The organism is Amycolatopsis sp. PS_44_ISF1, assembly GCF_032335455.1.
Taxonomy (GTDB): Bacteria; Actinomycetota; Actinomycetes; order Mycobacteriales; family Pseudonocardiaceae; genus Amycolatopsis.
In genome coordinates this window covers 171,722-229,392 of record NZ_JANUXO010000005.1, presented here as the reverse complement: position 1 = coordinate 229,392, position 57,671 = coordinate 171,722, and the positions used below count along the sequence as shown (strand labels likewise).

40 protein-coding genes (2 of these 40 running past the window's edge) are annotated in these 57,671 nt (G+C 68.5%); 19 read left to right on the top strand and 21 right to left on the bottom strand.

Annotated features, from left to right (window positions below; translation table 11 throughout):
• The 4 genes in view from NYF13_RS34560 to NYF13_RS34545 are tightly spaced (at most 40 nt apart) and all read right to left on the bottom strand, a layout consistent with a single transcriptional unit that may run on beyond the window.
• A protein-coding gene (locus NYF13_RS34560) for a non-ribosomal peptide synthetase (RefSeq protein WP_315662248.1) crosses the window boundary here: on the bottom strand, positions 1–5,140 show its 5' portion. 581 nt of this gene lie to the left of the window's left edge; the window shows 5,140 of its 5,721 coding nt (coding positions 1–5,140); it begins with the start codon at positions 5,138–5,140; its stop codon lies off the left edge, out of view.
• Positions 5,137–10,155, bottom strand: coding sequence for a non-ribosomal peptide synthetase (locus tag NYF13_RS34555; protein ID WP_315662247.1), 5,019 nt, complete (start codon positions 10,153–10,155; stop codon positions 5,137–5,139). The genes NYF13_RS34560 and NYF13_RS34555 overlap by 4 nt, the downstream gene beginning before the upstream one ends.
• A 40-nt stretch (positions 10,156–10,195) precedes the next feature.
• A complete protein-coding gene (locus tag NYF13_RS34550; RefSeq protein ID WP_315662245.1) occupies positions 10,196–11,254 on the bottom strand; it encodes an amino acid--tRNA ligase-related protein in 1,059 nt (352 codons plus the stop codon).
• A gap of 26 nt (positions 11,255–11,280) precedes the next feature.
• Positions 11,281–12,681: an FAD-binding oxidoreductase gene (locus tag NYF13_RS34545; protein WP_396287832.1), complete on the bottom strand. Its 1,401-nt coding sequence runs from the start codon at positions 12,679–12,681 to the stop codon at positions 11,281–11,283.
• A gap of 656 nt (positions 12,682–13,337) precedes the next feature.
• On the opposite strand from NYF13_RS34545, the gene NYF13_RS34540 reads away from it, so the two are divergent.
• On the top strand, positions 13,338–17,222 hold the full coding sequence (locus NYF13_RS34540) for an amino acid adenylation domain-containing protein (RefSeq protein ID WP_315662244.1): 3,885 nt from the start codon (positions 13,338–13,340) through the stop codon (positions 17,220–17,222).
• A 66-nt stretch (positions 17,223–17,288) separates the two neighbouring features.
• The gene (locus NYF13_RS34535) at positions 17,289–18,617 is read left to right on the top strand and encodes a lysine 2,3-aminomutase (protein WP_315662243.1); all 1,329 of its coding nucleotides are present in this window, start codon (positions 17,289–17,291) and stop codon (positions 18,615–18,617) included.
• Here NYF13_RS34535 and NYF13_RS34530 read toward each other — a convergent pair.
• The 9 genes from NYF13_RS34530 to asnB form a co-directional block, all read right to left on the bottom strand.
• On the bottom strand, positions 18,521–20,539 hold the full coding sequence (locus NYF13_RS34530) for a S9 family peptidase (RefSeq protein ID WP_315662241.1): 2,019 nt from the start codon (positions 20,537–20,539) through the stop codon (positions 18,521–18,523). The two genes, NYF13_RS34535 and NYF13_RS34530, sit on opposite strands and share 97 nt — an antisense overlap.
• Positions 20,540–21,463: 924 nt before the next feature.
• Positions 21,464–21,763, bottom strand: coding sequence for a hypothetical protein (locus tag NYF13_RS34525; RefSeq protein WP_315662240.1), 300 nt, complete (start codon positions 21,761–21,763; stop codon positions 21,464–21,466).
• A gap of 4 nt (positions 21,764–21,767) precedes the next feature.
• Positions 21,768–22,385 (bottom strand): LysE family translocator, encoded by a 618-nt coding sequence (locus tag NYF13_RS34520; protein ID WP_315662237.1) that lies wholly within the window; start codon positions 22,383–22,385, stop codon positions 21,768–21,770.
• The gene (locus NYF13_RS34515; RefSeq protein ID WP_315662236.1) at positions 22,382–23,353 is read right to left on the bottom strand and encodes an ornithine carbamoyltransferase; all 972 of its coding nucleotides are present in this window, start codon (positions 23,351–23,353) and stop codon (positions 22,382–22,384) included. The genes NYF13_RS34520 and NYF13_RS34515 overlap by 4 nt, the downstream gene beginning before the upstream one ends.
• 24 nt (positions 23,354–23,377) lie before the next feature.
• Positions 23,378–24,385, bottom strand: coding sequence for a pyridoxal-phosphate dependent enzyme (locus NYF13_RS34510; RefSeq protein ID WP_315662235.1), 1,008 nt, complete (start codon positions 24,383–24,385; stop codon positions 23,378–23,380).
• 34 nt (positions 24,386–24,419) lie between these two features.
• Positions 24,420–24,611, bottom strand: coding sequence for a CDGSH iron-sulfur domain-containing protein (locus NYF13_RS34505; RefSeq protein ID WP_315662502.1), 192 nt, complete (start codon positions 24,609–24,611; stop codon positions 24,420–24,422).
• 71 nt (positions 24,612–24,682) lie between these two features.
• On the bottom strand, positions 24,683–25,699 hold the full coding sequence (locus tag NYF13_RS34500; protein WP_315662234.1) for an iron-containing redox enzyme family protein: 1,017 nt from the start codon (positions 25,697–25,699) through the stop codon (positions 24,683–24,685).
• Positions 25,700–25,756: 57 nt separating this feature from the next.
• Complete coding sequence (locus NYF13_RS34495; protein WP_315662233.1) at positions 25,757–26,845, bottom strand: ornithine cyclodeaminase; 1,089 nt, start codon at positions 26,843–26,845, stop codon at positions 25,757–25,759.
• Positions 26,842–28,671 (bottom strand): asparagine synthase (glutamine-hydrolyzing), encoded by a 1,830-nt coding sequence (gene asnB / locus NYF13_RS34490; RefSeq protein ID WP_315662232.1) that lies wholly within the window; start codon positions 28,669–28,671, stop codon positions 26,842–26,844. The genes NYF13_RS34495 and asnB overlap by 4 nt, the downstream gene beginning before the upstream one ends.
• Positions 28,672–29,025: 354 nt before the next feature.
• Here asnB and NYF13_RS34485 point away from each other — a divergent pair, with 354 nt between their 5' ends.
• Genes NYF13_RS34485 through NYF13_RS34455 form a run of 7 tightly spaced genes read left to right on the top strand, consistent with a single transcriptional unit; the run spans position 29,026 to position 36,450 of the window.
• On the top strand, positions 29,026–30,342 hold the full coding sequence (locus NYF13_RS34485) for a phenylacetate--CoA ligase family protein (protein ID WP_315662231.1): 1,317 nt from the start codon (positions 29,026–29,028) through the stop codon (positions 30,340–30,342).
• Positions 30,339–32,078, top strand: a complete 1,740-nt coding sequence (locus tag NYF13_RS34480) for a prenyltransferase/squalene oxidase repeat-containing protein (RefSeq protein ID WP_315662229.1) — start codon at positions 30,339–30,341, stop codon at positions 32,076–32,078. Before NYF13_RS34485 ends, NYF13_RS34480 begins: the two co-directional genes overlap by 4 nt.
• 28 nt (positions 32,079–32,106) lie before the next feature.
• Positions 32,107–32,511 (top strand): hypothetical protein, encoded by a 405-nt coding sequence (locus NYF13_RS34475; protein WP_315662227.1) that lies wholly within the window; start codon positions 32,107–32,109, stop codon positions 32,509–32,511.
• On the top strand, positions 32,511–32,813 hold the full coding sequence (locus NYF13_RS34470; protein WP_315662226.1) for an acyl carrier protein: 303 nt from the start codon (positions 32,511–32,513) through the stop codon (positions 32,811–32,813). The genes NYF13_RS34475 and NYF13_RS34470 overlap by 1 nt, the downstream gene beginning before the upstream one ends.
• The gene (locus NYF13_RS34465) at positions 32,810–33,823 is read left to right on the top strand and encodes a hypothetical protein (RefSeq protein ID WP_315662224.1); all 1,014 of its coding nucleotides are present in this window, start codon (positions 32,810–32,812) and stop codon (positions 33,821–33,823) included. Before NYF13_RS34470 ends, NYF13_RS34465 begins: the two co-directional genes overlap by 4 nt.
• A complete protein-coding gene (locus NYF13_RS34460) occupies positions 33,823–35,226 on the top strand; it encodes an amidase (protein WP_315662222.1) in 1,404 nt (467 codons plus the stop codon). Before NYF13_RS34465 ends, NYF13_RS34460 begins: the two co-directional genes overlap by 1 nt.
• A 24-nt stretch (positions 35,227–35,250) precedes the next feature.
• The gene (locus NYF13_RS34455) at positions 35,251–36,450 is read left to right on the top strand and encodes a 3-deoxy-7-phosphoheptulonate synthase (protein ID WP_315662221.1); all 1,200 of its coding nucleotides are present in this window, start codon (positions 35,251–35,253) and stop codon (positions 36,448–36,450) included.
• A gap of 18 nt (positions 36,451–36,468) precedes the next feature.
• On the opposite strand, the gene NYF13_RS34450 is transcribed toward NYF13_RS34455, so the two are convergent.
• The gene (locus NYF13_RS34450; RefSeq protein ID WP_315662219.1) at positions 36,469–37,032 is read right to left on the bottom strand and encodes a MarR family transcriptional regulator; all 564 of its coding nucleotides are present in this window, start codon (positions 37,030–37,032) and stop codon (positions 36,469–36,471) included.
• A gap of 96 nt (positions 37,033–37,128) precedes the next feature.
• Here NYF13_RS34450 and NYF13_RS34445 point away from each other — a divergent pair, with 96 nt between their 5' ends.
• From NYF13_RS34445 to NYF13_RS34430, 4 genes are read left to right on the top strand one after another with little or no spacing between them, the layout of a single operon-like run.
• Complete coding sequence (locus NYF13_RS34445) at positions 37,129–37,854, top strand: SDR family oxidoreductase (RefSeq protein WP_315662218.1); 726 nt, start codon at positions 37,129–37,131, stop codon at positions 37,852–37,854.
• 5 nt (positions 37,855–37,859) lie between these two features.
• Positions 37,860–39,341 (top strand): MFS transporter, encoded by a 1,482-nt coding sequence (locus NYF13_RS34440; protein ID WP_315662216.1) that lies wholly within the window; start codon positions 37,860–37,862, stop codon positions 39,339–39,341.
• On the top strand, positions 39,338–40,927 hold the full coding sequence (gene cmdF / locus NYF13_RS34435; protein ID WP_315662215.1) for a tyrosine 2,3-aminomutase: 1,590 nt from the start codon (positions 39,338–39,340) through the stop codon (positions 40,925–40,927). The genes NYF13_RS34440 and cmdF overlap by 4 nt, the downstream gene beginning before the upstream one ends.
• A gap of 42 nt (positions 40,928–40,969) precedes the next feature.
• Positions 40,970–41,974 (top strand): aldo/keto reductase, encoded by a 1,005-nt coding sequence (locus NYF13_RS34430; RefSeq protein WP_315662214.1) that lies wholly within the window; start codon positions 40,970–40,972, stop codon positions 41,972–41,974.
• Between the two features lie 89 nt (positions 41,975–42,063).
• Here the strand turns inward: NYF13_RS34430 and NYF13_RS34425 are convergent, their stop codons facing one another.
• The gene (locus tag NYF13_RS34425; protein ID WP_315662213.1) at positions 42,064–43,836 is read right to left on the bottom strand and encodes a dihydroxy-acid dehydratase; all 1,773 of its coding nucleotides are present in this window, start codon (positions 43,834–43,836) and stop codon (positions 42,064–42,066) included.
• A 106-nt stretch (positions 43,837–43,942) separates the two neighbouring features.
• On the opposite strand from NYF13_RS34425, the gene NYF13_RS34420 reads away from it, so the two are divergent.
• Positions 43,943–45,358, top strand: coding sequence for a M1 family metallopeptidase (locus tag NYF13_RS34420; RefSeq protein WP_315662212.1), 1,416 nt, complete (start codon positions 43,943–43,945; stop codon positions 45,356–45,358).
• 97 nt (positions 45,359–45,455) lie between these two features.
• Here the strand turns inward: NYF13_RS34420 and NYF13_RS34415 are convergent, their stop codons facing one another.
• Positions 45,456–45,911 (bottom strand): MarR family transcriptional regulator, encoded by a 456-nt coding sequence (locus NYF13_RS34415; RefSeq protein ID WP_315662211.1) that lies wholly within the window; start codon positions 45,909–45,911, stop codon positions 45,456–45,458.
• Between the two features lie 128 nt (positions 45,912–46,039).
• Between NYF13_RS34415 and NYF13_RS34410 the strand changes: the two genes are divergently transcribed.
• Positions 46,040–46,960, top strand: a complete 921-nt coding sequence (locus NYF13_RS34410) for an SDR family oxidoreductase (RefSeq protein WP_315662210.1) — start codon at positions 46,040–46,042, stop codon at positions 46,958–46,960.
• Positions 46,961–46,997: 37 nt separating this feature from the next.
• On the opposite strand, the gene NYF13_RS34405 is transcribed toward NYF13_RS34410, so the two are convergent.
• Positions 46,998–47,477, bottom strand: coding sequence for a MarR family transcriptional regulator (locus NYF13_RS34405; RefSeq protein ID WP_315662209.1), 480 nt, complete (start codon positions 47,475–47,477; stop codon positions 46,998–47,000).
• Positions 47,478–47,607: 130 nt separating this feature from the next.
• Here NYF13_RS34405 and NYF13_RS34400 point away from each other — a divergent pair, with 130 nt between their 5' ends.
• Positions 47,608–48,018, top strand: coding sequence for an SgcJ/EcaC family oxidoreductase (locus NYF13_RS34400; RefSeq protein WP_315662208.1), 411 nt, complete (start codon positions 47,608–47,610; stop codon positions 48,016–48,018).
• 150 nt (positions 48,019–48,168) lie between these two features.
• On the opposite strand, the gene NYF13_RS34395 is transcribed toward NYF13_RS34400, so the two are convergent.
• Both NYF13_RS34395 and NYF13_RS34390 read right to left on the bottom strand, forming a co-directional pair.
• Positions 48,169–51,591, bottom strand: coding sequence for a ricin-type beta-trefoil lectin domain protein (locus tag NYF13_RS34395; protein WP_315662207.1), 3,423 nt, complete (start codon positions 51,589–51,591; stop codon positions 48,169–48,171).
• Between the two features lie 257 nt (positions 51,592–51,848).
• Complete coding sequence (locus NYF13_RS34390; protein ID WP_315662206.1) at positions 51,849–53,024, bottom strand: Gfo/Idh/MocA family oxidoreductase; 1,176 nt, start codon at positions 53,022–53,024, stop codon at positions 51,849–51,851.
• A gap of 38 nt (positions 53,025–53,062) precedes the next feature.
• Between NYF13_RS34390 and NYF13_RS34385 the strand changes: the two genes are divergently transcribed.
• Positions 53,063–53,287, top strand: coding sequence for a hypothetical protein (locus NYF13_RS34385; protein WP_315662204.1), 225 nt, complete (start codon positions 53,063–53,065; stop codon positions 53,285–53,287).
• A 37-nt stretch (positions 53,288–53,324) separates the two neighbouring features.
• Here the strand turns inward: NYF13_RS34385 and NYF13_RS34380 are convergent, their stop codons facing one another.
• The gene (locus NYF13_RS34380) at positions 53,325–54,128 is read right to left on the bottom strand and encodes an endo alpha-1,4 polygalactosaminidase (RefSeq protein WP_315662203.1); all 804 of its coding nucleotides are present in this window, start codon (positions 54,126–54,128) and stop codon (positions 53,325–53,327) included.
• Between the two features lie 270 nt (positions 54,129–54,398).
• Entirely contained in the window at positions 54,399–55,280 is an 882-nt protein-coding gene (locus NYF13_RS34375) for an SDR family oxidoreductase (RefSeq protein WP_315662202.1), read from the bottom strand.
• An 87-nt stretch (positions 55,281–55,367) separates the two neighbouring features.
• Here NYF13_RS34375 and NYF13_RS34370 point away from each other — a divergent pair, with 87 nt between their 5' ends.
• Both NYF13_RS34370 and NYF13_RS34365 read left to right on the top strand, forming a co-directional pair.
• A complete protein-coding gene (locus NYF13_RS34370) occupies positions 55,368–55,934 on the top strand; it encodes a TetR/AcrR family transcriptional regulator (protein ID WP_315662200.1) in 567 nt (188 codons plus the stop codon).
• A 283-nt stretch (positions 55,935–56,217) separates the two neighbouring features.
• Positions 56,218–57,671: the 5' portion of a glycosyl hydrolase family 18 protein gene (locus NYF13_RS34365; RefSeq protein WP_315662198.1), read on the top strand. It continues 289 nt past the right edge of the window; only the first 1,454 of its 1,743 coding nucleotides appear in the window; its start codon is at positions 56,218–56,220; the stop codon falls past the right edge of the window.

Sequence of the window (57,671 nt, the reverse complement as noted above, 5' to 3'; positions counted from 1 at the left end):
GCCCCAGCAGTTCCGCGAGGTCCCCCCGGTCTGCGTCCGCCGACTGCATGAGGACGCGATCCTTTTCTCCCCGTTCTGCGCGTGCGCCGTATCCGTCGGCGAAGCCTTCTAGAGCCTCATAGGTGACCAGGACCCCGTTCGCGATGCCCCGGCACCCGACGTATGCTGCGGCGCTCGAGACGACGACAGGGAGCGAACTTTCCTCGGCTCCGGCGCAGCCGATCGGTGAGGAGGCGATCAGGGAAATCACAGGGACTTCGCCACCCTGCGACTCGCCCGCGTGTGTTCCATCGCCGAGAACGGCGACGACCTGAAGTGGACCGGTTCCGACAGAGGTATCAGCCTGGACGTACATCGCTCCGGCTTTCACGACGCTCACCATGCCTACCAGGAGTTCGACCGGGCCAGCCGCCGCCACGGCGACCGCAGTTTCCGGTCCCGCCCCCGCCGCGACCAACAGGCGGGCGAGCCGGCCAGACCTGGCATCGAGTTCGGCGTAGCTGAGCCGACTACTGCCGGTCACGACCGCGTTGCGGTGCGGGGTCAGCCGCGCCTGCCGCGAAATACGATCCGCGAGCGACCGCTCTGGCCGAGCCGCCTGGGGCACGAGTTGCTTTCGTTCGTTTTCCAGCAGGATGTCCAGCCGGCCGACGGCGAGGTCCGGGTCGTCCGCCACCTGCCGCAGCAGGCCGGTCAACCGATCGGCGATCCGCTCGACTGTGATCCGGCTGAAGACGTCCGTCGCGAATTCGATGTCCCCGTTGAGTCCTGCCGGTTCTCCCATCGAGGTGACCTGCTCCGCCACGCCGACCGTCAGGTCGTACTTGGCGGTGTCGTTCGTCAGATCCTTCTCAGCGGTCCGCAATCCCGGCAGCGTCGGCCCGCTGCCGTCGTGGTTGCGCACAGTTAGGAGGATCTGGAACAGGGGATATCGGGCCCCTGACCTCGTCGGGTTGACCAGCTCGACCACGCGTTGGAAGGGCAGCAACTGGTTGCTGTAGGCGGCAAGATTCGTCTGCCTTACGCGTCGGACGAGCTCCCGGAACCCGGGGTCACCCGAGGTGTCCGTGCGCACCAGCAGGGTGTTAGTGAAGAACCCGATCAAGGAGGCGAGCTCGTCCTCGGTGCGTCCTGACGCCGACATGGCGACGGGGATGTCCGTGCCGGCGCCCATTCGCGTCAGCAACGCGGCCCACGCGGCCTGCACCACCATCATGAGCGTGGCACCGAGCTCCTGGGCCAGCGCCGAGAGCTTCCGATGGACGTCGGCAGGCACCGTGAAGATAACGTCGCCACCGCGATGATCACGAGTCGCCGGGTACGGCCAGTCGAAGGGCAGCTTCAAGAACTCGGGCACCCCGTGCAGCGCGGTCCGCCAGAAATCGACCTGACGGGCGAGGAAGCCGTCCGAGCCGTCCGGCCGCTGTCCTACCATCGCGTGCTGCCAGAGCGCGTAGTCGGCGTACCGGACCGGCAGCGGCACCCAGCTGGGTTCCTCACCAGCTAAGCGGGCGGTGTAGGCGGTTTCCAGTTCCTTCCAGAACACCTTGAACGACCAGCCGTCGGCGGCGATGTGGTGCACGAGGAACAGGAGAACGTATTCGTCCGGGGCTTCGACGAACAGCCAGAATCTGAGCGGCGGCTCCACTCGCAGATCGAACTCATACGAAGCAGCCCTCATCACCTCGTCCTGCACGTCCTCGGGCGCGCAGCCGACCTCGGTCCAGCCCGTCATGACCTCGTCTGCGCTCATGACGTCCTGGTACGGGACGCCGTTCTCCGCGGGAAACCGCGTCCGGAGCGGTTCGTGCCGCTGGACCACATCTGCTAGCGCGGCACGCAGAGCCTGCCGGTCGAGGTCCCCGGAGATCCGCAGTTCCATTGGGATGTTGAAGATCGCGTTGGAGCCGAACAGTTCACGTCCGAACCATTGCCGCTGTTGTCCGAAGGACAACGGCAGTCGGCGAGAGCAATCGTTCAACCTCGTCAACGGGGGACGGCCGACGCCGGACGCCGCGACTTCGGGCAGCCGAGCGGCGAGCCCGGCGACTGTAGGCGTCTCGAAGAGGCTCTGGATACTGATCTCGACGTCGAGCACGGACCGGATCCGACTCACCAAGCGCGTCGCCAGGAGCGAGTGCCCGCCCAGTGCGAAGAAATCGTCGTCGACTCCGACCACATCCGTGCCGAGCAGCTCAGCGAACAAGTCGCAGAGGATCTTCTCCCGTGGAGTGTCTGGCACCCGCCGGATACCCTCGGCTGCGCTCGGGCGTGGCAGCGCGTTCCGGTCCAGCTTTCCGTTCGACGTTAGCGGAAAGCGATCAAGGACGACGAATTCGGCAGGCACCATGTACCGTGGAACGGCCGCACCGACGAAGGCACGGAGCTCCTCAGTCGTCGGCGCCTTATCAGCGTCCGCGAGCACGTACGCCACCAGCCGATTTCCAGTCGCATCCCCCTCGATCAGGAGTACGGCGGCTCGGAGTACCCCAGGATGTCGGCACAGGACGTGCTCGACCTCTCCCGGTTCGATCCGAAAGCCACGCACCTTGAGTTGGCCGTCAGTCCTCCCCATGAACTCAAGCTCGCCTGTCGCCGGCCTGCGCCGGGCCAGGTCACCGGTCCGGTACATCCGCTCACTCGGTGTTCCGAAGGGATTGGCCACGAAGCGCTCCGCCGTCGAGGCGGTGCTTCCGGCGTACCCTCGGGCCAGTCCGGGCCCGGCTAAGTAGAGCTCGCCGACCATTCCTGCCGGGAGCGGGTTCAGGCGGCGGTCGAGCACGAAGATCCCGCAGTTGTCCATCGGGCGTCCGATGGACACCCGGGCTCCCTCGAGAGGCGCCGCGAGGACGGTCTGGGTCACCTGGACCGTCGCCTCGGTGGGTCCATAGGCATAACGCACCGTGATGTCTGGGTTGGTGGCCAGTACCTGGTTCACCGCGTGCGGCGTGACGACGTCCCCCCCGGTCATCACCTCACGAAGGACGGCGAGCGACTGCGGAGACTCCTCCGCGACCACCTGGAAGAGGCCGGCGGACAGGGAAACGGCAGTGACCTCTTCCTCGACCAGCAGCCGTTCGAGAGTCTCGATCTCCAGGTTCGGCGTCGGGGCTACCACCACGCAGCCACCGCGGAGCAGCGGCACCCAGATCTCGTAGGTGCTCACGTCGAACGCGTACGACGCTGCCATCAGCACGCGTTCGTGGCCCGTCTCGTCCCAGCATCGATCCCCTGCCAGGTTCAGAACTCCGCGATGAGTGACACAAACACCCTTAGGGTGCCCAGTTGATCCGGAGGTGAACATCACGTATGCGAGGCGGTCGGGATGGCCGCCGGTCGTCGGGTCGTCGGCGATTCCCTCGCCGAGCGCCGCATCGTCGACGGTCACGACACGTGCGCACACCGGGAGTTTGCCAGTGTTCGTCACGGCGTCCGTCAGCACAGTCGCCGCGCCTGCCGTGTCGATCGCGTACTGCTGCCGGGCGAAGGGATCCGCGCTGTTCAGCGGCAGGTAACACCCGCCAGCCTTGATGATCGCCAGCAGAGTGACGATCAGGTCCGCAGACCTGGCCATCAGCACGGCGACCGGCTCCTCCGGGCGTAGTCCCAACGCCAGTAGCCGCCGGGCGAGCCGGTTCGAGCGGACATCTAGATCCTGGTAGGTGAGGCTGATTCCGGCCGACCGGACGGCCACCGCCTCCGGCGTTCGTGCCACCTGCTCGGCGAAATGCCGCTGGAGGGTCGCGTCTTCAGCGAGATGCCGGGTGCGGGTCAGATTCCGCCCGGTCAGCTGGGGCTCTCGCTCGGTCGCGTCGAGGACGTTCAGCTCGGCGATACGGGCGGCTGGCTGCTCCGCCACGGAGGTCATCAACCGACACAGAGCACCTGCCATGGCGGCGGCCGTCTCCAGGTCGAGCTGGTCCAGCCGGAACTCGAGCCGCCCGGCGATACCGCCACATACTCCCTCTGAGGTCCGGACCTCCTCCATGCCGACGTCGAGATCGAATTTCGCGACCCCGGTCCGGAACGGGACGATCCGCACTTCGGTCCCGTCGAGCTTGAACGTCGCGGACACCCGGTCACCGAGGGAGAACACAATCTGGAACAGGGGCGAACCCGCCCGGGTCCGGACCGGGTTGACGGCTTCGACGACCTTCTCGAACGGCGCGTCCTGGTTCGCGAAAGCGGCCAGGTCGACGTCTCGCACCCGGTGCAGCAGCTCGAGAAACGTCGGATTTCCCGAGGTGTCAGTGCGCAGCACCAGTGTGTTGGTGAAGTAACCGATGAGCTCATCGAGCGCCTGATCGGAGCGCCCTGAAACGACCGTGCCCAGCGGCAGGTCCTCGACACCGCCCAGCCTCGCGATCAGCGCCGCCAGGGAAGCGTGGACAAGCATGAACATCGTCACCCCGGCCTGGCGCGCGATCTCGGCTAGGCGGCCGTGCACACCCGCGTCCAGCTCGAACGTGACGAACCCGCTCGTGGGCTCCGTGGCCGCCGCCGGGGACAGCACGGGCAAAGCAGGGTCGGCCGGTAAGTCCGCCAGCGTGGAAACCCAGTGGGCGAGCTGCTTCGAAATCAGGCTTTCGGGGTCGGACGGCTCACCCAGCAGCTCGTGTTGCCACAGGGTGTAGTCCGCGTACTGGATGGGCAGTTCCGGCCACTCCGGCTCGGATCCCGCCCGTCGTGCCTCGTAGGCGACTTCGAGGTCGCGCCGGAAGACGTCTTCGGACCAACCGTCGTTGGCGATGTGGTGGGTCACGACGACCAGCACATCCCCGGGCGCTCCTCGCGCCAGGAGCTCCGCTCGCATGGGCAGGTCGAGCCGAAGGTCGAACGGCCGCGCGACCACTGCGGCGACCGCAGCTTCCACGTCGTCCGAAACGACCTCGGAGGTGGTCATGACCGGACCGACTCGGGGTGCGCGGACGACGTGCTGACGCACCTCTCCGTTCACCTCGATGAAGAGGGTGCGCAGGCTTTCGTGCCGGATGACCACGTCTCGCAGGGCAGCGCCCAGCGCCGTCCGGTCGACCGGTCCTCCGAAGTGCAGGACGAACGGAACGTGGTAGGCGCCGTCGTCACCGCTGAACTTGTGGAGGAACCACAGCCCTCGTTGTGCGTAGGACAAAGGGATCACTGCAGCACTCCCTCGATCGTGCGGCGGCGCAATGCGGGTCGAGCGGGGTTCCGCGAGACTTCCAGCGCTTCGGACAACCGCGCCACGGTGGGAGCGTCGAACAGGTCCCGCATCGACGCCTCGGCCCGTAGCGACGATCGGATGCGCGCCAGCAGCTTGGTGGCAAGGAGCGAATGCCCGCCGAGTTCGAAAAAGCCGTCGTCGATCCCGACGCGCTCGAGCCCGAGGACGTCGGCGAACAGCTCGCACAGGACCTCTTCACGGGAACTGCGGGGAGCCCGCCCTTCCCGCCCGGTCGCCGCCGGTGCCGGCAGAGCTGTGCGATCAACCTTCTCGTTGGAGTTCAGCGGTATCTCCTCGAGCAGCACGAAGACGGACGGCACCATGTGCCCAGGCAGCACGGACGTGGCCGCAGCCTGCAGCTCCGCTTCGTCGACGTCGGAACCGACGTCGCGGGCATAGTAGGCGACGAGCCGCTGATCCCCCGGACGGTCTTCGCGAACCACCACGACCGCTTGTTGGACACCGGGTACGCCTCTTAGCACCTGTTCGATCTCGCCGGGCTCGATGCGGAAGCCGCGGATCTTCACCTGGTCGTCACTCCGGCCGACGAACTCCAGCACACCGTCCGCCGTCCACCGCACCAGATCGCCGGTGCGATACATCCGAGCACCGCTCCCACCAAACGGGCAAGCCACAAACCGCTCGGCGGTCAGCGCGGCCCGACCGATGTAACCTCGCCCCACACCCGCACCACTCACGTACAACTCCCCCACCACACCGACCGGCACCAACCGCAACCCTCCGTCGAGGACATACACCCCGACGTTCGAGAGCGGTGATCCGATGGGCGCACGGACCGATCGACCGAGCGGGTTTTCTTCCATGACCGAGATGGTCACGTCGTCCGAGCATTCAGCCGGTCCGTATACGTTGACGAGCGGGATGTCGGGGAAGCTCCGGAACCAACGAGCGAGCAAGTCCGCCGGCAGCTCCTCGCCGTGGACGAGCATCAGCCGCAACCCGCGCACGGACTCGGAGGTGATCTCGCCAGCGTCGAGTGCGTCCAGGATTCCCCCGAGCATCGTCGGCACGATCTGCACCAGGGTCACGCCGTGGTCGGCCAGGCAATGAACCATCGCCACTGGGTCGCGGGAGGTGGGCTCGTCCACGACGTGCACGCGCCCGCCGGCGACGAGCATGGTCAGGGTCTGCCAGATCGACACGTCGAAAGTCAGGGGTGCGTTGAAAGCCATCGTGTCGTGCTCATCGAGGTTGTACAGCTCAACAACCGCTGCGAGGTGATTCGCCAATCCTTGGTGTGGAACGAGGACACCTTTGGGCCTGCCGGTGGATCCGGAGGTGAACACGACGTAGGCGAGCTGACCCGGGTGTGGCAGTGCGTCGGGAACTTGCCAGGTGTCCTTCGCCTGGGCTTCGTCCAGCTGGAGCAGCTGTACCTTGTGGTCCGTCGCGTCGACAACGCGCTCAGCGTGCGCGCGCAGTTCAGGAGCGAAAAACAGGCATTCCGCACCAGCGTCGCTGAGCATCTGCCCGGCGCGCGCAGCCGGCGTGCCGACATCGATCGGCATATAAGCGCTGCCCGAGGCAAGCAGCCCCAGCGCGGCTGCGACGAACAGCGGGCTCCGGTCGGATACAATCCCCATCACGGCGTCCGGACCCGCGCCGGCGCCCTGGGCAGCACAGGCGACCTGTCCCGCGTACTCGACGAGCTCGCGGTAGGTCAGGTCACCACGGGTGTCCGAGACCGCCACCGCGTCAGGCTGGTCCTTCGCGATCCGGCGAACGATCTCGAAGAGAGCGAGCTCTTCGTAAGAACGGTCCGGTCCATTCCACTCCGTCAAGAGGTGGCGGCGCTCGTCCCGGACTAGCAGGTCGAAGTCCGACAGCCGCCGGTCGATGTCGGTGGTGGCCTGCCCCAGGACGCGTTGCAGACGGTCTCCCATCGCCACAACGGTCCCGCGGTCGAAGAGATCCTCGGCGTACTCCAGGATTACGCGCAGTTCCTGGGGTTCGCCTGAGCTGTTTCTGCTGACCTCGAAGTCCACCGAAAGGTCGAACTTGGCCGTGTCCACGGACTCCGGCCACTTCTCGACCTTGACTCCGGGCAACCTCAGTGGCTGCCGCCCAAAGCCGTCGTCCAGTGCAATCAGCACCTGGAACAGGGGGTGGTAAGCGGCTGACCGTTCGGGATTCAGCACTTCGACCAAGCGCTCGAATGGTGTGTCCTGGTGGGCATAGGCTTCCAGGGCGATCTTCCGAACGCGATCCAGCAACTGCCGGAAGGTGGGGTCGCCGGACAGGTCGGTGCGGAGGATCAGCGTGTTCACGAAGAACCCCACCAGCTCGTCCAGGCTCTCATCGGCGCGGCCAGCCACGACCGTGCCGAGCGGAATGTCGTCCCCTGCGCCACAGGCTTGGAGAGTCACCGCCACGGCGGCCTGGAGGACCATGAACAAGGTGCAGCCGGTGCTGCTGGCCAGTGCGAGGGTTGCTCGGTGCAGATCCGGCGGCAGCAGGAAGTCCACGGTTTCGCCTCGATAGCTGGGGACGGCCGGTCGCGGCCGGTCGAGCGGCAGGGCGGTCTGCTGTGGCATTCCTGCGAGCGCTTTTCGCCAGAACGCGATCTGGGACGATAGCAGGCTCGCCGGATCGTCGGCGGATCCCATGGTCTGTCGCTGCCACAGGCTGTAGTCGGCGTACTGCACCGGCAACGGCGTCCAGGCGGGCGGGTGCCTTTCGAGCCGTGAACGGTAGGCCTCGGCCAGGTCGAGCACCAAGGACCGCGTCGACCAGCCGTCGCTGGCGATGTGGTGCATCGCCAGGACGAGTACACGATCGCCGTGGCCGGTCAGAAGCAGTTCCGCTCGCGCCGGTGGCTCGGTAGCCAGGTTGAACGGACGTGTCACGACCGCTTCGACCGCGGACTCCACATCGGCGGCGTCGACCAGCCTGGCCGGCTGTAGAATCTCGGCGGGCTCCAGGACCCTTTGCTCCGGCTCCCCGTCGACCTCGACGAACACGGTGCGCAGGGTTTCGTGACGGCTGACGACATCGTGCAGCGCCGCGCTCAATGCGGGTTCGTCGACCGGTCCAGACAAGGTCCAGACTAGGGAAACGTGATAGGCGCTGCCCGCATCGCCGTACCGGTCGAGAAACCACAACCTGAACTGTGCGAACGAAAGAGGTATCCGATCGGGTCGGGTCATCGGGCGCAGTGGCGGCCAGCTGTTGTCCCCATCCGCGAAGAGCCCGCCGAGCCCTTGGACTGTCGGGCGGTCGAACACGTCGCGGATCGACAGTTCGACGGCCAGCTCCGTGCGGATCTTCGCGACGAGTTTGGCGACCAGCAGTGAGTGACCGCCGAGCTCGAAGAAGTTGTCGTCGATTCCCACGTGGTCGGCCCCGAGGACGTTCGCGAACAGGCTGCAGAGCACCTCGTCGCGCGGAGACCGCGGGCCGCTTCCGCGGCTCCCGGCTTTTTCCGGCGCCGGCAGGGCGGCACGATCCAGCTTGCCGTTCCGGGTGAGCGGCAGAATGTCGAGCCGCACGAACGCCGCAGGCACCATGTAGCCGGGGAGCCGGCTTGTTGCGACATCCACGAGTTCGCTCTCGGCGACCTCCGCGGTCCCGTCGGGGACGAAATACGCCACCAGGCGCTTGTCGCCTGGTCGGTCTTCCCGCACGACGACCACCGCTTGCCGGACACCGGTCACGGCGGACAAGGTCTGCTCGATGTCGCCGGGTTCGATCCTGAAGCCGCGGATCTTGACCTGATCGTCCACCCGGCCGGCGAATTCGAGATCACCGTCCGAATTCCACCGCACCAGGTCGCCGGTGCGGTACATCCGCTCTCCCGGCTGGGCAAAGGGGCAGGCGACGAACCGCTCGGCGGTCAGATCGGGCCGGGCCGCGTAACCACGCGCCACTGGAGCACCCGCGATGTACAGCTCACCAACCACGCCTTCCGGCACCAGACGCAGTCCCGCGTCCAGCACGAACACCCTCGTCCCCGTGATCGGCTTCCCGATCGGCAGCACTCCGGGCGCGATCGCTGCACCAGGCTCGATAGACCAGGACGTGCACCCGACGGTGGTCTCGGTCGGTCCGTACTCGTTCACCACCGCGACAGCCGGGTTTCGCTCGCGCCACACGTCGAGCAGCTCACCGATCAAGGATTCGCCACCCAGCACCAGCTGGGAAGACGGCGAGAAGACGGGCGGCAGCTCCAGGAGGAGCGAAAGATGACTCGGCGTCGCCTTCACGAACGTCGGCTTGGCCAGGCCGGTTCGCGCCTTGTCCTCTTCATCCAGGCCCAGCACGCGCACCGCACCGCCCGAGGTCAGCGGCCCGAGGAACCCGGTGACGGTTAGGTCGAACGACAGCGGGGAATGCAGCAACGCCTCGCCGGTGACGCTCCCATAGGTCTCATGGCACCAAGTGAGATAGACCGCCACCGAGCTGTGCTCGACGATCACGCCCTTGGGTTGTCCGGTGGACCCGGAGGTGAAGATGGCGTAGGCCGCATGAGCGGACGACAGCGGAGTCAGCCGTTCTTCGTCGGTGACGTCGTTCGAATCATGATCATGGGCCGCGAAGTTGGCCGGGCTGCCGACTGTCATGACGGGTGCCCCCGCCGGGTCCACTTGGCCGACGCCGTCGGCCCCAGTCAGCACGACGACCGGGCGAACCGCGCGAAGCATGTACGAAGCCCGCTCGGCGGGGTAGTCGAGATCGACCGGTAAGTAGGCCGCCCCGGTTTTCAGCACCGCGAGTGCACAAACCAGTTGTTCCATCGAGTGTGGAACGAGAAGTGCGACGTACTGCTCCGGGCCAGCACCACGACCGATTAGCGCCCGGGCTAGGCGGTTCGCTCGGGCATTGAGTTCGCGATAGCTGATCGAGTCGTTGCCAACGATTACCGCCGTGGCGTCCGGCGTTGAACGTGTCTGCCGTTCGAACATAGCCGACAGGGTCAGGGTGGCGTCTGCCATGCTCAAGACCTCCGAAAGGGAACGGGAATCGGGACGAAGGTCAGGGACGGACGACCGCGGCCGGCCAATCCTGAGGCTCGTCGACACGCGAGATCAGTGCGACGTCGCGGATGTCGTGGTGACCGAGCACCCACATCAGGAACCGCTCGATGCCCATGCCGAAGCCGGATGTCAGCATCGGCGCCTCTTCCTGCATCCGGACGTACCAGTCGTACTCGGCCTCGTCGACGCTGTGGAGTGCGATCGACTTGCGCAGCTCCCCGACATCGGTGTGCCGCTCGCCGGATCCGACGACCTCACCCATGCCGAAGAACAGATCGGCGTTCTTCGCTCGCTCGGCCGATTCGTCGGTGAAAGCCTGATAGAAGGGCACAGCCAGGCTGTCGAAATGCCGCACCCACACGAACTCGCTGACTCGGCGCATGAGCAGCAGTTCACCGCGACGGGTCAGGGTGCGCCAAGCACCTTCGTCGCGCACGGTACCGTCCACGTCACCGACGATCCGGACAGCTTCGTCGAAGGTCAGCTGCTCGAACGCCGCGTCACGATCGACCATTCGCTGCAGATGCGCTGTGCCTCTTCGTTCGACCTCCAATCGCGCTCCTGCGCGTTCGAGGACTGCAGCAGCCATCGCCTTGACGTAGCCGTCGACGTAGCGGATCAGGTCGTCCAGGTCGCCGACGATCTCGGCCTCGCTGTGTGTGAACTGCCCGAGATGGGTTTCATCCGGTTCCTCCGCACGGAAAGACGGCAGTATGTTGTAACAACCCGTCTGCGACACCCGGCACCCGTACTCCAAGGCGAACTGCATGGAGTCGGCAAGGTACGTCTTCACCCCGCTGACAGTCACCGGCACCGGCTCCGAGTCGCTTCCCAATGCCGTCGGGCACGTCACGGTCCGCGTCGTCAGCGGGAGGTAGAGACTCTTCAGCCCTTGCGCCGCCGCGTACTGCACGGTCGCCGACTGGATGATGTCGTGCAGATCGGCGATCAGGTGGAACCACGGACTGCGGATCGACTCGAGGAAAGCTCCCGGCTCGTTGAAGCTGGAAACAACCGGAGGACTCACAGAACCAGCAGACGACTCAAGCAACGGCATGAGCAGCTCTCCCTCTCCAGGCAGGTTCAGTCGTTCGCAGCAGGGGAAATGTTCTGATTGTGGTGGAACATGTTCAGTGGGTCGTAGCGCCGCTTGACGTCGGCGAGCCGGCGATACCGGTCATTGCCGTACAGTTCGGCAGTCCCGCCCTGGAACTCGTCCTGGACATAGTTGACGTAGGCACCACCATGGTGAGCCTCCCTCAACCGGTCGATGCTCTGCCGCGACCAGGCAGCATTTTCACCGTCCGCGCCGGGATCGGTCCACTGGGCCGAAGCGGTGTACATGTAAGGCGCGTCTCGGGCGGGGAAAGCAGAACCGGTTTCCGGTACCGCCGAAATGGCCCCACGAAGGTATTCGAAGTCGATCGAAGACGCAGGCGACCTCATGTCCCGCGCGGCTGCGATCATGCCAGCGATCGTCGTATCGCCGAGGCCGGTCAGGTAGCAAGACTTGGTGAAGTACCTGTTCCCGTGCGGTTCGCTGTGGTCACCGAGCCGCTGTAACTCGGCGTAAGACAGAGCCTGGACGAGTGCGGCGGCAGGCCGGACGTGATTGAAAAGCCTGGCATTTGCGCTCGCCCCAGAGCCAGGGCTGCCGAACCATGCTGCAGTGAGGAACAGAGCGGGTCTCGACCGGAGCTCGGAAGGAATCCATTCATCTGAGGCCGCGAACTTCAGGGCACCTGTCGCATGCATGTCGAGCGGCTGGCACTCGGCGAACTCACCGTAGCCGGCCAAGGCGCTCGCGGCCTCACTCAACGGATAGACACCCACGTGACGGTGAACAACCTCCACCGGTCGCAACCGCAGAGTGAAGCTTGTGACAACACCGAAGTTGCCTCCACCACCTCGGAGCGCCCACAAGAGGTCTTCATACCGCCCTTCACCGACCTCGGCCACCGAGCCGTCCGCCAACACCACCTCGGCTGCCAGGAGATGATCGCACGTCAGCCCGTACCTGCGAGCCAACCAGCCATACCCTCCGCCGAGCACTAGCCCACCCAAACCGGTGTGGGAAACCACGCCAGCCGGGCACGCGAGCCCATGTGAGGTGGTCGCAGCATCCAGGTCCCTCAACAGGCACCCACCTTGGGCGACGGCCACCCGCGCTTCGCTGTCGACTGTGACGTCCCGCATTGGCGAGAGGTCGATCATCACCGCGCCATCGGCTACAGCTGTCCCCGCGACGTTGTGACCACCTCCACGAACAGTGAGCGGCAGGTTTTCCCGGACGGCGTGGCGGACGACCGAACTCACCTCCGATGCCGTACGGCATCGGGCGATGAATGCCGGCGTCCGATCGTGCATCCCGTTCCAGACCCGACGAGCCGATTCGTACTCCGAACCACCCGGGAACAGAAGTTCGGCTTGAATAGCCGACCTTGCACTTCGCGCCAACTTGGGCACAACAACACGATCGTACATTCTTCCGATCCGATTCGCCTGATCAAATGCGACGAGAGTCCCCCAAGAAAACCCGCGTCGAAATTATCGAAACCAGCACAACGATTTCCCGTCAGCGACCCCGTCAGACCTCAACTATGCAAACCGACAACGAGCTCTATCGGTGGCACGAATGGGCATGAACGACAACCTGAACTGACGACACGTCAAGACGTAGCCGCAAACCGGGCACGGTGAAAGATTTAATACCTAAAACACTGTTCCCCATCGAGATATCCGCCCCTCGAACCAGTCTGATGGCAACGTTTTTCACCGTAGCAGCAGATTTGGTTAAGGTCAACGATCAACCAGAGCACATACTTTACACCGATGCTCGATTGACAGGCCACGGCACGTTCTGGTAATCGTTAAACGATCGACATGGGGAGTAGCATCGATGCAGCCCGGGGAGCCTGCTGATGGCTTGAAACTCCGCAGAATTCACACGTGACAGTTTTGTCAAAAATGCAACACATGCCGTCGGTCTCCGAGGGGACAACGCCGAAATGCCAGCGACGTGCTCACCGCGTGCCTTGGACACCAGTCACGACTGGGCAGCCGGTCACTCTCCGGAAGACTCGGCCATCGATGCCGCGATCGGTGGCGACCAGCCGTGACCGCCAGCACGAGGGGACTTCGTGGACCATCCCGACGAGTTGACCGAGCCCATCCACATCCACGATGCGGAACATCTCCGGATACCCGCCGACCGGCCACGATTCCCGTTCACCGAGATCTGGTACAACTCGACGGAGTTCGTCGTGCCAGCTGCGACGGCCAGGCGCAGTTCGGCTGCTACCGCCGACTCGCAGGGAGGCCTTGCGCTGATTGCGCTGACCGCATTCCAGGTCGTGCTTGCCCGCTGGTGCGGTGTCGACCTGGTCGCGGTCGAGCTGGACACCGAACAGCTCTGGCCCACCAACTGTCTTCCGCTCGGAGTGCTGCCAGCTCGGACGGACCTCTCCGGCAACCCCACCTTCCGCGAATCGCTCTCGCGCGTACGGAAGGCTGTACCGGCAACGGGAGCAGCTGACGTGCGTTTTCGATACCTGCGAGTGAACCCGCACTACCCGGCCTCCGAAAAGCCGACGCCCTTCCGTTCCGAAGTCGGCTCGGTCATCGAGCTGGCGCTGGAGCTCCACGAACACGAAGACGGTGACCTCCGCGGATACGCACACTACCTGCCGGCCCTCTTCGACGAGACCACCGTGCTGCGACTCTGTGGCCACTTCGTTCGCGTGCTCGAACTCGCGAACGCCGACATGGAACGGCGAATAGGGCAGTTCGATCTGCTATCCGCCGCAGAGCGCAGGAAGATCCTCGCCTGGAACGACACGGAGGTGCCGGAACTCGGCGAGTCCACGCTGCACAAGCTCTTCGAGGAGCAAGTGGCACGGACGCCCGGCGCGATCGCAGTCGTCGGTGCCGATCGCGAGCTATCCTACGGCGAGGTGAACGTCCGCGCCAACCAGCTCGCATGGCACTTGGCAGCGCTGGGCATCGGACCGGGCACTCTGGTGGCAGTCAGCGTCGACCGCTCGCCCGAGATGGTCATCAGCCTACTAGGCGTGCTTAAAGCAGGTGGCGCCTACGTGGCCTTGGACCCCTCGTTTCCGGTGCAACGCCTCCGATTTATCGCCGACGACACGCAAGCGGTCCTCGTCATCACAACGAGCGCGACCGAGGACACGGTCCGCGGCCTGGACACCCCCATGCTGGTGCTCGACGACCCAGCGGTGACGGAGATCCTCTCGACGCAGCCGACGATTGATCCCGCGCCACGTTGCAAGTCAGGAGATCTGGCCTACGTCTGCTACACGTCGGGGTCGACGGGAAAGCCGAAAGGCGTGGCGATCGAGCATCACAGCGCGGTGAACTATCTCAGATACTTCCTCCGCGAGGTGCTGAGGCCGACCGACTTCGGCCCGATCCTCCTAACCTCCTCCCCTGCGCAGGACGCCTCGGTCCGGGAGCTCTTCGGCAGTCTCGCCGCCGGAGCGAAAGTGGTACTCGCTCCGGCCAGGATCCAATCCGACCCCGTTGCCTACCTCGAGCAGCTGCGTGCGATCGGTGCCCGGAACATCCTCGCAGCGGTGCCGTCGGTGATTCGCGCCTTGATCGAACAGAACGACCCGGGCGACCGCGACGGCTCGTTCGACACGGTGCTGACTACGGGTGAGCCCGCGTCCCGGCTCCAGGACCTGGCCGGCCCGCTGAAGCGCGCCGCCGGACGGCTGGTGAACCACTATGGACCGACTGAGTGCACCGTCACGGCTGTCTTCGCACTCAACCATGGCTCGGCCGACGGCGACAAGATCGGCCGGCCGATCGCCAACACCCAAGTCCTCGTCATCGACCGGTTCGGTTCTCTCGCACCGGTCGGAGTACCCGGAGAGCTGTGGATCGGCGGGGCCGGCGTCGCTCGCAGCTACTGGCGGCGACCGGGGCTGACCGCGGCCAGGTTCGTCCCGCATCCCTGTTCCGACGAACCTTCCGCACGGATGTACAGAACGGGCGACCTCGGCCGGTGGCTTCCCGACGGGACCTTGGAGTTCCGCGGCCGGATGGATCGTCAGATCAAGCTCCGCGGCATTCGGATCGAGCTTGAAGAGATCGAGTCGGTGGTCGGCAGTCACCCTGACGTGATCGCGTCCGCGGCAGCGGTCCGGGAGGACGAACCGGGAGACCAACGACTGGTCGCTTACTACGTACCAGCCACGGGTAAGGAGCTTGCCCCTCCTGCTCTGCGACAGTGGTGCGAAACCGCCTTGCCCGAACATATTGTGCCCGCTCATTTCGTGGCCATGAGTGCCTTTCCGGCGACGCCGACCGGGAAGATCGATCGCCAAGCGCTGCCCGCGCCGGGCCGGCTGCGTACCGGCTCGCGCAGCCGCGACGCCCCGCGCAACGCAACCGAGGAGGGCATAGCTCGCCTGTGGGACGAGGTCCTCGGCGTCGACGGCGTCGACCTCGACGACAGCTTCTTCGACCTCGGCGGGCATTCACTCCTCGCCACGAAGCTCACTAGCAGGATCCGTGCGGAATGGGGCATCTCGCTCCCGGTTGCCGTCGTGTTCGACAACCCGACCATCTCGGATCTGGCGGCTGTCATCGACTCGGCCGACGTGCCCCGGCGGGATCGCGGAGTCCTCGCGCGCGACTCCGACGCTGTCTCTCGCCTGTCCTACGCCCAGCAACGAATGTGGTTCTTGGACCAGGTAGCTCCGGAAAGCAGCGAGTACGTGATGACATACACCTACAGCATCACCGGCGACTTGAGCGTCGACGCCCTCGACAAGGCATTCTCCTGGTTACTGGCCCGGCACGACGTCCTCCGTGCCCGCTTCGTCTTCGACCATGACGGTGATCTGTACCAGGAGACGCCAGCTTCGGCAGGGTCCGTCTTGAACCTCGCTGAGATTTCAGGGGCGGGAACCGCCGAAGATGCCGCCCATCGCTTGCTGACCAGTACGGGAATCGCCGAGCCGTTCGCACTGGAAAGAGGCGGTCTGGTCCGCGCGGCGGTCGCGCAACTGGGCCCCGGCCAGTTCGCGCTCGCGGTTGTGTTGCACCACATCGTGGCCGACGGCTGGTCGATGAGACTCGTCGGACGCGACCTCGGGAAACTCTACGAAGCCGCGGTCACAGATTCGACCGTCCACCTGCCGGAGCTGCCGGTTCAGTATGCGGATTTCGCGGCCTGGCAGAGGGACCGCCTATCGGGTCCTGAACTGAGCCGGCAGCTGGACTACTGGCGAGACCGGCTCGACGGTTTGAAACCCCTGGCCCTGCCTACCGACCGACCGAGGCCACCCGTTTGGTCGGCCAACGGCGGCGGAGTCCGCTTCATGGTGCCGAACGACGTCATGCGTCGTGCCAGCAAGCTTGCGAGGGAGAAGAGCGCATCCCTGTTCATGGTCGGCCTGGCTGCGTTCCTCGTCGTACTGTCCCGATGGAGCGGGCAGAGCGATGTCGCGGTGGGTACTCCGGTGGCGGGCCGGGACCGGCCGGAAATTGAGGACCTCGTCGGCTTCTTCACGAATACAGTCGTCATTCGATCCGACCTGTCCGGAAGTCCTTCATTCACCGAGTTGGTGACGCGGGTCCGCGAGGTCGCGCTCGGGGCGTACGCTCACCAAGAGGTACCCTTCGAACGCATCGTCGAGGAACTGGCGCCGACCCGCGATCTGAGCCGAAATCCATTGGTGCAGATCAACTTCATGCTCGAGACTGACCGGGAAGACGCCTGGACCTGGCCAGGACTTGAGCTCCGGCCGGTCACTACCGATACGGCCACCGCGAAGTTCGACATCCTGCTGGGCCTCGCCCAGCACGGAGACGGCCGCTTCCACGGCGAACTCGTCTTCTCCTCGGACCTCTTCGACCGCGCTACGGCCGATCGTATGACCCAGCATTTCCTTCGCGTACTGGACGACGGAACCACAGATCCCCAACGCCCCATCAACGGAATCGACATCCTGTCCGATGCTGAACGGCGTCGACTATTGGGCGACAGAGGTTGACGGCACCGCGGAAGTATTCAGATCGACTACTCAGCTCCACGCGTTTTCGGAACCGAAAGAGGAATTGTGACTTCCACGACGTCACCTCCGACACATACCTCCCGTTTTCGGGCATACAGCACGCATCACCTGGTCGAAATATCCGAACGCTTCGGAATTCCCGAGGAGGTGACGAGAATGGTACGGGCCCTTGCCCAGGTTTTCCCGTTCCGAGTCAACGAGTACGTCATCTCCGAGCTGATCGACTGGCGGTCCGTACCCGAAGACCCCATCTTCCAGCTCGTCTTCCCGCAGCGCGGGATGCTTTCCGATGAAATTGAGCGCCGCCTTCTAAACCTCACCGCGCACCACCGATATAATGCCGACCTAAAGAAGCTTGTGGCGGACATCCGGTCCGAGTTGAACCCTCACCCCTCCGGGCAGCGGGAACTTAATGTCCCGAAATTGGACGGCACCCGCCTTCAGGGAATACAGCATAAGTACCAGGAGACTGTCCTCTACTTTCCAAGACACGGGCAGACCTGTCACAGTTACTGCACCTACTGTTTCCGTTGGGCCCAGTTTATCGGCGAGTCCGACCTACGCTTCGCCGCTGACGATCCCAGCGAATTGCTCGCGTACCTCATCCGGCATCCCGCGGTGAGCGACGTCCTGGTCACCGGCGGGGACCCGATGACGATGTCGGCCGTCCGCCTGAGGACACATCTGGAACCCTTACTGGGCATCAACACCGTCAAAACCATTCGCATTGGCACGAAGTCCGCCGCCTACTGGCCGAACCGGTTCACAGATGACCGTGACGCCGACGACATCCTGCGCCTCTTCGAGCAAGTCGTCGCTTCCGGGCGGACGTTGGCCGTAATGGCCCATTACAGTCATCCTCGAGAAATCGGCACCGAAACCGCACGTCGTGCGATCGAACGAATCCGTTCCACCGGTGCCACGATTTACGCTCAGGCGCCAATGGTCGCTCATGTAAACGATGACGCCGCGACCTGGCAGGAGTTGTGGCGAACTGAACTGGCGGCCGGGATCATTCCCTACTACCTCTTCGTCGAACGGGACACCGGGCCGTACGATTACTACAAGGTGCCCCTGTCACGCTCGGTCAGGATCTTCCAGGACGCATACCGCACGTTGCCGGGCCTGGCCCGCACCGTGCGCGGACCGGTCATGTCCACCACACCGGGCAAAGTCGTAGTGGACGGCGTCGTCGGTTCCGGCGCCGAACGGTTCTTCCAACTGCATTTGGTGCAGGCCCGGGACCCCGACCTGGTCAACCGTCCGTTCCGCGCACGCTACTCAGAGTCGGCGTGCTGGTTGAGCGACCTCGAGCTCTCCACTGACACGCCGCCGGACATCGCCGCAGCCCTCCGCGGCTCGGTTCGCGGCTGACCGAGCCAGCGATCGAACCAAGCACGAGTCCGGCGCAAAAGGTCGATCTGATGGCTGGACTCCCGAAAGGAATGGTTTTCCCGTGGGTACACCACGAACTCGTGCTCGGCGCCGAACCGGCATAGCGCCCGGTGGAAGTACTCCGCCTGAGACAGCGGCACATTGGTGTCCTCGGCTCCGTGCACGATCAGGACCGGAGTGCGAATGGATGACGTGTAGGAGATCGGACTGAGCCGATCGTGCCGGTGCGGTCCGGTGCCTTCCCAGCCGACGCTCCCGCCCAGAGCGGCCTCGAACATGCCCCACTCGCCCGTGGCAGCGAGCATCCCCCAGTCACTGATCCCCGCGCCCATCAGCGCGGCGGCAAATCTGTCGGTCTGTCCGATCGCCCATGCCGCCATAAAGCCGCCATGGCTCCACCCCGCGATGCCCAGCCGACCAGGTTCGGCGATGCCCTGGTCCACCAGCATGTCGACTCCGGTCAGGATGTCGGTCCACTCCTGCTGACCAACTGCGCCGGCCACGCTGGCCGCGAACTCGTGTCCGTGCCCCTTCCCGCCGCGAGGATTCGGCAGGAACACCGCGTAACCGGCGTGGGCCAGCCATTGCCCTGACGGCGCCCAGTGCAGCATGAAGCCGTCCGCATGCCGGCCATAGGGTCCGCCATGAACGATCGTCACCAGGGGAAACGGCCCATCATCGTACGAGCGGCCGGGAGGTAGGACCACCAGGCCGTCCAGTTCAAGGCCATCCGCTGCGCGGTAGCGAAGGCGGTTCTGTTCTCCCCAGCGGACTCCACGGAGTTCAGGCCGGGTTTCGGTGACGCGGACGAGGGGTTTGCCGGTCGGTCCGGCGTAGACGTTGTGCGGCTCGCCTGGCCCGCTAACTACCGCCGCGGTCGTGGCGCCAACTCGGTCGACGCTCAGTTGCGCCGCCTGGCCGCTCAGTCGGCAAAGCTCGGTCAGCCGAAGTGTGTCGGGAGTGATCCGGTGGACCGCGGTCTCGAGGCCATCGGCCACCAGCACGAAGGGGGCGGCGTCGTCGACCTGGACAAGCTCAGCCGGGCAAGCCGCCATTCCTTCGGTGAGGTTTTGATGCTTCCCGGCGAACGTCGAGTCCGGGACGGCGACGTCGAAGACCGCCGTGCCGGCCTGCAGACCCGGCGGTGTCAGAGCCAGATACGCGAGATGCCAGTCCTCGCCTCGCCACCAGACCGGCGATTCCGCGTCTGCCGGGAGTTCGGCGACAGCACTGACTTCGTTCGTGGGCAGATCGCACAGGTGGAGGGCCGGCTGGAGCAGCCCAGGATCCGGGTCGGGGCTCGACCAGGTGAGCACGGCCAGCGGACCACCGTCCGGACGCTGAACCGCGTCGACGACGTGCCGGTCGCCGAACAGGGGAGGTGTCCGGATCCCCCCCATCTCCAGATCCAGGATCCGCAGCCGGTCCGGACGCGCCCGGCCGCGTACCTGGGCGTCGTCCCGGACCGCTGAGCGATGCCGCTCAAGGTCGGTAGGTTCGTCGGGCGCCCAGAAGGCGACCGACACCTGGTCCGTCAGGAGCCGGTAACCTTGCACGCCGCTCGCCCACCTGGTCAGCTGTTGGGCCAGCCCATCGTGTAATCGGATCGAACAGAGCTGTGGCTTCCCTCGTGAGCTGTGGTCCGACAAGAAACAGAGCGTCTCGGAGTCGTCTCGCCAGCTCGGCGCGGACACCAGCCCTTCCGCTACGGCCAACCGCCGGGGTTCGACACTTTGGTCGGTCGCTGCCGCCCAAAGCTGGCTCGATGCGTGCTCGCCAACCTGGCCCACGGTGGCGAGCACGTAGACTATCCACCGACCATCGGGCGACAGTGCCGGCGCAGAAGGCACCAGTCCATCCACGACCATCTTGGCGGTCAATTCGGGATGCACCCGATCCATAGGTTCGGTCTCCTGGATAGCTGCGGTGGGCGGCCCGCGATGTGACCCGGCGGCCGACAGTATCACCGGGGCGGTCCACGACTTGGTTAATCGCCCGGACGGATGGATCTTTCTCGAGGCTTCCCAACGGCCGGGCTCAGCCCGCACAAGGGAGGTCACGACCGTAGAATTCGGTGGCCGCCGCCGCAAGCTGCTCGAACGCGCGTTGGCGGTACCTCGTGATCGTCGACTGGCTCAGGACGATGAGCTTGCTCAGCCTGACGGTGATGACACGTGATTTTGCTCTTGACCGGCAGAGTCGGGGGCTACGGCCCGCTCGCGTACCGGTGCTGGCGTTCAGCCTGGATCCGGTCCGACGATGGCGCCCACCATTTGCTCCTGGAGCAAATCTGGAGCACAGCGTCGATCACAACGACGGCCAACGCTGTCGAAGCGCAGCCAACGGCAATCAACTGCGCCAGCCGACCAGCAGGTTTTCCATAAGCCCAGGTCAGAGCCCTGTATCCACCTCACTGGCAGTGAGGGGGTCAGGGGTTCGAGTCCCCTTAGCTCCACAGACAAAACCGCCCACTGGATCTAGAGATTCAGGTAGGGCGGTTTTTTATTCGCTACGGACTTGTGGTTTGCGAGCTCGCCTTCAAACCCGGCTCGTAACCACCAGCGCGGCAAGCGGTCTGCGAATCTTGCGATCGGACAACTGGACCGGTTGAGGCATGTGCCCGCCATGGCCGAGGTCGGCAGGGGCGGTTAGGTCCGCGTGCGGCCCCCGGCCTTGTGGAACATCGGCTGGACGGGCTCCTCGCCTAGGAGCGGCCGGGCTCGGTCCATCACGCTGGAGAACTGTGGTCAGGCTGTATCGCCGCATGCCGACACGGACGATGATGCCGGGTGGCCGAGCGGCGTAACCCCTGCTGTCGTCAGGCGTCAGGAACCAGCAGCCGGATAGTTCTCCCGAACGGCGAAAGTCACCTCGCCGACCAGCGCACGAGCCGCGCCCAGCACGTTGTGCAGTGTGCTGGGATCCCGGTCCGCTCCTCGCTGCCGAAGCTCGATCAGGGAAATCGCGCAGCTCAGGGCGCTGTCCACCGCGGCGAGCAGCGGGTCACCGGGCACCCGCAGCACGCCCCGGGCCCGTTCGACCGCAGCGACCGCCTGCCCCACCGCGCCGGCGGTCTCGACGAGGACCTCCTGCTTACGAACCGATCCGTCCTGTCGGTTGGCCACACCGTCACACTCCTACCAAGGTCATGACTCCGAGTCCCAGCAGGATCACACCCACCACCGAATTCAGTGTCCGCCGCACTTTCGGCCTGCCGAGCACTGGCTGGAGGCTTCCGGCCGCGAAGGCGAATCCCAGCAACCACAACGCGCTCACCGTCACGTAGATGGCGAACAGTAGGAGCTCGGCACCCAGCGCCGATGCGGCCGAACCCGGCAAGAACTGCGGAAGAATCGACAGGTAGAACAGCCCGATCTTCGGGTTCAGGCAATTCATCACCAGCCCGCGCAGGAAGAAGCCCGCGTTGCGTCGCTCGCTCGTCTTCGGCGCGGGGACCGTGGCGGAGATCGCGGAGCGCAGGGCTGCGATCCCGAGCCAGATCAGGTAGGCCGCGCCGATCACGGTCACCACCCGGTAGGCCACACTCCCGTTGGACAGCAGCGCGGAAAGCCCCGCGACCGACGCGATACCCCACAGGACGATACCGAGCAGGACTCCGGCGGCCGTGCGCATAGCCGCCGCTCGACCGGCGGCACTGGTTTGGAGCAGCAGTGCCTGATCCGGACCCGGAACGACCACGATGACCACGGCCGCGGCGGTGAAGGCCAGTACGGTGAAAAACGTCAATCGGTCCTCCGTGTCGTTTCCTGCCCGCTTTCCGGCGCTCCCGAATTCGCCGAATCACAGTAAACCCACTCCAGAATCGCGACCGCGCTACCGTATTTCATCCATGCCTGTTCCCACGCAAGAGAACGGTCTCCGTCGAGCACCGATCCCCCGACCTCGTCACCGCGGTGCGCAGGCAGATCGTGCATGAAAACCGCTTCCGGCCACCGGGACATCATCGTATCATCCACATGGAACGGACGGAATTCCTCCCGCCAGTCCGCGCTGGTTTTCGCCGTGCCCGTGGTCTGCCACCGGGTCGTGTAGACGACGTCGGCCTCTATTTCGACCGAGGCGAGGTCGTGGGTCTCGTGAAAACGTGAATCCATTTCCGAGCCCTTTTTCCGCAGAGCGTCGAGCAGCGCCGCATCGAGGCCGTACCCCTTCGGGGTGGCGAAAACCACCGTGACACCCCGGTACGCGCTCAGCACCTGGCCCAGTGCTGCGGCGGTGTTGTTGCCCTCACCGACGTACAGCACCGACAAATCGTCCACGCGACCGAAGTGCCGGAGCATCGTCGCTGCGTCGCAGACGCCCTGGGTCGGGTGTTCCTCAGCAGCCATCGCGTTAACAACGGGCAATCCCCCAGCACTCGCCACGAGCCTCATGTCCGCGAGCGGGCCCGCCGTGCGCATCACCAGCCCGTCGAGCATCGCGCCGAACACACGGCCGGTGTCAGGCAAGGACTCACCGGTGTTGAGCTGGAGATCAGCAGGACCGTACGGGACGACCGCGGCTCCGAGCCGCACGGCGGCCGAGGTGAAAGCGGTTCGCGTGCGCGTTGAGGTCTTGGCGAAATAAAGGCCGAGCACCTTGCCGCCCAACTCGTGCCGCAACGGTTCACGCTGGTCCAGCACTTCCACCGACCTGCTGACGATCCGGTGCAATTCGCCGGGGTCGATGTCGTCCAGCGCGAGAAAACTTCTCATACCGCATACCCCCGTGAATGGCCGTCAGACCAGAACCAGTGAGTTGTCCACGAATTGCACAGAGTGCACTTTCGGAAATTCGGCATTCGATTGCGCGGTGAGACTCTTCGCGCGGCGCCAAACCGGCGAATAGATCGTGTCCTCGTAGCGGTCGCCGCCGTCGGGACAGACAACAGCCATGTCCCTGGCACCGAGACCATCGCGCAGCCACCGGAGGGCACCGGCCACGGCGGCGCCTGAGCTGCCGACCCGGACTCCCAGTTCATCGGCGACCCAGTCGCAGGCGGCCACCGCCTCGGCGGCGGTCACCCGCATGCTCGGGCAGTCCTGCCCGGTGACGAACGAGGAGTTCCGGCTCGCCCCGATGCCGTTCAAGCTGCGGGGCGCGGACAGGCCGCCGAGCGCCGTCGAGCCCAGCTCGTCCACCGCGACACACCTCCAGGGCAATCCCTTGTGCCGCACGTAGTCGGTGAAGCCCCGGACGGTACCGCCGGTCGACACCCCCAGGAAAACGTCGAGTTCCCCGACGGGTACGGCGGAGAATATCTCCGGGGCGGTGCCGGCGAAATGCGCCTGGGGATTGGCCGGATTTTCGTACTGGTTCGGCCAGACGAGCCGGTCTTCGACGGCCAGCCGGTCCCGGATGTAGGCCAGCCGGGCAAGCAGGTAACCGCCCGTTTCGTCGGGTTCTGTCACCTCCACGATTTCCGCGTCCGCGCACCGCATCTGCCGTACGAGCTTGCGCGAGGTCCGCGGATCGACCACGGCGGTGAAGGCGACGCCGCAGATCTGCGCGTACCTGGCCAGCGCGACCCCGAGATTTCCCGACGTCGACTCGATGATCCTCGCGCACGGCAGGTCGGCCTTGAAAATCGAGGAGAGCAGGGAGTAAGCCACTCTGTCCTTGATGGATCCGAACGGATTCTCCTGCTCCAGCTTCAGCCAGAGGTTCGTCGTTCGGCCCCGGTGGCTCACCACCGCGTGCAGGACCGGGGTTCTGCCCGGTACCGGGCCATACAGTTCGACAGGCAACGTCTTCCTTCCCCTCAGCACCGGAGTGCACGCATCAGCTCCGATGCGGCCGTTCTCCGGTGGCGGCACCTTTCGACCACACATGACTGCCGTCGCAGAACGGCCTCTGCAGTGATCGGCCGCAGCGGCAGAGCGCGATGGTCCTGCGCTGCGGATTGATCGGTTCACCGGTCTGACTGCGCAAGTCGTAGTCTCCGCGGATGATGACCGGCCCGTCCGGGCACACCACGACAGTGGCCGACGCGGGCCGCAGCGGCGCGGTCTCAGCCGGGAAGTCCTCATCCGCTTCCCGGCCGGTCACCGGCCGGCCACCGCGGGCATCGCGCCACGCAGCGCGGATTCACCGCGTTCCCAGCACGAAAGCAGATACTCGTTGGCCCTGGCCCCCAGCTCGGCCGTCACCATGGCGCCGAAAACCACCTCGGCGAGCTCACCCGGGTTCTCGCGCACGAACTCGCCGCACATGTCGTAGGCGGCGAGCTGCTCGTGGACGGCATCGGCCACGATGTGCTCCTGGAAGAAAAGCCACGATTCGTCCGGCCCGTCCAGCCGGCGCAGACCGTTCCGAAAATTCTGGTTCACGTGGTGTGAACCGATTTCGGTCACTGCAAGATTTCCCAGAACGGCGCCTCGATGCCGACCGTAGGTACCGAAATAGGATATCACGTTCACGGTCGCCAGCGCACAGGCCGGCACTTTTTCGAAGTATGCGCCGAATCGGGTGTGCATTCCGAGTTCGGACAAGGTCAACTCGAACAACTGGGAGTGCAGACGGCCCGGTACACCACCGCCGTACTCGTCGGACTGGATTTCCACCAGTGCCGGCTTGCCGCCGCCGCGAACGCGCGGGATGACCAGACTGTGGTGATCCGCCTCCATGAGACTGTACACCGAACGGTGCATCAGGAACTCCCGGAACTGCTCCATCGTGGCGTCCTGCTTGAGGTACCGTGAAAGAGACCGGCCGCCGCGGGGTCGCCCCAGTTCCATCAGGAAATCCGGCAGCTTCGCCACCCCGACGTCGGGGAGTTCACTCACCGCTTCCCGCAGCTCACGGTCGAAGCGGACCTCCAGGCGCTTACGCAACTCGATGAGCGAGCTCTCCCATTCCCAGGACTGGACTGATTCACCGAAGAGGCAGTACTGCGGCCCGTAGCACAAGAACAGGCTCAGCTGCAGGTCTTCTTCGGAAATTTTTTCCACATCCGCAGCGGAAACGGTCTTCAGCAGTGCTTCCGCATCGGCTCCCGGAGAAGTACGGAACACGCTCACGAGGATTTCGCTTACCGGGCCACGAGGGGTGGGCAAGAGCACCTGGACTCCCTGGATCGATGACGAGACTGGTGGACGCCGGGCACCGCCGGCCTGCTTTCAGACGAGTTCGAGAATTTGACCGGCCGCCGTATCGGCCGCCTGACGCAGGACCGCACCGAACAGCGCGACGTCGAGGATGCCGAGTCCGAAGGGGTTCACCACCACGTACCCCGCGCCCGGTTGCGGCGCGCTCGCGTCGCCGACGAGCAGCCCGCCGATCGTCGCGGTGATCGACGGCTGGTTCTCCTGGGCCTGCGCGGCGATGCGTCCCTCGCCGACCAGACGGCCCAAGGGCCGCCGGGGGTTCTCGATGATCATTTCGATGTCGTCGACGACGAGGGCGCGGGCATCGAGCAGAGCTTCGTCGGTCAGATCACCGAGCGAGACGTTGACCAGCAGCGCTCCGGGCCGTACCCATTCCGGCCGGACGTACCCCTGGGCGACGGTGGTCAGGAACAGCGCCACCTCCGCGTCCGCCATCGCTTCCTCCGGGGTGTCCACGACGGAGAACGAGACTTCCGGGTGCCGCTGGGCGAGTTCACCGGCGAGCCGGGCGGCGACCGGCCGGCGCACGTCGCACAGCGTGATCCGGTTCAGGCCCGGGCACCGCGCGAGCAGCAGGGCGAGATGCACCCGCGCCTGGGTACCGCATCCGACGACGGTCAGGGAGTGAACCCCCCGGTAGCCGGTGGCCTCGACCGCAATCGCGGTCACCGCGGCCGTCCGAACGGCGCTGAGCACGCCGGCCTCCATCACCGCGGTCACCCGCGCGGTCCGCGCGTCGAAGCAGAGACCGAGGCCCCCGGCCCGTTCCAGGCCGAACTCCGGATTCGACACGCTGGCATTGATGACCTTCATGCCGTACACGCCCTCGGTACCCTCGGCGAGCACCGCGCCCGGCATCCCGATCGAGCGGCTGTAGGCGCCGACCTCGTTGGTCCAGGACAGGTAAGCTTCACCCGGCAGTATCGTGCGGCCGAGGTGGTGGTTCGCCAGCGCGTCCCCGACCACGGCCACCACATCGATCCGAGCCAAGCAGGCCATCACGTCGGCCCGGCCGAGGAACCGCACCGACTCCGGCAGCGGCCTGGTGAGTGCCTCGGCGAGCCACGGGTTCTCCACCGTCTCTCCGGTCTTCCTGGTCACGAGTTCCACTGCTCCTGGTACCACTGGCCGAGGCTCACGGCGGTTTCCAACGGGTTGCGCCGGAGCTGGGTGTCGAAGTAGCCCTCCGGCCGATCCAGCAGTTCGCGCAGGGCTCCGGCGTCGATGACCTCCAGAGCAGCCGACCGGTTTTCCGCGAGGAGGGCGCCGGCCCGCTGGCGCAGGTCCCGCTCGTAGCGGGTGTCGGCGGTGGTGGGATAGGGGCTCTTCCGTCGATTCAGCACCGGCTTCGGCAGCAGGCCCGCCGCCGCGCCACGCAGCACACTCTTCTCCCGGCCGTCATGGGTCTTGATCTTCCACGGGATGTTGTGCACGTACTCGACCAGTCGGTGATCGCAGAACGGCACCCGCACTTCGAGGCCGGCGGCCATGCTGAGCCGATCCTTCCGATCCAGCAGAACCGGCAGCCAGCGCGTCAGGTGCAGATGGCCGAACTCACGCATCCGGCGGTCCTGCGCGTCCTCCCCCGGCAGGTACTCGACCTCGCCGATCGCCTGCCGGTAGCAGTCGGCCCGGTACTCCCCGAACCGCGTGTGCTCGCGGAATTCGGCGGTCAGCATCCGCTCGGGGACGAACTGCATGGTGCTGAGCCAGGGGAAGTCCGCCGTACCGACGATCCCCGGATCGTGGAACCAGTGGTAGCCGCCGAACACCTCGTCCGCGGACTCGCCGGAGAGCGCGACGGTGGACCGCTCGCGGATGGCCGAGAACAGCAGGTACAGGGAAGTGTCGACGTCGCCGAAGGTGAGCGGGAGATCGTGCGCGCCGAGGACAGCATTCCGGTTCCCGTGCTCCGTGAGGGCCTCGGCGGGCAGTGTGATGGTCTGGTGCGCGGTACCGAGGTGCTCGGCGACCTGCAGGGCGTAGGGGTTGTCCCGTTCGGGCCGGAACTCACTGGTCCGGAAATCGTCGGCGCTGCCGACGAAATCGACGGAGAACGAACGGATCGGCCGTTTGCCCGCGCGATCGAGGACGTCCGTGGCGATGGCGGTCAGCGCGCTCGAGTCCAGGCCGCCCGAAAGCAGGCTGCACAGCGGTACATCCGTGACCAGCTGCTCCCGAACGATGTCGAAGAGCAACTCCCGGACGTGGGTGGTGGTGTCCGCGATGTCGTCCTCGTGCGAAACGGTGGGCAAGTGCCAGTAGCGGGACAGGCGGCTGCCGCGGTCATCAACGGTGAGCATGTGCCCCGGCGGCACCTCGTACAGGTCGCGGAACGGGGTCACACCAGGGGTCTTGACCAGTCCGAGCAGGTCGGCGAGCCCCTGGTGGTCGAGCCGGGCGGTGAACCCCGGGTGGGCCAGCACCGCCTTCGGCTCGGAGGCGAACAGCACCGCTTCGCCGGAACACGCGTAGTAAAGAGGCTTGACACCCAGCCGGTCGCGGACCAGCAGCAGCCGCCGGACACGCGGATCCCACAGTGCGAAGGCGAACATCCCACGGAGCCGCTCGACGAAGCCCACACCCCACTCCAGGTAGGCGTTGAGCACCACTTCGGTGTCGCAGTGGGTGCGGAATCGGTGCCCGCGCGCGGTCAGCTCCGTCCTCAGCTCGCGGAAGTTGTACACCTCACCGCTGTAGCAGAGCACGGCGTGCGGTTGCCCGGACGGACCCGCGACCATCGGCTGCGCGCCCCGGTGCACGTCGAGCACGGCAAGCCTGCGGTGCCCGAGCCCCACGTGCCGGTCGGTCCACAATCCCCCGCCGTCCGGTCCGCGACGGACGAGCGTGCGGGTCATGCGTTCGAGATCCGTTTCCTTACCTGCGGCAGAACGGCTGAGCTCGATCCAGCCGGCAATTCCGCACATGACGCTCCCTCGGCTCCGCGGCATCCCGTGGCCGCTCGATTCGTTTCGCGCGCCGGTCCAGCGAAAGAACGGGCTGCGAAATCAGGATGCTTCACCGGCCAGGTCGGCGATACAGTGCAGGCGTACGCGCGCCAGCAACTTCCGGTGATTGGTATGGCGTGGAGAGTACCCGGGGGACAACAGGGCCCGTACCGCCACAAGAGTGGCCCGCGAGGTGGTCCGGGCGACTAAGTTCCTTCGGTGACCCAACCTTGCTAAAACTCGACGTTTAGTGCTAAACTTCGCCGGTAAGTCGAATCCTGTGCATGCACGCCAACATCATCGGATAGACTTTTCACTGGGGAGGAACTGTCTTTGATCATCAACAGTGGCGATCGGTTGCGCCTGGTGGAACGGGCGGGCACCGAGATCCGCGAGCATCAGCGAAGCGTACCCGAGCGAGAGTTCTACCTGCGGAAAATCACCGATACCTGGCGCCGAGCCGAGGGAACCGAAGCGTACTCCGAACTTCCGGAGTACTCCTTCGAAACGTTCGAAAAACTCGACGTTACCAGCAAAAATCAACTCAAAAAAGCACCTTTCAGCTTCCTGACAGCGCCGATGGAGGACGCGGCCAAATATTATGAGACAACCGGGACCACCGGGCTGCCGACACCGACGCCCCGGCTGGCGGAGGACGTAATCTGGAACACCGTTTCGGTGGCCGAGGCCTGGCGTGATCTTCTGCCGGAAAAAGAACGAGTGCTGATCATGTTACCCTCGGACATCGTGCCGGTGGCAGACCTCGTCGTCGGTGTCTGCGAGTACCTCGGACGGCCCCACGCCCGGGCCTACCCGTTCGCCACCGGCATCTCCGACTGGGATCGGCTGATCGAGCTCTGCCGGTCCTTCCGGCCGAACACCGTGTTCATCGCGCCTGGGGTGGCCCTGCAGTTCAGCCGGCTGATCCGGCAGCGCGGCCTGGCGCCGGAACTAAGCGCGGGCGTACAGCGGATGATGCTGCTGGGTGAGGTCAGCACCGCGCCGTTCCGGGCTCGCCTGGGCCGGTGGTGGGACGCCTCCGTGCTGGACGCGAGTTACGGCAGCACGGAAACCGGCACGCTGGCCGCCGCCTGCGCCCGAGACCGTCTGCACCTGCTGACTGCCACCAACTACTTCGAACTCGCCGGCGAGGACGGAACGATTCGCCCGCTGCCGGAATCCGGCAGCGGACGGCTTGTGGTGACCCCGCTCAACCTGCACGCCCGGTGCGTGCTGCGGCTCGACACCGGGGACGACGTACGTCTGGGTACCCGGTGCGACTGCGGTGACGGTGCCCCGGTGATCGAGGTTTCCGGGCGCGGTTCCGACGCAGTCGCCGTGCGCGGCGCGAAACTCACCGTGCGGGCGGTCGAAGAAGTGGTTTTCGGCGAAACCGAGGCGACCGGCTACCTGCTGGAGACCGACGCGCCGGGCACGTTCGCCCGGCTGATCCTGGAACGGGACGTCTGCTGGGATCGCGCGGGCGAGGCTCTGATGGCCGACCGGCTCCAGCACTCCTCCCGGGAAGTGCTCGGTCTGGAATGGGACGAGGTGCTGTTCGTCAACCAGCTCCCCGCGAGCACCAAGAGCGGGGCGTCGCAGAAGAGCTGGAAACGCTCCAACTTCCGGCTCGTCGGAGCGGACGGATGAGCGCGCACCCCGCCGCCCGCACGCCGGCCGGGACCGCGGTCGGCACCGGTGAGGCGGATCTGTGGTGCACCTACGCCGCGATCCGCACGGCCGCTTGGCTGGACCGGACCGGTGAACTGCCTGGCCGCGGGGCCACGATCGGCTACCTGGGCAGCCGTCGCAACACCGATGGCGGTTACGCCTGGAGCAAGGGCATGGCCTCGGACGCGTGGGCGACGTTCTACTGCACTCAAGCGATGACCGAGCTCGGTGCCGAGGTCCCCCGGCCCGGCCCGACCCGGGAGTGGCTGCGCCGGACCTGGTCCGGTGACGCGTATGCGATGCTGCCGGGCCAGACCCCCGACGTGTGGGCCACTCACTTCTCGGTGCGCACGGTGGCCGCTCTGTACCGGGAAGCCCCGCCGGACCGCGACCGGCTGGTGGACTGGCTGCGCGCGTTGCAAGCGCCGGACGGCGGTCTCGGCTGGTCACCGGACCACGCCGGGGCCTGCGCGGACTCTGACGTACGGGCCTGCTTCTACGGCGTGATGGCTTGGCGGGCACTGCGGACCGTGGCACCGGATTCGCCCTTCCCCTGGGACGGCCCCGCCTTGACGCGCTGGCTGCGGGAGCAGCAGCACGCCGAAGGTGGTTTCCGATTCGGCCCGTCGGCGAGCACGCCGTGCATGTGGGCCACCTATCGGGCGACAGCCACGCTCCATGAGCTGGACGCGGCCCCGGACGATCGGCAACGCTGCCTCGACTGGATTCTCGCCCGCCGGAATTCCGACGGTTCCTTCGTCCGGTGGTCCGGTTACGAGGTGGCCGATGTCTGGGCCTCGTTCTGCGCGGTGGGCTCGCTGCGGGCGCTGGGCGCGGACACCGGACCGCACGCCGGACCGGTGCTGCGCAGGCTGCGCGCGCTGTCCTGCCCCGACGGTGGATTCACCTATCGTGAACCCGATCGGGCCGGAGACGCACTGAGCACCGCGGCGACCGCGCTGATGTCGGCGGCCGACGACCCGCGGCAGAAGCGGTGGCGCACCTGGCTGGCCGGGTGCCGGTTGCCGAACGAGGGCGGGGTCATGTACATGCCCGCCCGGGGCAGCGAGGTGCGGTGCACCCTGTGGGCGATCGCGGCGGGGGCGGGCACCGTCGATCCCGCCGCGCCGCTCGAGGTCGCGGACTGGCTCGCGGACCTGCAGAACCCCGACGGTGGTTTCGGTTACTGGGAAGGCCGGGGGTCGGATCTGGTCTCCACCGCCGCGGCGGTGGAAACCCTGCGGCTGCTGGGAATCGCCGCTCACGAGGTGCTGGACACCGCGCGGCTGGCCGGGTTCGTCCAGGGATGCCGCGCCGACCACGGCTACCGGCACGTGCCCGGCGCCCCGCCCACCCTCCGTGCCGGGCTCCAGGCCCTGCGGATCCTGGACCGGCTGGACCGGGGCACCCCCGGTGAGCTGGCCGGCCTGCTCGAGCACCACCGGGTGCCCGGGGGCGGATTCGCCAACGAGGGTTCGCGAATGCCGGACCTGCTGAGCACCTACGAAGCCGTGGTGACCGCGGATCGGCAACGAATCCCGGTGGACTCCGCCCGGCTGACCGTGTTCCTCGACCGGCTCGCCCGGCCCACGGGCACCGGGTGGTCACCACTCGCGCCCGGCGGCGGCGGAGTGCTGGCCGATTGTCTCGGCACGCTGCTGCGCGAACGCTGCGCCGGGGACCGGACGGACCTGCCCGCGCTCACCCTGTCCTGAGGGCGAACCTTTCATCCTGGGGAAAACCATGCCCACCATCACCATTCGCACAACGGCGCTGCGCGCCGTCGAACGCCGGTCCATCGCCGTCCGGCTGACCCGCTGGTTCGCCGAGCACGACAGCGACCGCAGGCACGTGGTCGTGCGGTTCGAGCCGACCGAGGAGGGCACGGTGTTCGTCGGTGGCATGCCGGTCGAAGCCCTCCCGCACGAAGAAGAAGGTCTGCACCACGCGAGCGTCGTCTGCTGTGTTTCGGTCGGACGGGACGACACCTACTACGAAGAACTGGCCTGCGTGCTCGCCGACGCACTCGGCATGACCACCGGAACTCCTTTTCTCTACCTGGAGTTCCGGCCGACACCGAAGGAATCCGTGTATTTCGGCACCGGGGGGCGACTCCGTCGTGCCGACGCCACGCTGAGGGGAAAATGATGACTTCATCCGCCGTGCCCAGCCTGGAATCCCTCCGGATCCGGACCAGGGCCGTGCTGGCCCGACTGTTCGGCCCGGAGATAGACGACCTGCCCGCCGACACACCGCTGCCGGAAACGCTCGGCGACCGCTACGACAGCCTCGGCGCGATGGAATGCGTCACCGCAATCGAAAAAGAGTTCGGCATCGAGGTCGACTTCGTCGAGCACGATGTCCGCTACAACTTCGCCCAGCTGGACCGGATCGCCGAGTTCGTCCACTCCCGGCTGGAGGACCAGGCCGTGTTCGGCGGGTCCCGATGACCTCGCCGGAGATCGGGTTCCGCACCTCCGGTCACACCGGCTCGCCCGCGGTGTGGCTGCGCACCCGCGAACAGCTCCGGGCCGAGGCCGAGCTGATCGCGAACGAACTGGTCGGCGAGGTCGAGCAGATCGTCAGCTTCGCGCCGGTGGAGCACCTGTTCGGCAGGTTGTTCGCGCAGGTCCTGCCGGAGTGCCGTGGCCTGCCCGTGCACCATCTCACCCACGCGCCCACCGGATTGCCGCCGGAGGTGCCGGCCAGGCCCACGCTGTTCGTCTGCCTGCCTTCGAGCTGGCTGGTGCTGCGTCATCTGCTCGGGCAGCTCAGGGCGCTGCCCACCGCGGTCGCCCTGCACGGAACCGGGCCGACGGTGCACGCCACCGGTGAAGTGCTGTCCGCGTTGTCCGGCACCGGTTTTCGCGCCTTCGAACTGTTCGGGTCCACCGAAACCGGCGGGATCGCCCAGCGGGAGATCTTGCCGTCGGACACCGAGGCGCAGCGCTGGCAGCTCCTGCCCGATGTCGAGTTCGCCGACCCGCGCCACGCCCAGGGACAGTGGCTGCACGTCCGCAGCCCGCGACTGGGCCGCCGCAGCGACATGGCGTCCCGGCCGGAGAGCTGGAAGCTGCCTGACGTGATCCGGCGCGACGAGCGTTCGTTCGAGTTCCACGGGCGGGCCTCCACGCTGATCAAGGTGAACGGGAAGCGGGTGAACCTGGAGGAACTCGCGACCGCGCTGCGGAGCTCGGTCGACGGCCTGGACGTCGCCTGCCTGCCCGTGCACGATCCCGTCCGCGCCGAGCACTACGAACTGTTCTACAGCCTCGACCGGGACCTCTCCCGCCATCAGATCTTCGCCCGGCTGAGGGAGGTCATGCCCGATTTCACCCCACCACGCGCGGTGCACCAGGTGCGGCGCATTCCCCGGACCGCGACCGGGAAGATCGCGGTCACCGCGCTGTATGCGCTCACCCAGCCCGAATCCCGAGCGGCACTGGAAGGAGCGAGCTGATGACGCCGTACCGTCCGCGAGCGTCCGAGCCGGCCACCGCGCTGGCGAACTACGCCGAAGGGGCCGGAATCGGCTATCCGGACGATCACCCGCGGCTGCCCGAACTGCTGGAACTCTCGCTCGCCGAAAGGTGCGACCACCACGATCGCGACGAGTGGGACGATCGAACCTGGGCGGAGCAGAACGAAACCTGGTATGCCGTGGCCGATTCCCGGTACCGGGCGTTCACCACGCGGCGAACCCCGGCGGCGGGCACGCCGTTGATCCGCGTCGGGGTCAAGGACACCATCGACGTCGCGGGCCTGCCCACTTCGCTGGGTCTGCGCCATTACCGGCACCACCCGGCGACCTCGGCGAGGGTGCTCGCCCGGGTTGAGGGCGTCGAGAGCCAGGTGGTCGGCAAGGTCGTGAGTACCGAACTGAACATCGGGGTCGGCTCCGGCTGCCGGAACCCCTGGTTCCCGCACATCGATCCCGCGGGTTCGAGCACCGGGGCCGGCGTCGCGGTCGCGGCCGGGCTGTGCGACCTCGCGATCGGCACGGACGTCCTCGGCTCGGTGCGGTGGCCCGCCGGGCACTGCGGCACCGTCGGGCTGCGGATGACGCACGATCCCGGCCTGCTGCCCGGCATCTTCCCGCTGTCCCCCCCGATGGACGCGGTCGGCTGGGTCGCGCGTACGGCCGGGGATCTGGCGTTGCTGTGGCGGCGGCTGGGTTTGTCCGCCCTGACCGGCGGCGATGAGCTGTTGCCCGTCCGCTACCGCATCGGCGTGCCGATCGAGGTCCGGGACGGCTCGTGCCACCCCGAGATGCTGGAGACCCTGGACCTGGTCTGCGCCGCGCTGGCCGAGGATGGCCACGAGACGACCGACCTCGAGGTGGGAGAACGCCTCTGGGGGCACCGGGGCGATGCCTGGCAGTTGTGCGCCCGCCAGGCGTGGGACGGCTACCAGTCGTGGCGGGACTGGATCACCGTGCCGTTGCACGAAAGCACCGAGCAGGCGCTGGAAGTCGGGGCCCGGGTGAGCGACGACCGGTACGCGGAAATCCTCGCCGCGATGTCCGCCTGCCGTCAGGAGAACTCCGACCGCTTCGGCGGCAAAGCCCACGCCTGGTTGCTGCCGCTGGATCCCGCGCCCCCGCCCGATCTGCGGACCTGCCCGCCGGTCGCCACCACCATTCCCGTGCCCGGCGAGGCCGGTTACGACCGGCGGATCGGCTACACCCCGATCGCCAGTTTCGCCGGGCTGCCGGCCATCGCCGTGCCCGCCCGGCTCAGCCGGGTGAACCGGGCACCGCTGGGCGTGCAGTTCGTCGGGCCGCCCGGCAGCGAGGAACGGCTGATCGACCTCGCCCGCCGGGTGCAGCTGCGGCTGCGCCTGCCGGAACTGCACCCCGCGTGATCACCACCACCTCAGGAGACCGTGATGATCCCCCAGGCAGTGCTGGAAATCACCGCCGCCCACCAGCCCGACTGGCCGGTGCCCGCGGAACTGGCCGCCGTGCGGCGGGAACTGCGCGCGAGGCCACCGCTGGTCGACGCGCATTCCTGCCACGCGCTGGCCGGTGAACTCGAATTCGTCGCCCGTGGTGAGGCTGTCGTGATCCAGGCGGGCGACTGCGCCGAACTGTTCGCCGACTCGGCCCGGCACCGGGTCCAGGCCAAGGCCTCGCAGGTGCACCAGCTCTGCGAAATCGTGGAATCCGCCGGGATTCCGGCGGTGCGGATCGGCCGGTTCGCCGGGCAGTTCGCCAAACCCCGCTCCTGCGCGACGGAAATCCTCGCCGACGGCTCCGAGATCCCGGTCTACCGCGGGGACGCGGTGAACGGCCTGGCCCCCACCGCCGCGGCCCGGCGGCCCGATCCGGCGCGCCTGCTGACCGCCTACGACTTCACCGCGCGCGGCCTGGACGCGCTGTTCATGCGGCAGTTGCTGCTGTCGGAAGGCAGCAGCGGGATCGGTTCGATGCTGGCACCGACCTACATCAGCCACGAAGCCCTGCTCCTGGACTTCGAGCACGGCCTGCTCCGCCCGGACCCCGCCCGCGGCGGCGCTTACGCCTCCTCGGCCCACCTGGTGTGGATCGGCGAGCGCACCCGCCAGCTCGATCACGCTCACCTCGCGTTCGCCGAACGGATCACCAACCCCGTCGGGGTGAAGATCGGACCGGGCGCGACCCCCGAAGAACTGATCGCCATCGTCGACCGGCTCGCAGCCGGACGCGGCCGGGGCGGGCTGATCCTCATCATCCGCATGGGGGCGCAGAAGATCGCGGATCGGCTCCCCACGCTCGTGGCCGCGCTCGGCTCGCGGGCCGGGCAGGTGAGCTGGCTCTGCGATCCCATGCACGGCAACACCAGGAAGACCTCGACCGGGCGGAAAACCCGGGTCGTGACCGAAATCCAGGCCGAGATCGAGCAGTTCTGCCGGATCCTGCGGGAGCGGCGGTTGCACCCGGGCGGGCTCCACCTCGAGACAAGCCCGGATCCGGTGACCGAATGCCTGGACACGATGGCCGGGCTGACCGGCAGCCGCGAGCCGGACCGGTACGAGTCGGCCTGCGACCCGCGGCTGAACCCGGTGCAAGCCGAACAGGTCGTCCGGCACTTCACCCGGCTGCTGTGAACCCGCCCGTGCCGGGGTTCACAGAGCCATGCCGAGATCGCCGACGTGCGAGATGCCGTGATCGTCGCAGCGGCTCTGGACTTCGCCGAGCAGCACCCGCAGCATCCCGGCGAGCTGGGCGCGCTGCTCGTCGTCCAGCCCGGACACCAGTTCCCGTTCCCGCTCCAGCACTCGATCAACGGTGCGCTCCACCAGCGCATGACCGGCCGGGGTCAGCGTCACGTACACCCGGCGGCCGCGGGTCTCGGTGTGCCGATCGACCAGGCCCTCACGCTCGGCACGAGCCACCCGCTGCGAAATCGCTCCCGCCGTGACCAGGGTCAGCCGCGCCAGTTCCCTGGTGGTCAGCGAGTACGGCGGGGAACTGCGCCGGAGCACGCTGAGCAGGTCCAGAGTGGCCGAATCCACGTCGGAGTCCAGCAGCACCCGGCGGCGGTCCTCCCCGAACAACTTGGCCAACTGCCACACCCGGGTCACGATTCCGATGGACTCGGTCGAGGTACCCGGCCGTTCACGCTGCCACGCCGCCTCGATCTCGTCCGCGGCGTCCGGCATGGGGTCCTGGTCGGACGCTGTGCTCATCCCAGACCTCCACCTCAGTTGTGGGCTGCGCGGTGCGCAGTTTATCATTTAGGTCTAAACGTCAGCTCGGAACAGGCCAACCATGAAGGAGGCTAAATGACCCGGACAGTCCTGGTCACCGGCGGGGGCACCGGTATCGGCAGAGCCGTGGCAGCGCGGTTCGCCGCGTCGGGCGCGGTCGTGCACATCACCGGACGGCGCGCGGAGGCACTGGCCTCGGCCGCGGACGAGCTGGGCCCATCGGTCCGGCCGCTGGTCTGCGATGCCACCGATCCCGGGCAGGTGAGCGCGGCGCTGGCCGGCCTGGCCGGTCCGATCGACGTGCTGGTCAACAACGCCGGCGGCAACACCGACTTCGACCTCAGCGAGCCGGACGGGCTCGCCGGGGTCCTCGAGCACTGGCGGGCCAATCTGGACGCCAACCTGATCAGCGCGGTCCTGACCACGACCGCGGCCGGGGACAAACTGGCCGACGGCGGCTCGGTGATCCACATCGGGTCCATCGCAGCCGACGAGGGGGCCGGCTCCTACGGCGCGGCGAAGGCCGGGCTGGCCTCGTGGAACGTGGACCTGGCCCGGCAACTCGGCGCTCGCGGGATCACCACGAACGTGGTCGCGCCGGGCTACATCCGGGAGACCGAGTTCTTCCGGGACAAACTGCCCGCCGACCGGGCCGAAAAGCTGATCGGCGCGACCAGCACCGGCCGGGCCGGGCTGCCCGGCGACATCGCCGAAACGGTGTACTTCCTCGCTTCCGCCGAGGCCCGGCACATCACCGGGCAGACCCTCGGGGTCAACGGCGGCGCGCACCCGACCAGGTGAAGGGAATGACCACCATGACCACCGTCGCGGGCGCTTCTTCCCCGGCCGGGCCCGGCCGCCGGGACTGGGCCGGGATCGGGGTGGTCCTGCTGGCCACGTTCATGGGCCAGATCGACATGTTCATCGTGAACGTGGCCAGCCCGCCGATCCAGGCGGATCTGGGTGCCAGTTTCGGCCAGATCCAGTTCGTCATCGACGGCTACGTGATCGCCTACGCCGCCGGCATGGTGACCGGCGGCAAGCTCGGTGACCGCTTCGGCCGCAAGAAGATGTTCCAGTACGGGGTCGCGGCCTTCACCGTGGCCTCACTGCTGTGCGCACTGTGCCCCACGGCAACCCTGCTGATCGTGGCGCGGGTGGTGCAGGGCGCCGCGGCGGCACTCCTCATGCCGCAGGTGCTCTCGATCATCCAGGGCACGTTCGCCCGCCACCGGGATCGGCAGCGCGCGATCGGCGCCTACGGATCGGTGATCGGGCTCGGGGTGGTGGCCGGGCTGATCGGCGGCGGGCTGTTGCTGAACGTGGACATCGCCGGGCTGCAGTGGCGCACGATCTTCCTGATCAACGTGCCGATCGGGCTCTTCATCCTGCTGGCCGCGCCGGCCACGGTCCGGGAGAGCCGGAGCGAGGTGACCGCGCCCCTGGACCTGGTGGGCACCGTGCTCACCGCGTCCGTGCTGCCCATCCTGCTCATCCCGCTGTCCCTCGGCCCCGAGCACGGCTGGCCGCCGTGGATCTGGCCCTGCTTCGCCGCCGCGGCGGTGTTGACGGCCGTCCTGTTCCGCTACGAGAACCGGCTGGCGGCCCGAGGCGGGGATCCGCTGCTGCCGGCCCGAGTCCTGCGCGGGCGCGGGTTCCCGGCCAGCATGGGGACGGTGACGGTGTTCTTCGCCGGCAACGCGGGTTATTTCCTGGTGCTGACCTACTACCTGCAGTCCGCACTGCACCTGGACCCACTGGCCACCGGTGTGGTGTTCGTGCCCCTCGGCGTCGGGTTCGCGGTGGCGTCGGTGGCCGGACGACGGCTGGCCGAGCGTGGCGGTACCCGGGTGCTGATCACCGGCGCGCTGCTGATGACTGCGAGCTTCCTGCCGATGCCCTTCCTCGTGCAGGCGGCCCCGGGTACCCAGGCAGTCGCGCTCGCGGTCACCATCGGGCTGTCCGGCATCGGCCAGGGCCTGGTGGTTTCCCCGCTTGTCGGCATCGCCATGGCCCAGGTGCCCGCCGAGCTGACCGGGGCCGGTTCCGGAGTGCTCAACACCGTCACCCAGGCCGCCATGGCCGTCGGGATCGCGGGGGTCGGCACGGTCTACCGGGCCGTGCTGGGCCACAATCCGCAGGACACGGCGGCGGTCACCGCGGAAAGCTTCGGCACGGCGTTCGTCATCACCTGCGTGGTGCTCGCCGGGCTCGCCCTCGCAACGGCGGTGCTGAGCTGGGTGCTCGGCCGGTCGGGCACTCCTGCCGCAGCGGCGGTCGGGCGGTGACGGCCCGGGAGGCACGGCCGGTCGAGCTCGACGGTGAAAAGCTGAACCTCGCCGGCGTCCGCCGGATCGCCGAGGACAGGGCACTGTGCGCGGTGGCACCGGCCGCGCTGGCCGCCGTGGCGGCGAACCGGAAGTCGTTCGAGGACCTGGTGCGCCGGGGCACGCCGGTCTACGGCGTCACCACCGGCTACGGCGAGCTGGTGCATCATCCGGTCGGGGTGGGAGACGAGGTGGCCCTGCAGACGAATCTCGTCCGCAGCCACAGCACGGGCGTGGGCCCGCTGTTCGCCGAGGACGAGGTCCGGGCGATGATCACGGCGCGGCTCAACGCGCTCGCCAAAGGCTGTTCAGCCGTGCGCCCGGTCGTGCTCGAACGGCTGGCGGCCTACCTCAACCTAGCCATCGTCCCGGCCGTGCCGGAGATCGGATCACTGGGCGCCAGCGGGGATCTCGCACCCCTCTCGCACGTCGCCGCCACTCTGATCGGCGAGGGCTGCGTGCTCGCCGGCGGTGCGCGCACCGCGACCGGCCCGGTGCTCCGGCGGCACGGGATCACGCCTCTGGAACTGCGAGCCAAAGAAGGGCTGGCGCTGATCAACGGCACTTCGGCGATGACCGGGCTGGGCGCGCTGGTGGTCGCCCGCGCGCTGGATCAGGTGCGGCAGGCCGAGATCGTCTCCGCCCTGGTCATAGAGGTGCTGCGGGCCTCGACCGGCCCTTTCGCCGCCGAAGGGCACGACCGGGCCCGGCCCCACCCCGGCCAGGTCGACTCGGCGGCGAACCTGCGCCTGCTGCTGAGCGGCAGCGGGCTCGCCGTCGGCCACGCCGAGCTCTCCGAGCAGGTCCGCCGCGGCGAAGGCGAGGTGTACCTCCAGAAGGCCTACACCCTGCGCGCGGTGCCCCAGGTACTCGGTGCCGTCCGCGACACGCTCCGCCAGGCCGGGGCCACCCTGGAGACCGAACTCAACTCCGCCAACGACAATCCCCTCTTCTTCGGCGGATCCGGCGAAGAAGAGATCTTCCACGGGGCGAACTTCCACGGTCAGCCGATCGCGTTCGCGATGGACTTCTGCACCATCGCGCTCACCCAGCTCGGGGTGTTCTCCGAGCGCCGAACGCATCGGCTGCTGAACCGGCACCTCAACGACGGGCTGCCGGAATTCCTCATCGCCGGCGAGCCAGGTCTCAACAGCGGGCTGGCCGGGGCGCAGTACCCGGCCAGCGCGCTGGTCGCGGAAAACCGCACGATCGGTCCCGCGAGCACCCAGAGCGTGCCGGCCAACGCCGACAACCAAGACGTGGTCAGCATGGGCCTGATCAGCGCGCGGAACGCCCGCCGGGTCCTGGCCAACAACGACTGGATCCTGGCGGTGGAACTGCTCGCCGCGGCCCAGGCCGTCGACGTGGCGGGCCGGTACGCGCGCCTCGGGCCGGCCGGGCGGGTCACTCACGACCAGGTCCGGACGATGGTCCCGGTACTGGAGAGGGACCGCTGCCTGAGCGAGGAGATCGGGGTACTGGCTGCCGCGCTCTCCCGTGGTGAATTCCTCGACGCGCTCGTCCGCCGAGGAGTCGTATTGAGGTGACAGCCGGCTGTCGCCGCCCACCCCAACCCGGAAGGGGTCCCGATGCCGCACGACGAAATCCTGCCCACTCGTGCGCTGGGGGCGGCCGGTCCCGTGGTCTCCGCGCTCGGGCTCGGGTGCTTCGGGATGAGCCGGAGCTACGGCGCCGCGGACGACGCCGAGTCGATCGCCACCGTCCGCCGGGCCCTCGACCTCGGCTGCACGTTCCTCGACACCGCCGAGGTCTACGGCCCGTTCCACAACGAAGCGCTGCTCGGCTCGGCGTTGCGCGGCCGTCGCGACGACGCGTTCATCTCCACGAAGCTGGGCTGGGAATACGCTCCGGACGGCACCCGCGGGGCGCTGAACAGCAGCCCCGGCCACATCCGCCGGACCGTCGACGCGATGCTCCTGCGGCTGGGGACCGAGCACATCGATCTGCTGTCGCAGCACCGGGTCGATTCCCAGGTCCCGATCGAGGACGTGGCCGGCGCGGTGGGCGAGCTGATCACCGCGGGGAAGGTCCGGTACTTCGGTCTCTCCGAGGCCGCGACGGCCACGATCCGCCGCGCGCACGCGGTCACCCCCGTGACCGCGTTGCAGACCGAGTACGCCTTGTGGGAGCGGCACGTCGAAGCCGAAATCCAGCCCGTCCTGCGTGAGCTGGGCATCGGACTCGTCGCCTACTCCCCGCTGGGCCGCGGCTTCCTCACCGGGACCGCCAAACCGGCCGAGGAGTACGCCGAGGGCGACTACCGCCGGAAGGACCCTCGGTTCCAGGGTGAAAACTTCCACGCGAACTCCACCGCGATCGGCGTGGTCGGCGTGGTCGCCGACCACGCCGGCGCGACTCCCGCGCAGGTGTGCCTGGCCTGGTTGCTGGCCAAGGGCGAGCACATCGTGCCGATCCCGGGTACCAAACATCGGCACACCCTCGAGGAGAACCTCCGGGCGGCCTTTCTGAGGCTCAGCCCCGAGGATCTGGCCCGGCTCGACGAAGCAGTACCGGCGGGCACCACGAAGGGCCAGCGGTATCCGGAAGACGCCATGGACCTCAACGGCCGCTGATACTGCGCCTTCCCCGCCGGGGCAGCGAACTCCGGCTCGGGTGGCGGAACCACCGTGGGCGCGGCGGAAGGAGTGGCTCGGTCCGGGGGCTAAGGAGTGGAGGGTGTGGCCATTCCGGCGCCCTCCAGAGCGGTGGTGGCGGCGGCGCGCATGCGGCGCAGCAGCCGGGTCGTGACCGGGCGGACGAGGGGGTGCTCGCCGCCGTGGGAGGTGGCTTCGGACTGCCAGTGGCGCAGCCTCGCCTCGAAGGTGGCCGGGTCGACCAGTTCGGTGCAGTCGAGGGTGTCGTGGTCGAGGTCGACGGTGATCGTGTCCCCGTCCTCGATCAGCGCGATCGGGCCGCCGAGCGCGGCCTCGGGGCCGACGTGCCCGATGACCAGGCCGACCGATCCGCCGGAGAAGCGCGCGTCGGTCATCAGCGCGATCGAGATCCCCTTCTGCCGGCACAGGGCGGTGATGCGCGAGGTCGGATCCAGCATCTCCGGCATTCCGGGCGCGCCGCGCGGGCCCTCGTAGCGGATCACGACCATGTCCTGGTCCGCGAACACGTCCGGCGTGTCGACCAGGGCCGCCAGCAGGTCGTGCTCGCTGTCGAACACCCGGGCCCGCCCCACGAACCGGTTGTCCACGATGCCCGACTCGACCCCGGCCAGCTTGATCACCGCGCCGCCGTTCGGGGCGAGGTTGCCCGACAGCAGGCGGAGCCCGCCGGTCGGCTTGAACGGCGCGGCCACGCTGAGCACGACCTCGCCGTCCGGGGCCGGCGGGTCGAGGCGGGCGATCTGCTCGGCCAGGGTTTCGCCGGTGCACGTCAGGGTCGAGCCGTCGAGGACGCCGTGGTCGAGGAGCTCCTTGACGATCACCGGCAGACCGCCGACCGCGTCGATGTCCACCATGCTGTACTTCCCGAACGGCCGGGCGTTGATCAGCACCGGCACGGTCCGGGAGAGCCGGTTGAACTCCTGCTGGGACATGACCTCGGCCCAGAAGTCGATCCCGGTGGCCCGGGCGATCTCGGGGGCGTGCAGCAGCACGTTCGTCGATCCGCCCATCGCGATGGCCACGACCGTGGCGTTGCGGAACGCGGCGGGCGTGGCCAGGTCGCGGGGGGTGATGGACCGCTGGGTCATGATCTCCAGGCAGTCCACGAGCTGCTCGGGGAACACCTCGGTCCGGCGCGGGTCCTCGGACGCGGGCGACACCATGTGCAGCGGTTCGAGCCCCAGCAGCGCGATGAAGGTCTGCATGGTGTTGTAGGTGAACATCCCGCCGCAGCTGCCGTGCCCGGGGCAGGCGTTGCGGGCCCAGCGTTCGCGCTTGGCCGCGTCCGGGTCCCCCGCGACCTGGAAGCAGCTGACCAGGTCGATCGTCTCGCCGGTCAGCGGGTCCGTGCCCGGGCGGATGGAGCCGTCCGAGAGCACCACCGCGGGAACGTTGCGCTCCATGATCGCCGCGGTGGTCCCGACCGGCGGCTTGTCACAGGCGACGACGGCGACCACGCCGCGGATGTCGCTGCCCTCGAAGTGCAGGGACAGCCCGTCGTTGGTCGTCTCCCGGCCGATCAGGGAGTAACGCATCTGCGGGGTGCCGTTGCGCTGCCCGTCCGAGATCCCGCCCGAGTAGTTCGGCGCCAGCAACCGGACCGGCAGGTCCCGCTCCGCGATCCGGCGCCCCAGGGCGGCGTGGATGGCGTCGACCTTGTCGTTCACCCCGACGTAGCAGATGCTGTCGCCCAGGGTCCCGACGACGCCCCAGGGGGCGCCGTGGATCCGGTCCACGTCCTGGCCCAGCGCCAGGGCCGTGGCCACGGCCTGACAGTCCTGCCCGGGCCGCCAGAGGTCTCGACCACTCGATTCGCCCATCCGCCCGATCTCCTCGTTCCACGTAGTTGCCCGCGAACATACCCAGGTCCGGCCGGCGGCACCGGACGAACTACCCTTCGGCCTCGATGACTGCCTAGGAGGACCCATGCGAGGCACCCACCGCGGGCGTGGCCACCTGCTGTTCGTCGCCTGCGCGCTCTCGGCCGGTCTGCTGGCCGAGACGGGGCCGGCCGCGGAGGCGGCGCCGCGCTACTGCCCCGGTGCCCCGGGCGCCGGGGATCCGTACTTCCCCGAGATGGGCAACGGCGGCTACGACGTCGGCCACTACGACATCCGGCTCACGTTCAGCCCCGAGACCAAGGCGATCGCCGCCACCACGACGATCTTCGCCACGGCCACCCAGGATCTCACCCGCTTCGACCTCGATTTCCAGGGACCCCTGACCATCAGCCGGCTTTCGGTGAACGGCCGGGACGCCGCCTTCACCCGCAGCGGGGCCCAGGAGCTGGTGATCACCCCGCCGCACGGTCTGCGCGAGGGCGGCGCGTTCGTCGTCTCGGTGACCTACGCCGGGGTTCCGCAGGAGATCGACGACCCCGCGCTGGGCCGCTCCGGCTGGGTCGCCACGCAGGACGGCGCGGTCGCGCTCAACCAGCCGATCGGCGCGGCCACCTACTACCCGGTGAACGACACCCCCGACGACAAGGCGACCTACTCGCAGACCGTCACCGTGCCGGCCGGGCTGACCGTGCTGGCCAACGGCGAACCCGGGCCCACCACCACCCGCGATCACCAGAGCACCTTCCGCTGGTCGGAGAACCGGCCGATGGCCAGTGAGCTGAGCCTGCTCGCGATCGGCCACTACGACCTCACCCGCAGCGTGACGCCCGGCGGGCTGGCGGACATCTCCGCGATCGGCCGGGCGATCGACACCGATCCGGGCCAGGGCCAGGTGTTCAACCAGACCACCGCGCAGGTCGTGCAGTGGGAATCCTCGATGTACGGGCCGTACCCGTTCGATTCGACCGGCGGCATCCTCGCCGACCTCGGCGTGGGCTACGCCCTCGAGACCCAGGGCCGGCCGGTCTACGACCAGAGCACCAGCGAGGTCGACGGCGAGCTGCTCGCGCACGAGCTCGGCCACCAGTGGTTCGGCGACAGCCTCACCCCGGAGCGCTGGTCGGACATCTGGCTCAACGAGGGCTTCGCCACCTACTCGGAGTGGCTCTACCAGGAGAAGTTCCACCACATTCCGGTCCAGCAGAGCTTCGCGAAGGCCTACGCCGACGAGAAGGACTGGAGCGGCGAGGTCGCCGACCCCGGGCGTGACCACATCTTCGACGACCTGGTCTACAACCGCGGTGCGATGGCCCTGCAGGCGCTGCGCGTGAAGATCGGCGACCGCGCCTTCTTCGCGTTGCTCGAGCAGTGGCCGGCCGCCCATCGGTACGGCACCGTCTCGACCCGGCAGTTCATCCGGTTCGTCGAGCGGCTGACCGGCCGCGACCTCGACTCGTTCTTCCGCACCTGGCTCTACCAGCCGGGTCAGCCGGCCCTCTGACCGGACCGGGGCCGAAGCCTCCACGACCGGCGGGCTCGACCGCGACGCGAAGGACCGGTGCCAGGATCGTGGACGCGTTGCGGCTCCGGGCCGGCTCTCACCGAGAGGCGTCCTCGGCCAGTGCGTCCCGGGTGTCCTCCAGGAGGGCGACGAGCCGGTCGAACCGGTCGGGGCCCAGGGCTTTCCGGGTCCGGGCCTCGGCGGCGAGCTCGCGGCGCACTCCCTCGGCCGAAGCGGTTCGGCCGGTGTCGGTGGCGTGAAGGCCGACGGTGCGGCCCGCGCCGACCCGGCGTTCGAGGAAACCCAGGCGTACCAAGCGTTCCGCGGCCTGGCTCATCGCCTGCTGGCTCTTGCCCACCCGGCGGGCGATCTCGGTGACGGTCACGCCGGGCTCGGCCACCACCGCGTCGAGCAGGTGATTGAGCGGCAGCGACAGCGCGGTGCCGTGCAGGGCGGCCTCTCCTCGCTGCTCGATCAGCGCGCTGACTTCGCGAAGACGGCCTCGGAGCAGCCCCGTGAGCGAGGCTGCCGCTGCCCCGGTTGTCGCGTCCACTCCCCGCACGGTACCCCTGGCCCCCTTCGGAGGTGCACACAACTCAAGGTAATCACAATGCCTTGTGTTCACTGGGTGCTGTGATAGCTTCGGGCGGTCGGGGGCCAACGGTGGGAAGAGGTCGCGTCGTGCAGGTGTTCTTGACCGGTGCCACCGGGTTCGTCGGCTCGTCGGTCGTGGCAGAGCTGCTCGACGCCGGTCATGAAGTGGCCGGGCTCAGCCGGTCGGACGCGGGCGCCGAAGCATTGGCCCGCGCCGGAGCGAAGGTCTGCCGTGGCGATGTGAACGACCTGGAGAAGCTGCGCGCCGCCGTCGCATCCGCCGACGGCGTCATCCACACGGCCTTCGACCACGACCTCGCCGAGCAGAAGCGGCACAGCGAGAACGACCGAAAGGTCATCACCACGCTCGGCGAGGCGCTGACCGGTACGGGGCGGCCACTCGTCATCACCTCCGGGACCGGGCTGGTCCGGTCCGCGACCGGTGAGCCGGTGCGCGAAACCGACGGCCACGCCACCTCGGCCGTGTTCGCCCGGGCCGCGTCCGAGGAGGCGGCCGAAGCGCTGATCGAGCGAGGCGCGAACGTCGTGGTCGTGCGGCTGCCGCAGGTGCACGACCCGCGCCGGGCCGGCCGTCTGCGGTGGCACATCCAGATCGCGCGGGAGCAGGGCCGGGTCGCCTACGTCGGCGAGGGCCGGAACCGGGTGCCGGCCGTCCACGTTTCCGACGCGGTCCGGCTCTTCCGGCTGGCGCTGGAACGAGGCCGGGCCGGTGCCCGCTACCACGCCGTGGCCGAGGAGGGCGTGCCGTTGCGGGAAATCGCCGAAACCATCGGCGCGGGGTTGCGGCTGCCGGTCGAGTCGATCACCCCGGAGGAGGCGCCGGGCTACTTCGGCCGGCTGGCGCAGCTCGCCGCGCTCGACCTGCCGGCCTCGGGCGCGCAGACCCGGCGGGAGCTGGGCTGGACCCCGACCGGCCCGGGTCTCCTGGCCGACCTGCGCGAGGCGGACTACGACGTGGTTCGAGCGGTCGGCCCCGAGCGCGGCTGACCGGGTCAGTTCGGGCCAGGGTCAGTTCGGGCCAGGGTCACCACACGCGGGCGCGGGTCTGCTTCACTTCGACGGCCACGTTGTCGTAGACGATGCCGAGCAGGCGGCGCAGCTCGGTCTGGTCGGCCTCGGTGAGACCGGCCGTGACCTGTTTCTCCGAGCGTCCGGCGAGCACGACCAGGCGGCCGAGCTCGGTCCTGCCGGCCTCCAGCAGGGTGACCAGCTTGACCCGCCGGTCGGCTTCGGACTCGCGGCGGGCGACGAAGCCGCGCTTCACCAGTTCGTCGAGCAGGCCCACGATGCGGCTGGCCGGGATGCCCAGCGATTCGGCCAGCTGCTGCTGCGACTGCGCTTCCCGCCCCTTCAACCCGCGCAGCACGGCGAAGTGCCGCGGGTGCAGTCCGGCCTCCGACAGCGCGGCCTCGAACGCCTGGGCGGCGGCGTGCCCCACGGACGCGATGACGAAGCCCAGCGGCTCGTCCGGCCGGTTTCCCTTGGTGGCGGGCGACTTGCGCATCTGCCGAAGGTACCAGGAAGGAGAACGATTTCAGGCAGAACTATTTCCCGCCCGGACCTTGCCTGATCGTTCTCATTGAAGTAGTTTCAGTTGTAACGAATTTCGCAGCCCACCCGAGAGGGAAACCACCATGACGACGACCACGCCCGACACCGTCGAAGCCTTCCTCGACCGCATCCGCCGGGCCTGGGACGCCGGCGACGCGGTGGCCTACGGCGAGGAGTTCACCGAGGACGCCTCCTACGTGATCTTCCTCGGCGACGCCCTGTCCGGCCGCACCGAGATCATCGGCACCCACCACGAGGTCTTCACCCGGTGGCAGCGCGGCACGCGCATGGTGGTCGAGCCGGTCCGCGTGACCCCAGTGGGCGCGGACGCGGTCGTGGTGCTCACCGTCGGCGGCATCGGCACGGGCCCCACCATCGACTACGACAAGTTCCAGACCTTCGTCCTGCGCGCCGGGGAGGCAGGGCGCTGGCAGTGCGCCGCGTTCCAGAACACCGAGATGAGCGAGCGCGCCCAGAAGACCGCCAACGCGTGACCTCGGCCGGAGCCGGCCGGACGGCGGTTCCGGGCCGCCGGCGGTTTTACCGTCTGGGTCACCCCGCGCCGCCCGGCCGGAGGCCATGCCGGCCCGCGAGTTCGCCTCACGGCTGGTCGCGGTGCTGCGTCCGGCGTCCGGGTGAAGACCTCAGCGGCCCAGGGTGAACCGCTGCGCCGCCGTCTGGTTGCAGTCGTGGATCCGCAGCCGGTCGCCCGGGGTGCCGGCGTTGTCCGGGTCGTCGAGGCAGCGGGCCGAGGACGGGTTGAGCAGTGAGCCGTCCGCCCGCGTGACCCAGGTCTGGGCCCCGGAGCCGTTGCAGTCCCACAACTGCACCGGGGTGTCGTTCGCGGTGTCGCCGTGGGCGACGTCCAGGCACTTGCCGAACGCGCGCAGCGTGCCGTCGCCGGGGGCGGACCAGCGTTGGGCGTCGCTGGTGTTGCAGCCCCACAACTGCACCGGGGCCGGGGACGACGGGTCGGCGCCGGCGACGTCCGCGCACTGGCCGCCGGGGCCGCTGATCGGGGCCGGCGGGAAGCGCCAGGACTGGGTGGGCGCGGTCGAGCAGTCGTCCAGCCGCGCCGCGCCGCCGTCCGGCACGGCCAGGCAGCGGCCGGACGCCGGGTTCACCAGGGTGCCGTTGGCCTGGAGGGCCCACGACTGCGCGCCGGTGCCGTTGCAGGTGTAGAGCTGGACGGTGGTGCCGGCGGCGGTGCCGGCGTTCGCCGCGTCCAGACACTTGCCGAGCACCCGGACCGCCCCGGCGGCCGGCGGGGTGACGAGCTGGCCCGCGGAATGGTCGCAGGGCGCCGTTTCGATCGGCTGCCCGTCCGCGGACGTCCCGCCGCGCACGGCCAGGCACCGCCCGCCCGAGCCCAGCACCTCGCCCGAGGACGGATTGCCCGCCGCGCTGCCCGTCAACGTCACGGTGTGCGCGCTGCCGACCGGCAGGCTCGCCGTGTTCACGGTGACGGTGCGGGCGTCGGAGTTGTAGGCCCACGCCGTCTCCGGCAGCCGCCCGCCGTCCACCGACACCGCGGTCGGCGCGACGGTGTTGCTCAGCCGCAGGGTGTAGGCACGGGCGGACGGAGCGCCCGGGTAGGTGCCCGCCGCGGCGCCGACGGTGAGCGTCCGGCCGGCGTCGTTCCAGCGGATCGGCGTGGTGGCCGACGGTCCGGTGCCCTCGCCGGAATCCTGGTACAGCGAGAAGTTCCCGTCGGCGCCCGCGCCGACCGAGAGGGTCAGCTGGGTCAGCGGCTGGTGCTGGTCCTGGGTGTAGTCGGTGCGGGTCGGGACGATGCCGCCGGACTTCACCAGCACCGGCATGCTGGTCAGCGGGGCGGACAGCGTGGTGGTCGACGGGCCGGTGTAGCTCGCGCCGGTGAAGTAGTCGGTCCAGGTGCCGGGCGGGATCCAGGCGCTGACCGAGCCGGCGGCCGAGGTGATCGGCGCGACCAGGACGTTGTCGCCGTACAGGTACTCCTGCGGGTGGGTGTAGGCGTCTTCCTGGGCCGGGTAGTCCAGGTAGAGCGGGTGGGTGAGCGGGACGCCGGTGGTGTTCGCCTGCCGCGCCAGGGTGTAGGTGTAGGGCACCAGCGATTCGCGCAGCCGCAGGAACTTTTCCGCGCTCGCCGCGGCGTCGCCGGTGTAGTTCCACGGCAGCCGGTCGCCGTGGTCGGAGTGCAGGCGGTCGACCGGCTGGAACGTGCCCAGCTGCACCCACCGCGCGTACAGGTCGTCGGGCAGGTGCCCGCCGTGGAAGCTGCCGATGTCGTGGCTGACGTTGACCAGCCCGGCCGCGGACTCGTCCGGGGTGAACCGCGCCTCGAAGCCGAGCATGTCCCAGCCGGCCGGGGTGTCGCCGGTGAACTGCAGGGTGTTGCGCCGCTCCGACCACGGGCCGGACGGGTACGAGCTGTGGATGCCGCCCTGCTCGGCGCCGCCGATCCGCGCGAAGGAGAAGCCGCGCAGGCCACGGGCCCGGGCGTCCTCGGCGTAGGCCTGGTTGATGAAGTTGTCCGCCGCCACGTGCGGGTCACCCGCCCGCGAAGCGCCGCAGCCCGTGCAGTAGTCCAGCCACCACTCCCGGACGCCCTGCTGCTCGAACGGCTGGTGCAGGTCCAGGTACGACTTGAGGTGCGCGGGGTTGGTCCAGTCCCAGCTGTGGTCGTTGCCGCCGCTGGAGAGCAGCCCGCCGGCCTGCGCGTTCGCGGTGGCGAACTTCGGGTCGTCACCCGCGATGGACGGGTGGATGTTCAGCGAGACCGAAAGGCCCTGCTGCTTGGTCCAGTCCAGGAACCCCTGCGGGTCCGGGAACAGCGCCGGGTTCCAGTTCCAGCCGTTCCACTGCGACGGCGACTTCCAGTCGGTGTCGACCACCAGCCAGTCGATCGGGGTGAAGCTGGACCGGAACGCCGGCAGCAGCGAGTTCCGGTAGTCGGCCGCGGTGTAGGCGTAGTAGCGGGAGAACCAGACCCCGTAGGCGGACTGGGGCAGCATCGCGGCACCGCCGCTGAGCGCGTTGAGATCGCCCAGGCCCCGCTTGTAGTCCTGTCCGTAGCCGAAGAGGTAGCCGTCCTCGTACGGCTGCCCGCCGTGCGCCGGGCGGTCGGTGATCGTCTTGTCCGGGTTCAGCAGCGGGGTGCGGGTGTCGTCGAGCAGGTACCAGCCGTCGCGGTCGAGGAGGCCCGGGTGCTCGGGGGTGGGCACGGTTTCGGGGTTGTCCAGCGAACGGTCCCAGCCGCCGAGCACGTTCTTGGGGCCGGCGCCGTAACCGGTGCTCAGCAGGGTCTCGTCCGCGCCCGGGTACGCCGCGCCCGCCGGGGTCACGGCGACGCTGTCGAGGTTGACGTTGCCGGAGGCGCCCCGGTCCTGGGCGATCCGCACGGTGTGGGTGCCCGCGCCGAGGTTGATCGCGGCCGAAGCGGTGGCCCAGGTGTCCCAGGAACCGGTGGCCGGCAGGGTGAGCGTGGGCCCGGTGACACCGTCCACAGTGGTCGCCAGGGTCCGGGTGGTGGTCTGGCCGTCGCCACCGGCCGCGTTGGCGTAGCGCACGGCCAGGCGGTAGCTGCCCGCGGCCGGGACCGCGGACACCTCCTGCGTCACGCTCGAACCGGCGGAGGTGAACCCGGCGGCGAACCCCGAGCCGGAGTAGCCCTGGTGGTCGTAGGCGGTGGAGGCGGTGCCGCCGAGCAGCCCGTTCTCCGCCTGGCAGGCCGCGCCGAACGCGCAGTACGAGGGGAACGCGGGCGCCCCCGTGACGGCGGTGCCCGCGAGCTGGACCGAGGTGTTGGCGGCGGTGAACGGGCCACTGCCCTGCCGGTACCGCAGGGTCACCCCGGCGGTGTGGATCTCGCGGAAGCCGCCGGCCACGTCGGTGGTGAACGCGGGCACCGGCAGGTTCCGGTTGAGCGCGGTGAAGCTGGACTGGTCCTGGAACCGGTCGTCCCCGGCGTACTCGAGCCGGATCAGCGTCGGGGTCAGCACCTCGAACCGCGCGTGGCCGTCGGTGACCACGTTCGACGCGGCGTGCGCGGCCGGGGTGGCGGCGAAGGACACCGAGGCCACCACCACGGCGGCGAGGATCCCGTGACCCCACGAGCGAAGGAGCGGAAAGCGTCGCGACACAGGGCACCCCACGGGATTCGGTGGCGAGCGGTCAGTAAGAATCTGGCGCTTGTCCGGTGGACACCGCATCCGCCGAACGAACGAACCCTGGGGCCCGGGCCCGGGCGATCGGCGGTATCGAGTTCGGGACCGGGCCCGGGGCACAGCCGTGGCCGCCGATCCGGCGAAGCGGCCGCACTCGCCCGCCTCGAACCCGGGACGCGTCAGGCCGCGCCGAAGTAGCGGAGCACCGCCGGATCCACCGGCGGGACCTCGACCGGGCGGCCACCCGAGCGCAGGGATTCCGTCGCCGCGACACCGGCCGCGACGGCTTCGCGGGCGGCGACCGGGGAGGTCTCGATCGCGCCGCCCTCGGCGACGAACCGCAGGAACTCCGTGACCAGCGCCGCGTCCGCACCGCCGTGGAGGCCGCCCGGTTCGGGCGGGATCGGGAGGTTCAGATCGCCCTCGGCCCGGTAGCCCGAGCGGCCCCGGTTCCACACCCGGATCAGCGCGTCGTCACCCTGGATCCCGTCGCCGAAGTTCTCCATCCGGCCCTCGTCGCCGATCACCGTGTAGTTGCGCCAGTAGTCCGGGGTGTAGTGGCACTGCTGGTAGCTGGCGAGCACCCCGTTGTCCAGCTCGGACAGCACCAGGCTCAGGTCCTCCACGTCGATCACCGGGTTCAGCCCGGTCAGCGCGGACGGCGGCCAGACCGACCGGTCGAACCAGTCGGTCATCCGCCGCCCGGCGGCGTCGGCCTCCCGGCGCGGGTTCGCGCCGTACACCGTGAGCCCGCCCAGCCCGGTGATCCGCCGGGAGAAGCCGCCGGCCAGCCAGTGCACCACGTCGAGGTCGTGCGCGCCCTTCTGCAGCAGCAGACCGGTGGTGTTGGCCCGCTCCGCGTGCCAGTCCTTGAAGTAGTAGTCGCCGCCGTGACCGACGAAGTGCCGGCACCACACGGACTTGACCCGGCCGATCACCCCCTCGTCGATCAGCGCGCGCATCCGGCGCAGCACCGGCAGGTGCCGCAGGTTGTGCCCGACGAACAGCCGGGTCCCGGTCTTCGCCGCGGCGGCCAGGATCGCGTCGCAGTCCTCGATCCCGATGGCCAGCGGCTTCTCCACGAACACCGCGACCCCGGCGGCCAGGAACTCCAGCACGGGCGCGGTGTGCGCCTGGTCCGGGGTCAGCACGAACACCGCGTCGAGTTCGTCGGCGAGCATCTCCTCGGAGGACGAGTGGACCGCGGCCCCGCCGAAGAGGCGGGCGGCGTCGGCCCGGCCGCGCGGGTCGGGGTCGGCGCACGAGACCACCCGGGCGGTTCCCGGCCGGTTCGCCAGGGTGGCCACGCCGGCGCGCTGACCCACGCCGACGACTCCGATCCGCAGTTCGGGCACGGGATTCACTCACCTTCGAAGACGACGGACCGGGTCAGGTGCGGCGGCTGGCCCGGGGCCTGGCCGGCCGCGAGGGCGAGCCGGACCGCCGGCCGCTGCACCAGGACGAGCTCGGCCGGCGGGTCGAGCCGTCCCTGGCGAAGGTACCCGCCGGTGACCCGGACCCGCTCGGGCGGCGGCCCGGGCGGCGGGGACAGTCCCCCACCGCGCGCCCCGGCCCGGCCGCCGCGATCGGGCCGGGCCGGTACTCCATGTCCGAATAGGACTCGGTCCGCCCCGCCGCGGCTTCGCGGACGCTGCTCAGCAGGTCTGGCGGAGGTAGGCCGAGCTGCCCTTCGGAGCGACCAGCTTGTCCCGCCGCACGATGCTCAGTTCGCTCCAGCGATCGCAGGCGTTGGCCAGGCCCTTGGCCGTGTACTCGAGCACGATCACCTGCCGGCCGAAACCGGCGGTGAACTCGTCGCAGTTCTTCTGCTGGCCGCACTCCTCGGCGATGGCGAAATCGAGGCCGTTCCCGGTGCGGTGCCCGGAGAACTCGGAGGTGTTCTTCTGCGCGATCGCCAGGCCCTTCGCGTGGGCGTGGGCCGAGAGCAGGCGGATGTACTGCTGGGCGTCGTCCTCGCTGATCAGGTCCTGTGAACGCGAGAAGCTGTCGAAGTTGTCCGGCTCCACGGCCTGGTAGCCCTTGGCCGCGCACTCGTCGATCCAGACCTCGACCCGTTCGGCGACGCGCTGCCGGGTGTCCTTGCGGATGTCGAGCAGGGCCTCCTCTTCCCACTCCGGGTCGTGGACCACCTCGCCGTGGTCGTCGCGCAGGAGCAGGTCGCCCCAGCCGGCTTCGGTCCTGGGCTGGGATTGGAAGGCGTTGACGTAACAGATGTTGTAGAGCCCCGGGGCGGGCGCGACGCCGTGGTCGCGGCTGACGATCTCGACCCCGGCGGGCGGTTCGTACGGGCCGCCGATCTGGTAGTCGAACCCGGCGCCGGCGGGCGGCAGGGTGACGGCCGGCGCGGCAGAGGCGGCGCAAGCCGAGGTGAGGACGGAACCGAGGACCGTGGTGACCAGCGCGGCGCAGCGGAAGAACTTCAGGCGGGTGAAGGGCACGGGGGAACTCCGAAGTGCTGGAGGGCACGACCCCGCCTCGGACGACCACGCATCCTGGCGACTCAGTCCGGGCTCGTGGCCAGGGCCACATACCGGCTGGGCGTACCTCTGACGTCGGGCGATCTTGCGACGCGTCTCACAGTAAAGCCAGCCGGAGCGAACGGGTCAAGGGCGCGATAGTGCTTGCCGCCGGGCTTTTCGGAGCAGGGAACACAGATCGGGCCACGGGCGGGGTGGCCGGTGCAGCCACCCCGCCCGTGGTGACGCCGCTCAGGGCTGGATGTTCTCCAGGTCCTCCAGCAGCCGCGGGTGCTTCGGCTCCCAGCCGAGCGCTTCGCGGGTGTGGGTGCTGGACGCGGGCTGGTCGGCCGAGAAGATCGGCCCGAGGGCGGCGTAGGTCTCCTCCGGCACCGGCTCGACCGGCAGGCCCAAGCGGCGGCCGATGACCGCGGCGATGTCCCGGACCTCGTCGCCCTCGTCGGACACGGCGTGCCAGGCGGTGCCGGGCTCGGCGCGTTCCAGGGCGAGCCGGAAGAGGACGGCCGCGTCCAGCGCGTGCACAGCCGGCCAGCGCTGGGTGCCGTCGCCCGGGTAGCCGGAGACTCCGCTGCGGCGCGCGATGTTCGTGAGCAGCCCGGCGAACCCGCCCGAACCCCGGTGGTGGACCGTGCGCGGCAGGCGCACGGCGGAGGTCCGGACCCCGCGCGAAGCCAGGTCCAGCGTCGCCGCGACGGCGCGACCGCGGCCGCCGACCGGACCGTCGGTCGTGAGCGGGTCGGCCTCGGTGGCGACCCGCCCCGGGACCAGGGGCGTGCCCGAAACCGTGACGAACGGCCGGTCGCTGCCGATCAGGGCCTCGCCGAGGGTTTCCAGGGCGACGGTCTCCTCGGCGATCGCCCGGTTCAGGGCCTCGGAGCTGCTGAAGTCGGCGTTGAAGGCCAGGTGGACCACCCCGTCGGCCGCTTCGGCCCCGGCCCGCAGGACGTCCAGGTCGCCGAGCGCCCCTCGCCGCGGCTCGGCGCCCGCCGCCTCGACCGCCTGGGCCGAGGCGTCGGAGCGGGCGAGGGCGACGACGGTGTGCCCGTTGCCGACCAGCTCGGCGACGACTGCGGAACCGACCGGACCACTGCCGCCGGTGAGGAAAACGCGCATGGGAACTCTCCCGCAAGTGATGGGACTCTTGTCCCGTCATACGCTACCAGGTGATGGGACAAGAGTCCCGTCGCGTAGGGTGGGCCCATGGGCCGATGGGAACCGGGAGCGCGCGAACGCCTCGTCGTGGCCGCCGTCGACCTGTTCACCGAGCAGGGTTACGACGCCACCACGGTCGCGCAGATCGCCGAGCGCGCCGGGGTCACCAAGAGCACGTTCTTCCGGCACTTCCCCGACAAGCGCGAGCTGCTGGTGGCCGGGCAGGAGACGTTGAGCCGCCTGCTGGCCGAGGGAATCGCCGAAGCCCCGCCCGGGGCCAGCCCGCTCGAAGCGGTCGCGGCCGGTCTCGAACGCGCCTCGACCGCGATGACCCCGGCCAGTCGCGAGATCGCCCCCCGGCTGAAGGCCGCCGTCGCCGCGAGCGCCGAGCTTCAGGCGCGCGACGCGCTGAAGAGCGTCAGCCTCGCCGCGGCCATGACCACGGCGCTGATCGCTCGCGGCGTGCCGGATCCGACCGCGGCGCTGGCGAGCGAGCTGGGGGTGCTCGCGTTCAAGCGCGGGTACAGCGCTTGGTCCGAAGGCCAGGACGAGCTCGCGGTCTGCACGCGGGCCGCTTTGGAGGAGCTGCGGGCCGCCGGCGCTTCGCTGAACTGACCGGGTTCGCGCCCCGCGCCGTGGGCGGAGAACAGCGTCGGAAGAAGCAGCCCGACGGCGGACGGAAGCGACAAGCCCGACAAGGCCGAGTCATTCCGGCCCCGCGGCCGCACCCGGGACCGCCACGACCCCGGAACCACCGCGTCCCACCGGTTCCGCCCGTCGACCGGGTCGACCCGGGCCAATGGTTTAGACCAACCGGACCCACCGCCTTGACAAGAGAGTGGTCTAGTCCAATGGTAGGGGCATCCCACCGATCCCCACCGTTGCCGCTGGAGCGATCATGCGTCTGCTGAGACCCACCGTCACCCTTCTCGCCCTGGCCGCGAGCACCTTCGCGACCGCCGGGCTCACCGCGGCCGGCCCCGCCCAGGCCGCCACCGCGTTGCCGAACCACGTCTTCGCGCCGTACTTCGAGGCCTACAACGGCGACGACCCCGCCGCGCTGGCCCAGCAGTCCGGGGCGAAGTACCTGACCATGGCCTTCGTCCAGGCCGCCACGAAGGGCTCGTGCACCGTCTACTGGGACGGGGACACCAGCACACCGATCTCGCCGTCCACCTACGGCAGCTCGATCAAGACCATCCGGGCCAACGGAGGTGACGTCATCCCGTCCTTCGGCGGGTACGCCGCCGACAACGCGGGTACCGAAATCGCCGACAGTTGCACCGACGTCGGCCAGATCGCCGCCGCCTACGAGAACATGATCACCACCTACGACGTCAGCCGGCTCGACTTCGACATCGAGGACAACTCGCTGACCGACACCGCCGGCATCGACCGGCGCAACAAAGCCATGAAGCAGGTCGAAGACTGGGCCGCGGCCAACGGCCGGACCGTCCAGTTCTCCTACACCCTGCCGACCACGACCAGCGGGCTCGCCGACAACGGCATGGCCGTGCTGCGCAACGCGGTCGGCAACGGTGCCCGGGTCGACGTCGTCAACATGATGACCTTCGACTACTACGACGGCGCGAACCACGAGATGGCCAACGACACCATCTCCTCGGCGAACGGGCTGATCAGCGAGCTGGCCGGGCTGTACCCGGGCAAGTCGCAGGCCCAGCTGTGGGCGATGGTGGGCATCACCGAGATGGTCGGCGTGGACGACTACGGCCCGGCCGAGACCTTCACCACCGCGGACGCCACGACCGTGTACAACTGGGCCGTGTCCAAGGGCATCAACACCCTGTCGTTCTGGGCCCTGCAACGCGACAACGGCGGCTGCCCCGGCAGCGCCGCGTCCGACACCTGCTCGGGGATCGCGCAGAGCACCTGGCAGTTCAGCCACGCCTTCGCGCCGTTCACCGGCGGGGGCGGCAGCACACCGGCCAACGACTTCTCGGTTTCGCTGAGCCCGGCGTCGGCTTCGGTGAACGCGGGCGCGTCGACCACTTCGAGCGTGCGCACGGCCGTCACCGCCGGCTCCGCGCAGAGCGTGAGCCTGTCGGTCACCGGCGCTCCGGCCGGCGTGACCGCCTCGGTGAGCCCGGCTTCGGTGACCGCGGGTGGCAACGCAACCCTCACCGTTTCGGCCTCCTCCTCGGCGGCTTCCGGCAGCTACCCGCTGACCGTCACCGGCATCGGCCCTTCGGGCAGCCACAGCGCGACGTACACGATCACCGTCAACGGCACCACGCCGCCCACCGGCCTGGCCAACGGCGACTTCGAATCCGGCGCTCTCACCCCGTGGACCGGCGACCCGGGTGACGCCGTGGTGGCGACCCCGGCCCACGG

Excerpts from the sequence above, each read along its gene's own strand:
- NYF13_RS34555 (WP_315662247.1), bottom strand. The coding sequence starts at position 10,155 with ATGGCAGACGCCACCCTGACCCTGTCGGCTATGTTCGAACGGCAGACA.
- NYF13_RS34550 (WP_315662245.1), bottom strand. The coding sequence starts at position 11,254 with ATGCCGTTGCTTGAGTCGTCTGCTGGTTCTGTGAGTCCTCCGGTTGTT.
- NYF13_RS34545 (WP_396287832.1), bottom strand. The coding sequence starts at position 12,681 with ATGTACGATCGTGTTGTTGTGCCCAAGTTGGCGCGAAGTGCAAGGTCG.
- NYF13_RS34530 (WP_315662241.1), bottom strand. The coding sequence starts at position 20,539 with ATGGATCGGGTGCATCCCGAATTGACCGCCAAGATGGTCGTGGATGGA.
- NYF13_RS34515 (WP_315662236.1), bottom strand. The coding sequence starts at position 23,353 with ATGAGAAGTTTTCTCGCGCTGGACGACATCGACCCCGGCGAATTGCAC.
- asnB (WP_315662232.1), bottom strand. The coding sequence starts at position 28,671 with ATGTGCGGAATTGCCGGCTGGATCGAGCTCAGCCGTTCTGCCGCAGGT.
- NYF13_RS34480 (WP_315662229.1), top strand. The coding sequence starts at position 30,339 with ATGAGCGCGCACCCCGCCGCCCGCACGCCGGCCGGGACCGCGGTCGGC.
- NYF13_RS34475 (WP_315662227.1), top strand. The coding sequence starts at position 32,107 with ATGCCCACCATCACCATTCGCACAACGGCGCTGCGCGCCGTCGAACGC.
- NYF13_RS34470 (WP_315662226.1), top strand. The coding sequence starts at position 32,511 with ATGACTTCATCCGCCGTGCCCAGCCTGGAATCCCTCCGGATCCGGACC.
- NYF13_RS34465 (WP_315662224.1), top strand. The coding sequence starts at position 32,810 with ATGACCTCGCCGGAGATCGGGTTCCGCACCTCCGGTCACACCGGCTCG.
- NYF13_RS34460 (WP_315662222.1), top strand. The coding sequence starts at position 33,823 with ATGACGCCGTACCGTCCGCGAGCGTCCGAGCCGGCCACCGCGCTGGCG.
- NYF13_RS34455 (WP_315662221.1), top strand. The coding sequence starts at position 35,251 with ATGATCCCCCAGGCAGTGCTGGAAATCACCGCCGCCCACCAGCCCGAC.
- NYF13_RS34450 (WP_315662219.1), bottom strand. The coding sequence starts at position 37,032 with ATGAGCACAGCGTCCGACCAGGACCCCATGCCGGACGCCGCGGACGAG.
- NYF13_RS34445 (WP_315662218.1), top strand. The coding sequence starts at position 37,129 with ATGACCCGGACAGTCCTGGTCACCGGCGGGGGCACCGGTATCGGCAGA.
- NYF13_RS34440 (WP_315662216.1), top strand. The coding sequence starts at position 37,860 with ATGACCACCATGACCACCGTCGCGGGCGCTTCTTCCCCGGCCGGGCCC.
- NYF13_RS34430 (WP_315662214.1), top strand. The coding sequence starts at position 40,970 with ATGCCGCACGACGAAATCCTGCCCACTCGTGCGCTGGGGGCGGCCGGT.
- NYF13_RS34425 (WP_315662213.1), bottom strand. The coding sequence starts at position 43,836 with ATGGGCGAATCGAGTGGTCGAGACCTCTGGCGGCCCGGGCAGGACTGT.
- NYF13_RS34420 (WP_315662212.1), top strand. The coding sequence starts at position 43,943 with ATGCGAGGCACCCACCGCGGGCGTGGCCACCTGCTGTTCGTCGCCTGC.
- NYF13_RS34405 (WP_315662209.1), bottom strand. The coding sequence starts at position 47,477 with ATGCGCAAGTCGCCCGCCACCAAGGGAAACCGGCCGGACGAGCCGCTG.
- NYF13_RS34400 (WP_315662208.1), top strand. The coding sequence starts at position 47,608 with ATGACGACGACCACGCCCGACACCGTCGAAGCCTTCCTCGACCGCATC.
- NYF13_RS34375 (WP_315662202.1), bottom strand. The coding sequence starts at position 55,280 with ATGCGCGTTTTCCTCACCGGCGGCAGTGGTCCGGTCGGTTCCGCAGTC.
- NYF13_RS34370 (WP_315662200.1), top strand. The coding sequence starts at position 55,368 with ATGGGCCGATGGGAACCGGGAGCGCGCGAACGCCTCGTCGTGGCCGCC.